General features: G+C 27.8%; 43 protein-coding genes and 1 tRNA gene (2 of these 44 cut by a window edge). 32 read left to right on the forward strand and 12 right to left on the reverse strand.

The genetic code is table 4. The features are described from left to right. The 9 genes from atpA to IM807_RS02885 all read right to left on the reverse strand — a co-directional run. On the reverse strand, positions 1–1,090 hold the 5' portion of the coding sequence (gene atpA / locus IM807_RS02845; protein WP_196363028.1) for a F0F1 ATP synthase subunit alpha. Its footprint begins 434 nt before the window's first position; 1,090 of the gene's 1,524 nt are visible here — the first part of the coding sequence; it begins with the start codon at positions 1,088–1,090; its stop codon lies off the left edge, out of view. Between the two features lie 10 nt (positions 1,091–1,100). Then, on the reverse strand, positions 1,101–1,667 hold the full coding sequence (locus IM807_RS02850; RefSeq protein WP_196363029.1) for a F0F1 ATP synthase subunit delta: 567 nt from the start codon (positions 1,665–1,667) through the stop codon (positions 1,101–1,103). A gap of 29 nt (positions 1,668–1,696) precedes the next feature. Then, positions 1,697–2,242 carry an ATP synthase F0 subunit B gene (locus tag IM807_RS02855; RefSeq protein WP_196363030.1) on the reverse strand — a complete coding sequence of 182 codons (546 nt, stop codon included), beginning with the start codon at positions 2,240–2,242 and terminating at the stop codon, positions 1,697–1,699. Between the two features lie 34 nt (positions 2,243–2,276). Then, positions 2,277–2,582 (reverse strand): F0F1 ATP synthase subunit C, encoded by a 306-nt coding sequence (locus IM807_RS02860; RefSeq protein WP_196363031.1) that lies wholly within the window; start codon positions 2,580–2,582, stop codon positions 2,277–2,279. A 45-nt stretch (positions 2,583–2,627) separates the two neighbouring features. Then, positions 2,628–3,344, reverse strand: a complete 717-nt coding sequence (locus IM807_RS02865) for a F0F1 ATP synthase subunit A (RefSeq protein ID WP_196363032.1) — start codon at positions 3,342–3,344, stop codon at positions 2,628–2,630. Positions 3,345–4,066: 722 nt separating this feature from the next. After that, positions 4,067–6,880 carry a P110/LppT family adhesin N-terminal domain gene (locus tag IM807_RS04400; protein WP_196363033.1) on the reverse strand — a complete coding sequence of 938 codons (2,814 nt, stop codon included), beginning with the start codon at positions 6,878–6,880 and terminating at the stop codon, positions 4,067–4,069. A 9-nt stretch (positions 6,881–6,889) separates the two neighbouring features. Next, positions 6,890–10,126, reverse strand: a complete 3,237-nt coding sequence (locus IM807_RS02875; RefSeq protein ID WP_196363034.1) for a P97 family adhesin — start codon at positions 10,124–10,126, stop codon at positions 6,890–6,892. A 24-nt stretch (positions 10,127–10,150) separates the two neighbouring features. Continuing rightward, entirely contained in the window at positions 10,151–11,074 is a 924-nt protein-coding gene (locus tag IM807_RS02880) for an NAD(P)/FAD-dependent oxidoreductase (RefSeq protein ID WP_196363035.1), read from the reverse strand. A gap of 60 nt (positions 11,075–11,134) precedes the next feature. Then, positions 11,135–12,160, reverse strand: a complete 1,026-nt coding sequence (locus IM807_RS02885) for a prolipoprotein diacylglyceryl transferase (protein ID WP_308699294.1) — start codon at positions 12,158–12,160, stop codon at positions 11,135–11,137. A gap of 343 nt (positions 12,161–12,503) precedes the next feature. Between IM807_RS02885 and recU the strand changes: the two genes are divergently transcribed. The 16 genes from recU (at position 12,504) to IM807_RS03950 (ending at position 31,530) form a co-directional block, all read left to right on the forward strand. Further along, the gene (gene recU, locus IM807_RS02890) at positions 12,504–12,989 is read left to right on the forward strand and encodes a Holliday junction resolvase RecU (RefSeq protein ID WP_196363036.1); all 486 of its coding nucleotides are present in this window, start codon (positions 12,504–12,506) and stop codon (positions 12,987–12,989) included. 52 nt (positions 12,990–13,041) lie between these two features. Continuing rightward, positions 13,042–13,836, forward strand: a complete 795-nt coding sequence (locus tag IM807_RS02895) for a hypothetical protein (RefSeq protein WP_196363037.1) — start codon at positions 13,042–13,044, stop codon at positions 13,834–13,836. 29 nt (positions 13,837–13,865) lie between these two features. Next, complete coding sequence (locus IM807_RS02900; RefSeq protein WP_196363038.1) at positions 13,866–14,603, forward strand: hypothetical protein; 738 nt, start codon at positions 13,866–13,868, stop codon at positions 14,601–14,603. A 14-nt stretch (positions 14,604–14,617) separates the two neighbouring features. Beyond that, positions 14,618–14,866, forward strand: coding sequence for a hypothetical protein (locus IM807_RS02905; RefSeq protein ID WP_230861174.1), 249 nt, complete (start codon positions 14,618–14,620; stop codon positions 14,864–14,866). Positions 14,867–14,868: 2 nt separating this feature from the next. Then, positions 14,869–16,302: a hypothetical protein gene (locus IM807_RS02910; protein WP_196363039.1), complete on the forward strand. Its 1,434-nt coding sequence runs from the start codon at positions 14,869–14,871 to the stop codon at positions 16,300–16,302. Between the two features lie 11 nt (positions 16,303–16,313). After that, a complete protein-coding gene (locus IM807_RS04405; protein ID WP_196363040.1) occupies positions 16,314–18,629 on the forward strand; it encodes a type IV secretory system conjugative DNA transfer family protein in 2,316 nt (771 codons plus the stop codon). An 11-nt stretch (positions 18,630–18,640) separates the two neighbouring features. Beyond that, positions 18,641–18,928, forward strand: a complete 288-nt coding sequence (locus IM807_RS02920) for a hypothetical protein (protein WP_196363041.1) — start codon at positions 18,641–18,643, stop codon at positions 18,926–18,928. Beyond that, a complete protein-coding gene (locus IM807_RS02925; RefSeq protein WP_196363042.1) occupies positions 18,882–19,283 on the forward strand; it encodes a hypothetical protein in 402 nt (133 codons plus the stop codon). The genes IM807_RS02920 and IM807_RS02925 overlap by 47 nt, the downstream gene beginning before the upstream one ends. Positions 19,284–19,607: 324 nt before the next feature. After that, positions 19,608–20,435, forward strand: coding sequence for a hypothetical protein (locus IM807_RS02930; protein ID WP_230861175.1), 828 nt, complete (start codon positions 19,608–19,610; stop codon positions 20,433–20,435). Positions 20,436–20,560: 125 nt separating this feature from the next. Further along, the gene (locus tag IM807_RS02935) at positions 20,561–20,746 is read left to right on the forward strand and encodes a hypothetical protein (protein ID WP_196363043.1); all 186 of its coding nucleotides are present in this window, start codon (positions 20,561–20,563) and stop codon (positions 20,744–20,746) included. A 387-nt stretch (positions 20,747–21,133) separates the two neighbouring features. Then, positions 21,134–22,519 carry a hypothetical protein gene (locus IM807_RS02940; protein WP_230861176.1) on the forward strand — a complete coding sequence of 462 codons (1,386 nt, stop codon included), beginning with the start codon at positions 21,134–21,136 and terminating at the stop codon, positions 22,517–22,519. 27 nt (positions 22,520–22,546) lie between these two features. Continuing rightward, positions 22,547–22,906 (forward strand): hypothetical protein, encoded by a 360-nt coding sequence (locus IM807_RS02945; protein ID WP_196363044.1) that lies wholly within the window; start codon positions 22,547–22,549, stop codon positions 22,904–22,906. Positions 22,907–22,912: 6 nt separating this feature from the next. Continuing rightward, on the forward strand, positions 22,913–24,664 hold the full coding sequence (locus IM807_RS02950; RefSeq protein WP_230861177.1) for an Mbov_0396 family ICE element transmembrane protein: 1,752 nt from the start codon (positions 22,913–22,915) through the stop codon (positions 24,662–24,664). Further along, complete coding sequence (locus tag IM807_RS04410; protein ID WP_196363045.1) at positions 24,642–27,296, forward strand: Mbov_0397 family ICE element conjugal transfer ATPase; 2,655 nt, start codon at positions 24,642–24,644, stop codon at positions 27,294–27,296. The genes IM807_RS02950 and IM807_RS04410 overlap by 23 nt, the downstream gene beginning before the upstream one ends. Next, positions 27,289–27,849, forward strand: coding sequence for an Mbov_0398 family ICE element protein (locus tag IM807_RS02960; protein ID WP_230861178.1), 561 nt, complete (start codon positions 27,289–27,291; stop codon positions 27,847–27,849). Before IM807_RS04410 ends, IM807_RS02960 begins: the two co-directional genes overlap by 8 nt. A gap of 24 nt (positions 27,850–27,873) precedes the next feature. Beyond that, positions 27,874–31,530: an Mbov_0399 family ICE element protein gene (locus IM807_RS03950; RefSeq protein WP_230861179.1), complete on the forward strand. Its 3,657-nt coding sequence runs from the start codon at positions 27,874–27,876 to the stop codon at positions 31,528–31,530. Positions 31,531–31,614: 84 nt separating this feature from the next. Here the strand turns inward: IM807_RS03950 and IM807_RS02970 are convergent, their stop codons facing one another. Beyond that, complete coding sequence (locus IM807_RS02970) at positions 31,615–32,157, reverse strand: hypothetical protein (RefSeq protein WP_196363046.1); 543 nt, start codon at positions 32,155–32,157, stop codon at positions 31,615–31,617. A gap of 58 nt (positions 32,158–32,215) precedes the next feature. Between IM807_RS02970 and IM807_RS02975 the strand changes: the two genes are divergently transcribed. The 12 genes from IM807_RS02975 to IM807_RS03030 all read left to right on the forward strand — a co-directional run bounded on the left by IM807_RS02975 (position 32,216) and on the right by IM807_RS03030 (position 53,797). Next, a complete protein-coding gene (locus IM807_RS02975) occupies positions 32,216–33,457 on the forward strand; it encodes an Mbov_0401 family ICE element transposase-like protein (protein WP_196363047.1) in 1,242 nt (413 codons plus the stop codon). A 604-nt stretch (positions 33,458–34,061) separates the two neighbouring features. Continuing rightward, on the forward strand, positions 34,062–35,051 hold the full coding sequence (gene rpsB / locus IM807_RS02980; RefSeq protein ID WP_196363048.1) for a 30S ribosomal protein S2: 990 nt from the start codon (positions 34,062–34,064) through the stop codon (positions 35,049–35,051). A gap of 28 nt (positions 35,052–35,079) precedes the next feature. Next, complete coding sequence (gene tsf, locus IM807_RS02985; RefSeq protein ID WP_196363049.1) at positions 35,080–35,982, forward strand: translation elongation factor Ts; 903 nt, start codon at positions 35,080–35,082, stop codon at positions 35,980–35,982. An 87-nt stretch (positions 35,983–36,069) separates the two neighbouring features. Next, positions 36,070–37,392 (forward strand): signal recognition particle protein, encoded by a 1,323-nt coding sequence (gene ffh / locus IM807_RS02990; RefSeq protein WP_196363050.1) that lies wholly within the window; start codon positions 36,070–36,072, stop codon positions 37,390–37,392. A 26-nt stretch (positions 37,393–37,418) separates the two neighbouring features. Next, positions 37,419–38,777 (forward strand): glycine--tRNA ligase, encoded by a 1,359-nt coding sequence (locus IM807_RS02995; RefSeq protein WP_196363051.1) that lies wholly within the window; start codon positions 37,419–37,421, stop codon positions 38,775–38,777. Continuing rightward, positions 38,777–40,600, forward strand: a complete 1,824-nt coding sequence (dnaG, locus tag IM807_RS03000; RefSeq protein ID WP_196363052.1) for a DNA primase — start codon at positions 38,777–38,779, stop codon at positions 40,598–40,600. Before IM807_RS02995 ends, dnaG begins: the two co-directional genes overlap by 1 nt. 12 nt (positions 40,601–40,612) lie before the next feature. After that, positions 40,613–42,625, forward strand: coding sequence for an RNA polymerase sigma factor (locus IM807_RS03005; RefSeq protein ID WP_196363053.1), 2,013 nt, complete (start codon positions 40,613–40,615; stop codon positions 42,623–42,625). Positions 42,626–42,633: 8 nt separating this feature from the next. Beyond that, entirely contained in the window at positions 42,634–43,407 is a 774-nt protein-coding gene (locus tag IM807_RS03010) for a Nif3-like dinuclear metal center hexameric protein (protein ID WP_196363054.1), read from the forward strand. Beyond that, on the forward strand, positions 43,401–44,231 hold the full coding sequence (locus tag IM807_RS03015) for a deoxyribonuclease IV (RefSeq protein WP_196363055.1): 831 nt from the start codon (positions 43,401–43,403) through the stop codon (positions 44,229–44,231). The genes IM807_RS03010 and IM807_RS03015 overlap by 7 nt, the downstream gene beginning before the upstream one ends. Positions 44,232–44,246: 15 nt before the next feature. After that, positions 44,247–45,497, forward strand: coding sequence for a tyrosine--tRNA ligase (tyrS, locus tag IM807_RS03020; RefSeq protein WP_196363056.1), 1,251 nt, complete (start codon positions 44,247–44,249; stop codon positions 45,495–45,497). Between the two features lie 515 nt (positions 45,498–46,012). After that, the gene (locus tag IM807_RS04415; protein WP_196363057.1) at positions 46,013–50,707 is read left to right on the forward strand and encodes a DUF4011 domain-containing protein; all 4,695 of its coding nucleotides are present in this window, start codon (positions 46,013–46,015) and stop codon (positions 50,705–50,707) included. Between the two features lie 156 nt (positions 50,708–50,863). Continuing rightward, positions 50,864–53,797, forward strand: a complete 2,934-nt coding sequence (locus tag IM807_RS03030; RefSeq protein WP_196363058.1) for an SGNH/GDSL hydrolase family protein — start codon at positions 50,864–50,866, stop codon at positions 53,795–53,797. 586 nt (positions 53,798–54,383) lie between these two features. On the opposite strand, the gene IM807_RS03035 is transcribed toward IM807_RS03030, so the two are convergent. Together IM807_RS03035 and IM807_RS03040 are read right to left on the reverse strand one after the other, a co-directional pair. Beyond that, positions 54,384–54,875: a peroxiredoxin gene (locus tag IM807_RS03035; RefSeq protein WP_196363059.1), complete on the reverse strand. Its 492-nt coding sequence runs from the start codon at positions 54,873–54,875 to the stop codon at positions 54,384–54,386. Between the two features lie 45 nt (positions 54,876–54,920). Continuing rightward, positions 54,921–54,994, reverse strand: a tRNA-Trp gene (locus IM807_RS03040). Between the two features lie 183 nt (positions 54,995–55,177). Here IM807_RS03040 and IM807_RS03045 point away from each other — a divergent pair. The 4 genes in view from IM807_RS03045 to IM807_RS03060 are tightly spaced (at most 6 nt apart) and all read left to right on the forward strand, a layout consistent with a single transcriptional unit that may run on beyond the window. Then, the gene (locus tag IM807_RS03045) at positions 55,178–55,510 is read left to right on the forward strand and encodes a glycine cleavage system protein H (protein WP_196363060.1); all 333 of its coding nucleotides are present in this window, start codon (positions 55,178–55,180) and stop codon (positions 55,508–55,510) included. Continuing rightward, on the forward strand, positions 55,497–56,366 hold the full coding sequence (locus tag IM807_RS03050; protein ID WP_374958961.1) for a deacetylase SIR2: 870 nt from the start codon (positions 55,497–55,499) through the stop codon (positions 56,364–56,366). The genes IM807_RS03045 and IM807_RS03050 overlap by 14 nt, the downstream gene beginning before the upstream one ends. Before the next feature lies 1 nt (position 56,367). Beyond that, the gene (locus IM807_RS04420) at positions 56,368–57,399 is read left to right on the forward strand and encodes a lipoate--protein ligase (RefSeq protein ID WP_196363061.1); all 1,032 of its coding nucleotides are present in this window, start codon (positions 56,368–56,370) and stop codon (positions 57,397–57,399) included. A gap of 6 nt (positions 57,400–57,405) precedes the next feature. Beyond that, positions 57,406–57,671 carry the start of an NADH-dependent flavin oxidoreductase gene (locus IM807_RS03060; RefSeq protein ID WP_196363062.1) on the forward strand. Its footprint extends 925 nt past the window's final position, so the window shows 266 of its 1,191 coding nt (coding positions 1–266); its start codon is at positions 57,406–57,408; its stop codon lies off the right edge, out of view.

Consider the following 57,671-nt stretch of genomic DNA (forward strand, 5'->3'; position numbering starts at 1 on the left):
GGGACACTGATAAACCAACGTCAATTGCTGGTTTTTGCCCTGAATTAAACAAACTATCGCGCACAAAAATTTGTCCATCTGTAATTGAAATCACGTTTGTAGGGATGTAAGCTGAAATATCACCAGCTTGAGTTTCAATTATTGGCAGTGCAGTGATTGAACCGCCTCCTTTTTTATCTGAAAGTTGTGAAGATCTTTCAAGTAGATAGGAATGTTGGTAAAAAATGTCACCTGGGAAAGCTTCCCGACCAGGTGGTCTGCGGAGAAGAAGTGACAAAGTGCGATAAGCAACAGCGTGTTTTGATAAATCATCATAAACTATCAACACATCTTTCCCTGCATTCATTCAATATTCGGCAATTGTTACTCCGACATAAGGTGATAAATATTGCAATGGGGAAAGTTCGCTAGCTCCAGCAGAAACGATTGTTGTGTATTCCAAGGCGCCTTTTTTTTCAAGAAGGGCAACAATTTGGGCAACACTGGAATTTTTTTGGCCAATTGCAACATAAACACAAAAAACATTTTTTCCTTTTTGATTCAAAATAGTGTCAATTGCAATTGTTGTTTTCCCTGTTTGTCTATCACCAATAATTAATTCACGTTGCCCTTTGCCAATTGGAATTAGCGAATCAATTGCTAAAATCCCGGTTTCCAAACCTCTTTGGACACTTTTTCGGTCCATTATTGAGGGCGCATTTGTGAAAACCTCACTTTTAATGCTATAATCAAAATCGCCTTTTCCGTCAATTGGTTTGCCTAAGGCGTTGACAACTCGTGATAAAAGTTGATCACCAACTGTGACTGAAATTACAGATTTAGTGCGTTTGACAATTGAACCTTGAAAAACTGAGTTTTCATCACCCATGATGACAACACCAATCAAATCTTGTTCAAGATTGAGAGCAATACCGAAAACATTGTTTTCGAATTCAACTAATTCACCAAGTTTGACTTTTTCAATTCCGAAAACAAGAGCGACACCATCGCCAACCAAAACGACTTTTCCGATGTCGTCGTTTTGGACTTTTGTTTCAAAATTTTCAATTTCATTTCTGATCAACGCAGTTAGATTTATGTCTTTATTCATGATAAGCGCCTTATTTTACGGTATTTTTCTTTGATTTAGTTTGTAAAAGTGTTTGTCTGAGCGACTTTAGTTGTGAATCAACTGAATTTTCAAAAATGTGATTATCAACAATTATTTTGATTCCTGAAATAAGATTTGGATTTATTTTTTGTGTTAATTTGACTTTTCTTTTCAATTTTTCGCCAACTTTTTTCTCAAGACGAGAAATAATTGTGGCAGTTAAAGGAAAAGCGGTCTCAATTTTTCCAAAATCTTGACTTAAAAAATGATTTGCCTGAGTAATAAAACTTTTTAAAATGATTTTGAGGTATGAAAAAACATTGTTTTTTACGACAACTTTGAGAAAATTTGTAAATAATTTATCAATTTTTTCAACAAAAATTTTATCAATTAAGTCAAATTTTTCCTGTTTTGAAATAAAGTGTGAGCCAAAAATTTTTAGCAATATTCTTTGTTCTTGAATGATTTCAAGAACAAAGAAAGAGTCAGTTAAAAATTTATCGACTGAGTTTTGGGCAACTGCAATTTCTAATAAGGATTCGGCGTAATTATGGAAAATTTTTGGATTAATTGTCATTTTTTAGAGAATTTTTTCCATTTTTTGAACTAATTTTCATCAGAATTTCCTAAACTAAGTTCTTTTTCTAGATCAATAAGCAATTTTTTGTGCAATTCTTCATTGTCTTTTTTTTGTTTTATAAGGTATTTTCGACTAATTTCGACAGCGATATTAATGATATTTTCTTGATTTTGGACATTAATTTGATTTTGATAATCATCAATTATTTTTTGACCATCCTTGATAATTTTTTTTGCTTCAATTGATGCATTTTTTTTAGAATCTTCAAGAAATTTATTGGCTTCAATTTCACTTTTTTCTTTCATTTCAACACAAATCTTTTTTGTAGCTAAAAGTTGATTTTGTGCCTGTTCTTCGTGATTTTTTGCCTCTTTTTGAGCATTAATTGTTGAATCAATTTGGTCTTGAAAAAACTTTTTTCGAGCAGCAATATATTTCTTGATAGGGCGGTAAACAAAAAAAGTGACAACTGCAAATAAAATCAAAAAACTAAGCAAGGACGCTGAAAAAACATAGACATTTGGTAAAATTCCACCAAATAAATCGCCCAAAGATTTGCTAAGATTTATCATAGTTTAAGTATCCCAAAAAACAAATTAAAAATAATTAACTACGCACAAAAATTAAAATAAATGCAATTAAAAGCGCATAAATTGCACTAGTTTCAGAAATTGCAGTTCCAATTATCAAAATACGAAATGCCTGTTTTTGCACTTCGGGGTTGCGACCAATCGCTTCGATTGCTTTCCCAACAGCAAAACCTTGACCTGCCCCAGTTCCAATCACGCCAACCATTGCAATTCCAGCGCCTAAAAGCGAATACATCTTTGGGTCAGAGGTTGTTATAGCTGTAGTTGTTGAATCCTGAAAATTTTGGACAACTTGTTGTGAAAAATTAATAATAGTATTCATGAAATTTGCTCCTTTGCTCTTATAAATTATAATTGAAAATTTTCTTTAATTATATTGAATTTCTTTTGCTTTTTCTTGTTCAGGTTGCTCGTTTATTTCCATTGCTCAATATGATACACTTAAAATTACAAAAATAAACGACTGAATTAACGAACCAACAATGTCAAAATAGACAATTAATGGCGGAAAAATCAGGATAACAGGTAAATTAAAATCACCAAGCGCGCTCAGCGGAGTTTGTTGATAAAGTCATTGGAGTCCTGAATAAATAACCAAAAAAAAGACTGATCCTGAAATAAGATTTCCATACATTCGAAATGAAAGCGAAATTAAAGGCGCAGGAGCGCCAATTATTTTTAGTGGATTTTTTGCAAAATCAACAAGATAATATCATTTATTATATATAGCGCCAACTACAAAACTTCCAATTCATGTTATTAAACCTAAACTTAAAGTCACAGAAATTGAAGTCGAAATTGGTTCCAAGCCAACGACTGACAATAAATTTCCCACTAGAAAAAAAGTTAAAAGTGAAAAAAAATATGGTTTAGTTTTATTTAGATAACCATCACCTGAGGTTTTAACAACATCGTCAATGAAAAGAAAATAGGATTCAACAAACATAACAATCGACGATGGAGGTTTGTCAACCTTTGATTTTTTAATGTGAAAAAAAATAACAATTGATAAAATTGTGACAAAAAGCAACAAAATTAGTAATGTGAAAACTTGTGTTTGATTTCATCTAGAAAAAAAGTCCATGCTTCCTCAATTTTACTACTATTTTTTTGAAATTAAATTAATAATTATAGCACTGAATGGAAAAATAATATAACCAAAAGTAAATGAAAAAATATTAATTGGGTAAAAAAAATTATTTAGAGTGATTTTTTGGGTAAAAATTTTGAAATTAGTGTTTATAAAAAGTATTAAAATTAGAACCATTACATGAACAAGAAGCATCAACATAAATAATATGAAAAAGTAAAAAAATGAGTTTAAGTTATATTTTTTGCTAAAATTTTTTTTTATTATTGAAAAAATAAAAAATTTTGAAAAAAACAACCATGAAACTCCAAAAAATGAAAAAAATCAGCCCAAAATTAGTGAATAATCTCAAATTGCTACTAGACTAAAAATTAACGCAAAAATAAAAAATAATTTTAAGTAAAAATAAAAAAAATGTTTCATTAATTTATAATTTTCCATTTTGTTTTGAAAAATTATAATACTAGTTTAATTTTTTTTATATTTTTTATCATAATTAGCAATTTTATAAGTTTTACAATTTGGAGTCAATGATTCCAAAACCAAAATATCATTTTAAATTTGTCTATAAATATTATTTTCAATTGTTTTGAACAAATAATATTTGCATTTTTTTTGAAAACAAAAATAAGCTTTAAAACTAAAAAATAGCCATTTTTGGTTTTTGAGAGTTTAAAAATCTCAAAAAGAACCTATTTTTAATTCTTTTCTGGCAACTAACTCGTTAAGGATTTTAATGAATTTTTAAAAGCTGTATCAGATATTGTGTTGTCTGAAAATTTGTACTCAAATTGAGTGAAAAAACGAAATAAAAGTTCAGTTTTAGATGATTCTGATGAGTTTTCTTCATCTTTATTACCCAATATCAATTTTATTTCCTGTGTATTTGTACTACTTGAAGTTGTAATTTCAATTTCTTTTGATTCATTTAGAGAAATTTGTTGATTTTTTGAGGTTGAAATTTTAAATTTGGTTTTATGATTACTTCCAGTTGAATCTGTTGGAAAATAAGCAAGCAAAAAGTCTGTAAAATTAGTTTTTGATACTGGTAAAACAGCAATAACGTTGTTAGTTTCATCAGACATTGTGTTTTTTTTGCCAAAACCAACTACTCAAAGTGGTTGATCATCAGGTAAATTTTGTTGTTTTAATTCATCTTTTTTAATTTCACTTTTTGAAGAAACTTTTTTTATTCAAACAACCTGATCTTCCTGATTTGGCGGTGTAGAATCTTGTTTACTTGAAAAACTAAGAACTACTTTGCTTTTGCCATTTTCTAAATTATTTTGTAAAGAAAAAGCATAGAAAAAGGGTTTTTCCTTGTCAAAATTAAAATCTTTAATCTCGTTTTCACCATTTTTGTACCCAAATTTAAGTGGTTGCTTGCTTAAATTTGGGTATAAAAATTCTGGAGTTTGAGAAATTTCGATATTTTTTACAGGGGGAGTTGAATTAGAGTTAATAGGGTTCAAAATGATCTGTGGATTTGTAATTGATTTTAAATTTGTAATATTTTTTGGATTAGAAACAGATTTTTCGCCCAAAAAATTAAAACCACTGCTCCCATCAAAAAAGAAAGTTGCTGAATTCTGTTTTGCAACTAAAAGTGCTGGAGTTGAAGCAGCAAAACCAACAATTTTAATAATTTTTTGGGCTAGAATTTTACTATTTTTATCATGAATTATAATTTCAATTGCTAATTCATGATGCAAACTGTTAAAAAATAAATTGTACTTGACACCATAAGAAAAAATTTGTTTGGAGTTGGTGATATTATTCATTTTTGCAAAAATTCCAGCAAGAACTTTTTCTGGAATTTTATTTGCAGTATTATTTTTTCAGCTTGGAAATTCAAGCATATTTTTAAAATATTCCTCCAACCATTTCGCAATTGCTTGGTGAGTTTGGCTGTCATAACTTGGTGCATCTTCAAAATTTATGATTTCATAACCACTGCTAGTGTCTTTATTTTCCCTAAACGTCAAAAAAGCAGCATTAATTGACCTTAAATTGTTAATTATTTCATTTCCATTTAAATAATTAAATTCTTGCTTAACAAGAAAATAATCATTTTGATCAATAGCAAAATCTAAATATCTCTTCGGAAGATTTTGGAAAGGGTTTAAAGTAAAAACAAAGCTGAAAATTTGTGAATTTTTTTCACTTTCTGTATTCTCACTTTTTTCAGCTTGAAAAAGTTTAATTTGGTTTTTTCTAAAAAAACCAAAATTTTCTGATTCATTTATATTTTTAGAAGAGGAATTTTCAACATTTTTATTGGTTGAGGTTTTAGGTGAAGTTGGTTTTTTAGGATGATCTTGTGGTTGTTGAATTTCTTCTGTTTTTTCTACATTTTTTTCACCAAAAGCAAGTTGAACAACAATGTCAACTGTGCCCAAACGGTCCATTTGGTTGTCTGCTGCAAAAAGTTTTAGATTAAAATTTGGCGCTGAATTTGTGAAAAGTGCATTTAATTTTGAAATGTCAAAATATGGATTTAGATTTTCTTTGCCAATAAAAAATTCAGACAAAGTGACATTTTTTCCGACAATTTCTGCCAATTTTTCATCTTTTAAAACAATAAAATCATCTTGATTTTTTAAGAAGTTGCTAAGAAAATTAGCAACTTGATTATAATTAATCAAATTTAAAACTTTTAGGTCAAAAGAGCGAATTTTTTGATTTTTTTTGTCAAAAAGGTTAAAAGAAACTCACAAATTACCACTGGAGTCATCAAGATTTTTAAAAATAATGTCACCGTTTTTGTCAGTTTGAAAGTCAAAGCGAGTGTTAGTTGGAAAATTAATAGTTGTATCATCAACGTCAACTATGGAAAAATTTCCAAATTTTTCCATAGTTTTTAGGGCGTTTTTTGTAATTTTATAGTCTGAATTTAAAGCTTTTTTGAATGAAAGTGCGTTTCATCTTTCAGGAATTTCCACAGATTTTAGGACTAATGCTGATTTTTGCTGATCCAAGTTAAAATCAACAAAATGAACATCACCTTTCCCAGTAAAACCCCTAATTGCGGCAACTTGTGTATAAACTTTGTTTGTAAATTGATCATGCGCGGTGAAAAGCACGTTGGTCAAATTGTTATTGACAACTTTTGTAGTTAAAGCATTGTTATTTTCAACATCTTTTTTGTTAATAGGTGTAATATTTAATTTTAAAAATGGAAATCTTGAACTAAAATTTGCAAGGTTGAATGCATAAATCAAACGAAAATTTGACTGTGGATCCTGGAGTAAATCAAAAATTTGCTGAGCTGAATATTTGCTAAAATCTTCATCAATTTCTAATTGATTAACAATTTTAGCAAATTCTTGATTTGATAATTTAATTCCTTTTTGATTGACATCAGAAGTCTTCAGGTCACGCAAAGCGACACTTTCAAAATATTTTTTTTCAAAACGATTGTAGGCCAAATAGGAAAAACCAATGATTCCAGCAATAATAAATGGCCAAGTTGCCATGATAAAAAGCGCTTTTTTATAAGAAATTTTCTTGATAGTCTTGTTTTTTTTCATTTTTTTCACCTAATTTCTTCTTAAGACAGTGTTTTTTTTGACAACTGTGAAAACTAGCGGATATTTTGACTCTGATTGCTCTGGTTTGAACTCTGGAAGTCCATTTTTTAAATTTGGGCTTTGTTGAGAAGAAACTGCTGGTGAAGTTGCTGGTGAAGCTAGGCTTGCTAAATTTGTAGGTTGTGAAACATCTGTTGCAGGTTTAGGTTCTGTTTTTGGAGGTTCAGCTTGAGTTTCTTTACAAATAATATTTGGAAAAACTACTTTTAAGGATTCTGAATAAGTCAAATGTTTTACAGCAAATCTAATTTTTAAATTACCAAAAGCATCAGTAAACACGCTATCTTTTTTGTAAACAAGAGCATTTCCGGCAAGAAAAGGGTAAATTTTTATAAATGCGTCAAAACCAAATATTTTTTTAAAACTTATCAAAGTTTTTTCATAATCCTTGTCTTCACTGGAAAATTCAGCCTTTAGAACTTCATCCGCTTTTTTATTAAAATTGTGTCCAGTTGCAAAATTGGAATCATCAATTTCCAATTTTCTAAGAAATTGTGGAAAATTAAGCACTTTCAAATCTAATTCATCGTTTTTGTTTTTGGCTTTTTCATCAGAAAAAACTTGCAAATTCAGTGATTTTATTGGTGTTCGAAAGACAATTTTGTTGTAATTTTTATTACTAAAAACATAATAGTAACCTAATTTGAATGACTCTGAATTTGAATTTTTTGACAATGTTGAAATAGAATTTTCACTTTCTTGAGATTGGTTTTTCGCTTTTTCATCAAACAAAACCACTTTGTTCTGTTTGAATTCTGACACTGAATTTGTAATTGCAACATCAGAATTTGAAATTGAAGATGGTGTGTTTTCTTGAATTTTTTCACTTTCTGATTCAATGGATTCTTCCTTATGTCCAGGATTTGATTTTTCATATGATTCGCTTTTTGAATTAGAAAAAGTGACATCATCAACTTTTTCATCATCTCTATTTGGAACAAAAACAATTTTGTAATCAAGATCGCTGGCAAAATTGTCAAATTGGCTTACAAAATAATTATTTTTATAAGTTTGTTGAAACAAACTCACAAAATCATCAATTAAAAAATCGGAATTTTCCTGAGATTTGTCAATTTTTTTAATTGCTTGAACTAGTGGGTATATAGCAGAAATTGAATGCAAATTTCGTAAATTTTCAGAAATTTGTTCAAAGACAGTGAGTTCAGGAGATTTTTCATCAGTAGATTTTTCATCAGTGGATTTTTTTTCACTTTGTGCGGATTCTGTATCTGAATTTTCTGCAAAGTTAGATTCATTAACATCTATTGTTAGGTCGTTTTTTGCAGCAAGAACTGCTACTGTTTTAGGTTCTGGTGAGGGAGTTTCAGGAGTTTCTTGGTTATTTTCTGGCAAAGCCTGTTCAATTTCAGTTGTTTTTTTAAGATGTAGTGAATCAAAAAAAACTTGAAGATATTTTTTTTGAGTTTGATTATCCAAATTTAAAAGATTTTTGCTAAAAGAAAAAAATTCAAAATTATTTTGAAAAAAAGGCTGAATTATTTGACCATTTTTGTCAATTTTTTCAACTAGTCCTCGCTTAGAAAATTCTTCCAAAGTAGGAAAATCATAGTGCGAAACTCAAGAATCTAGAATTTCCTTTTCAGGAAAAGTGACATTAAACTTGGTGCTGTCAGTCAAAATATTATAAATTTTTTCATTATTTTTTACGTTCAATAATTTTTCTAAGTCAGATTTTGCAACAGGTTCGAGTGATTCAATGATTTTTTTGTTTTTTTCAGCTGAATTTTCACTGAATTTTAAATTTACAATTGGAATTGCTTCAAAATTGGCTGGTTCAAAAACAGAAGCAGTTTGTGATCCAGAGTTCTTGAAATTTCGTAGCAAAATATGAGTCTGATTTGTTAATTTAGCGTTGTTTTTTTTATCCAAGGGATAAAAAATTTCCATTGGAACTAAAATAAATGCTGATTTTTCATCAGATCCAAGCTGAATTTTGTCAACCAAAATTTGGTATTTGAATTTGGCTTTTATTTGCTGATCTAAATCACTAAATTCACCAAAATTCAATTCCAAATTTTTGTTAAGAAAAGAATCAAGCACTTTTTTGGCCTCACTTGACGAATTAAGGCTTAATTCTTGACGATATTTTAGTAATTTATAGACTTTAAAAATTGAAAATTGAGAAATATCAGTCTTGTTTTCAGAAGAATTAGTGGAAAATTCTTTCGCTTGTGGCGAATCTAATTTTGGCATTTTGATGAAAAATTGCGGACTTGCAAAGGCTGATTTATTTGTTGATGAATCAAAAAGTTGAAGTGTAAAATTTTTTGTAGCACTAGTGTTAAAACTTTTTGGAAACAATTTTTTTGCTTCATCAGTAAAACTAATTTTTCCAGTTAATTCAAGGATATCTGAATTTAAACTTGAGGGTTTGACTCAATTATTTTCTGAATTTTTTAGTAGTTCAATTTTGTAAGGATAGATCAATTTTCCTTGATAATTAATGCTGAAATTCCTGTTTTTTAAAACAGAATTAAAATCAAAATTGAAAAAATTCATAATTTTTTCAATCACTTTTTCAGCAGTTGACTCTGAATTTACAAAATGCGCGAAATCAGTTGAAAGTCAAATGCTTGGACGACTTTTTATTTTATTTTCATGTGAAAATGGTGTAATATTTTTTAACTCAATTTCAAGTGCATGATAAAAATTTTCCAAAAAAAAGGTAGAATTAGTGTTGATTCCGACCGTGTCTTTCAAAATATCTGACTGAATTATTCTCGATCCATTCATGGATTTAAGAACAAATTCAATTTTAAATTGCTGATTTGCATCATCAGGTTCAATTTTAGTAAAATCAGCTCAAATGCCACTTGGCAACTTGTAGGGCTGTAATTTTTTGTTTTCGAGGTGAAAAAAATCAAAAAAATCAGCATTTTTTTCCTTATTTTTCACTTCTTTTCACTTTTCCTTGACAGAAGAATAAGTTGAAAAAGGGGAAATTTTTTGTGAATTAAAACTGATAGAATTAATTTTTTTACCCAAACGATTCAAAATTTCAACAGTATTTTCATAAGATTTATTTTTAAGTTGCGCCATTCCATAAGAAATTGCGACTGAAATTCCGAGAGTGGCAAGACCGGCAAAACTTAGTGAAAAAATCATTAAAATTCTCGACCTTTTTGAAATAAAGGTATTTTTTTGAAATTTTTTAATTATTTTCATAAATTATCCACCCGAAATTTGCTGTTATTTAATGCGATTTGTTAAAATCTTGCCAACAATTGCGCCGTCACTTGAAGCAGTCACAATTTGGCGAATTTCCTTGGAAACAACGTCGCCAACTGCATAAATGCCTGGAATCCTTGTCTGACCATAGTTATTAACAGGGATGAAACCAGCTTTGTCAAGCGAACCTTGATGATTTTTTTTCATGAAATTAGTTGCCGGTAGGAAACCAATATAAGGAAAAAGCGACCTAATTTCCAAGGTTTTTTCAACACCATTTTGATTAATGATAGCTCGTTCTAAACCTTCGTTTCCTTCGAGTTTTAAAACTCGAGTGTTGAAAAGAATTTCCAAATTCTTGTTCTTTTTTAAATCATCAATCAATATTTGTTCAGCATTAAATTTATCATCTCGAACCAAAAGATAGACTTTTGAAGCAATTGATGCCAAAAAACTTGATTCTTCAACAGCAGAATTTCCGCCGCCAATGACAATTGCAGGTTGATTAGCGTAAAAAGGGCCGTCGCAAACAACACAATAAGAAACGCCTTTCCCCTCAAATTCAAAGTAATTTTCGATATCATTTGGTTTTCGTTCAACCATACCTGAAGCAACAACAACTGCTTTTGCAGTGAAAATTTTACCATTCTTGCAAAAAACTTTATGGTCAAATTCAGATTTTGTTTCAATGTAATCAACGTCACAAAAGCGGTGTTTAGCGCCGAATTTCAAGGGATGTTTGTACATTCTTAGGGCTAAGGATGCGCCGTCAATTAGTTCGTCTCCAGGTCAATTTTCAATTTTTGATTGTGAAACTAATTTACCACCAGGCGCTGCTTTTTCCAAAATTACCACACTCAAATTTCCGCGAGCTGCGTAAAGCGCAGTTGTAAGCCCTGCCGGACCAGCGCCAATAATTACCACATCATAATCATAATTTTCCATATAAAAGTCCTTTAAAATTTTCCCTATTATATTATAATTCAAGTCAAAAAAAGTAAAAAATTAAATATTTTTGTCCTCAATTTTTTGTGACAAATCTTGAACAGTAACTGTCTCTTGAGACGATCCTTCTAAAGCAAATGTTGACAAATTACGGCTTCAGCGTGTTCAAGTTAGCCCAAAATTATGCTTTTTTTCCTTAGTATATCGGGAAAAATAGGCAATTTTTAAGCGTTTGTTTTCAATTTTTAAATAATAATTTGTAAAAAATTGGAATCGAATTACAAGAATAATACCGAAAATAATCATGAAAATTGCAATTAAAAAATAATATAAATATGCTTCTTGTCGTAAATATTCCATTGATGATCGCACGATTCCATAATATAAAATGTACAAGGCGCCAGTTGTGCCTGGTTTTAATCAAGAAAATAAATTTAAAATTCAAACTAAAATAATATATCCAAACAATGAAGCTAAAAATTCATAGAAAAATAGCGGAACTCTCAGTTGACCATTTGGGGCAAATTGATCACTAATAAACATATTTTTACGAATATAATCTCCAAGTCAGTTAACACTTGAACCAGTCGGATCAATGAATCCATAAACCTCATGATTGGTAAAATTACCTCAACGACCGATTGCTTGACCAATTAAAACTGCAGGCAAAATGAAGGAAAAAGCCTTTCTTCAGTCAAATTCACGACGGCGATAATAAGCATAAATTAGGTTGGCGATTGTTGGAAAAATTACACCTCATTGGATAGAAAGACCACCTGCTCGAATATTTCATCAAGTATTCTTAATAGAATTAAAATCACCAACAACAATTCTTTCAAGAATAAAGCCAAAGCGAGCTCCAATAATTGAAACTGGAATTGTAATGGCAACTAATCAAAAAAAATGATCAGATTTATAACCTTCTCTTTTCCAGAAAAAATAGATTGTGATAATTGAAGCAATCATTCCCAAAACAATAGTAAGAGCATAAATTGGCACCCAATCCTGGATAATTCAAAAAGCTTCACCCTCTTTGAAAGGACGGACTTTTTGAAGATCAGCCGGGATTGGCGCTGTTCCAGTCATGGCAATTTCCTCCTTTATAAATTAATAAATTATATCATTTTTTGAAATTTTTAGGTGGATTTTAAAAATATTTTCTTAAAATCAAACAATTTTTCATAAATTTTTCCACTTTTTGAAGAAAAAAATAAACTAAAATTCAAAAAAATGTGTTAAATTTGGTGTTTTTTATAGTTTAAATTTTTTGTGAAGCTTTTTGAATTTATACATTATTGAAAAAAATCTTGATTTTTAAAAAGTAAAAACAGAATTTTAATTATGTTTTGGGTAAAATGAAAAATCTTATGTTTTTTCATTTTTTGTACTTTTTTTATCACTTTTCATAAAATAAAAATAAACAAGGTGTATGAACAACAAAAATCGCGGAATGTTTCTTGAAAAGGTAATCAATGAAACAATTGAATTTTACAATCAAAATGACATTGCAATTTTTCATAAAAAAAATTTAGATATTAGCTTCAAATCTGTAAATAAGGATTTAAATATTACTAATGGGTATATTTTTAGAAAGTCAACAGTTGATTATTATGGAATTTACAAAGGTGTTTTTGTTGCTTTTGAAGCAAAAAGCACAAATGAAAACGCACTTAATTTAAAACAAATTCCTGAACACCAATTAAACTATTTGCGAAAAATAAGAAAGCATTATGGATGTGCGTTTTTTGTAATTTTTTTCAAACAACTTGAAAAATTTTATATTTTAAATGTCGATAAAATTAGTAATCTAAAAAAATCAATTCCTGTGGATTTTGTAAAAAAAGAAGGTTTCGAAATTCAACTAACCTACCCTGGAATCATTGATTTTATTCATTTTATTGATCAAATGCTGTAAGCTGTTAAAATTTGTGAATATTCAAAGCCTCTTTTAAAAAAGAGGTTTTTTTATGTTGAATAACTCAATTCCGGAAAAATTATTTACTTTGAGCGAAAACCAAATTAACAGAATCTTAATAAACTTTCAAAAACATATTCTAGAAGATGGTTGGGTAACAAAATCTGATTTTGTAAAGTTAATAAAGCAAAATTTAGAAGAAAAAAAAATAGATATTTCTGTTGCAAGTGGAATTATAAACGGTTCTGGATTTTTGTTTGAAAACGAATGAGTTCAAATTGATAAAAGTTTTAATTGCTTGAATTTCGCTAAAAATAAATATCAACTTTTAGAGTTTTTTCTCAAAGAAAAAATTAAAGAAGATTCAAATGTTTTAAACAATATTTCCTTGCCCGCAACTAAAGATAATCTTTTTTTATTGAATCGAAAATTTCCTTTTGATTCAAAATATATAAATTTAGAGGGCAGATTAGAAGCATTAGGTAAAGAAACAAAAAAATTTATTATTGACCAGTTAATAAAAACAGTAATCAGTGATTTAGAAATTGATAAAAATAGTAAATTATTTTTTTCATTTTTGGATGAAGCAGAAAATTTCGGAAACTGAAAATCTACCGAGTTAGCGAAAATTGAAGGTATTGAAATTGAAATAAATGAAGATATAAATTTTGTAAAAAAGGAAAATGATAATTTTTTTGATTTTGCTAAATCAAATATAGAAATTGTTAGTAAATTTTTAAAAAACAATAATTCAATTGAGTACATTTTTTCAAAATTTTATGAAAATAAAAAAGAAACTGAATTTGAAAAAAATTATATTTTTGCACTTATTGAATCGTTAAACTAAAAAAAAAAAAAAACTGGAAAAGGTGATATATGAATGCGAATTCAAAAAATCATTGAAAAATAAAAAGTGATTTATCAAGACTAAAACAAAACGAGTTATATCCTCTAATTTTAGAGCATATACCAGATTTTTCTAATTTACCAATTGAAAAAAGCGAAAAGATTCTAATTGAATACTTAGTATCGAACAACAAATTAGATTTAATCCCAAAAACCAATTCTGGATTTATTTACACACCAAGAAATAGCAAATACAGAGATAATATGTTTTCTAATGAAAAGACTCAAAAAATAGTAAAACAATTATCTATGCAAATTATTGATCTTGCCAAAAATAATCCAATCATTGCCGAAAAAATTAAAAATGATGCAATGAGATTTTCGGGTTGAATTGATAAAAATTCATATTTAGGACTGTTAAACGAGTTTAAAAAAAATTTAGATGAACAAAATATCAAGCCTGATTGGTATTTTAAAAATATTCAATATGTTAAAGTCAACAAGGAATTAGATCCAGAAAAAATGTCTAAATCTCAAGAAGGACTAATGTATAGCTTTCTAACACAAGATATTAACTCAATTGAATATCTATATTCTCAGTACGCCCAAGCAAATCAGCTTCTTCAATTTACCAAAATTTTTAATATAGCTGTTAAATCTTACGATAACAAGTCAGCATTAAAACAAGATTTAAATCAAAAGCCGCAAAACGATTTTATTTTCAATACTGAAAAAAATAATACATTAAAAATTAAACATAAAATTTAACAAAGGACAAAAAAATGATGGCAACAATTAATCAAGAAAAATTTGATGTTTTATTTAAAGAAAATCTAATTAAAAATCTAATTAAAAACCATAAAGAAAAATTAATCGAATTTGGTAAAAGTCAAAATATTGATTTTATTTCTGATTTAGAAAGTTTATCAATTGCAAATTTAAATGATCTTTATTCCGAACTTGAACTAACTAAAGAATATTTCAAAATTCAAGTAAAATCTGGCATTTCATTACAATTAGAAAACAACTAAAAATGGCTGGACTTAATAATGAAGTACTTGTGCTTTTTAAAGGGGCATTTAATTCTAAATCTAAAAATCAAAAAATAAGGGCAAAATTTGAAGCTGTGTATTTAACCAAAAATTTTCTAGATTATATTTCTCGCCTTGAAGCTTGCATTGCTGAAGAAAATAATTATTTAGTCGAAAAATTTTGACTAACTGCAGAAGATAAATCAGCAGAAGCGTATACTGCTCATTTAAAATCAATTTTAAAACAACAAGAAGCTGATATTCAAAACGGAGTTAGATTTGAACAAAATTTATTGCAGATTTTGCCTAATAATGAAAGTAAAGTAGTCCCGCTTAACGAAGCCCAAAATATTAAAGTTAGGAAAGAACAAACTGTTTGATCTTATGTTATTAGTTTTAATAATTTTGATCTTTTACACAAAAATCAAATTGCATCATTAGAACAACATGCAAAATACTTAAGCCCAGAAATTAATAAATGATTAAAACTAAATAATTTAAAAGCAAAAGATTTAAATATTTTTGCAGCAGTTAATTATAATACAAACCATCCTCATATTCATTTATGGATTTCTGAAAAACAAAAAACAGTTAAATTTGATCGAAAATTAAGATTTGATAAACGTGAAAGATTTAGATATACGACTAAATTAGCCGAAGGAATTTTAAGAAGCTTATTACCAAAAAAAAATCTTGAACACTTATACGATTTAGTTAAAGAATTGCGTGAAATAAAAACTGAAACCAAAAAGGCAATTGAAGAATTTGAATTGCAAAAAATTAATTTAGACTTTGAGTTAAAAAAAGCAATTATTGACTATTCAGACATTTTTTCTGGAAATCTAAATTTTGCTAATAAAAATTTAATTGGTAAATCTAATAATTTATCAGATTTATTTAATTCAATTAAAAAATCCTTTCAGGAAAAAAATTTTCCTAGTCTTAGTTTTGATAATCTAGAAAAAGATAAAGTTTTAGAATCTAATTCTCAAAAAAGGTCTAAATTTTTTAAATATTTAGACGAATCAAAAAAAGAAACAATCAATTTAATATTCAAAAAAATTATTAATAGTGATTTGAAAACTAAAAATTTAGTTTATCGATTTAATGAAACTATCAGCAAAATTAATGAATATCGAGTAAACCAAGATTTTGAAGTTATTTCTTATTCAAAAACTTTTGTTGAAAAAGAAGAAAAAGAATTTTTTTACCAGAACCGAAATGTTGTATTGAAAAAACTTAATAAAGAACTTGATTTTACTGAAATAAATCGAAAACATATTAAAAATAAAAAAACTAGTTTACCAAAAATTACCAATAAAATTCCAAAACAAAATCAAGGCGCTTATTTTACTTATCAAGAAGATAGAGACAATAAAAAAGATACAAATCTTCTTTATTGATATAAAAGAACAGTAAAAAAAATTGCAGGATAATACAAAATATAATGAAATTAGAACAATTTCCAAAATCATTGCAAAAAATAATTATGGCTATTCTTAGTTTTATAGCTCCGTTTTTAATTTGTTTTGCTATTTGACCTTGAATTTTTGCAAAAAAATTTAGCCCGATTAAAAATATTTTTGTAGCTTACTATAATTTATTTGTTGACTGAAAAGAAATTGTTTGAATTTTTCTAATAGCATTTGTTAGTTCATTTATTTTTTATTTTATTATCATTTTTTTTGAAAAACATAATAAAAAACTTTTCTCAAAAGAGTTAAACAAATCTTTTCTGCTTTTTGATGAAATCGAAAAAATAGGTAGTGAAGAAGAATTTAGAAATTTATTTTTAGTTCAAAAAGAAAAAAATCTAAATACAGCTAAAAAAAGTAAAAATCCAAATCCAGAAAAACCTGGATGAGTAATTAAAACAGTAGATCAAGGGAAAAGTCAAGCTCCACAATTCTTTGTTTCAACAAACTCTCACGCGTTCATTTTAGGCGATACAAGGTCCGGGAAAACACAAAAATTTATTATCCCCACAATCAAATACAACATTCATATTCAAAATCCTGATTTACGGTCGAATTTAATGGTTGTCGATCCGAAAGGCGAATTATTTACATCTTTAAGCGAGGAAATGGAACAGCAAGGATATGAAGTTGTGCTTTTAGACTTCCAAAATTTAGGTAAAAGTCGTGGAATAAATTTTTTAGCACCAATTTGGGATAAATTTCATGAACCATACCAAAATGAAGCCGAAAAATTACAAAATTATGATGTTGCTTCAAACTGACTCCAAAAAAGTATTGAATCAATTCACGAATGGGAAATTGGTGACAAAGATAATTTTTGATCTTCACAAGCAAAAAACATTCTTTATGCTATTGGCTGATACCTGCTTTTATATTCAAATTTAGATAAAGAATTTACTAGGCAAAAATATGTTTATGCTAACTTTATCTATTTTTTATCACTAGATAATTTTACCAATGGATCTTGAATAGAGGTTTGCGAAAAAACCAACGACAAGTTGCTTTATACTTTTTGCCAAGAAACAATTTTACCTTTTATAAAAATTAATCCCGAAACACTAACTTCTATTCTTGCTAATGCTACAAACGCAATGGTAAAATTTAATTCTTTGGGGCTCAAAATGTTTTCGTCTAAAGATGAGACTAGTTTTGATAATCTGGTCCAGCAATCTGATATCCATTTTAAAGATAAATTTAATGGAAAAATTAAACCTTTTGCCGTTTTTATAACTTTTCAGTTAGACTCAAATATTGGCCAAAAAATGATTCCGTCAATTATTAATAATTGCTATTCATCTTTAATTACGATTGCAAGTTCTAAACCAAATCGGAAAAATTTTCGCCCTTTCCTGTTTTTAGGAGATGAATTCGGAAACCTACCAAAAATATGACAAATGGCAACGAAAATGTCTACTGCTGCATCTTATGGAATCTATTTTGGTCTAGTTTTGCAAAATATTCAACAATTAGAAAAATACGGAAAAGAGTCTGATACTATTCTTTCCAATTCGGCACTAAAAATTTATTTTCGTTCCAACGATTTAAAAAGTTTGGAGACTTTTGTTAAATTTGCTGGAAAAAAAGAAGTGATTAAAAAATCTTATTCAACTCCTGAAAAAACCGATAAGGCCAATCAAGGGTCAAGTTCTGAATCACTAGCTGAAGAAAACATTATTAGTGTAAATAAACTGGCACAAATGCCGCCAGATGAAAGTTGAGTTTTCATTACAGGACAAAAACCAATTCACATTAAATCAGATTTTGCTTATCAACTTTGGAAAGCACCCCAAAAAAGTTTGGAAAGCTTCTATTTTGATAAAAAAAGCAATTTTGATTTTGAATTTATTGAATTTCAATTTGAGAATAGTCGCCGCCTTGTAAATGAAAATTTTGCCAGTCCTGAAAAAAAGAATTTATTTGAAAAACAAGAAATAGGAAAAAAAGTCAATGAATATCTGACTGTTTGGAAAAGGTATTTTAAAAGAATTGACTTTGAGAAAAATCGGCAAAATAACGGGTTAAAAAAAATTATTGATGAATTAAAAAATCTAGTTAATATGTCGAGGGCTAACGAAAATAAAGATGATCTAGTTAGCTCTAAAATTGAAAAATTAGAATTTAATCTTTTCTTAAAACAGATTGAAAAAATTGAAAAAGATATTAATTCACTTAATTTAGTTCTAAATTCAAATAATGAATGAGTCGATGATAGTTATAGAAATTCAATTAAAAATCAGATAATAAAAAAAGAAATGCAATTATCTGAACTAAAAAATAGAAAATAAGGAGTTTTAAAATGAATAAAAAATACGATATTGAATACATTAAAAAAGACATTGCAGAAACTAATGACCCAAATCTTGGAAGAACTTTTAACTACTACCAAAGAACTTTTAGCATACAACATAAAGAGAGTATGGGATATTTGCGTGATGAAGAAGCGTTAAACGAAGAAAAAAGAAATAAAGAAGAAATTATAAATAATTTTGCCGAGTTTTTTTATCACCACCCGCAAGCATATTTTTACTACCAACTTCTTGATCCTAATAGTCTTAACACAAAAATGAAAAATCTTAAAAAATAAATGAATCAAAATTCAAAACGGTATTCTTGATTTTGAATTTGGTGAATATGCCAAAAATGATGCCGAGTGTTTGGAAAAAATTTTGTTAAGTAATGAAAAAATTATCAAAGGTCATATTGATACTGCCTATTCGGCATTTTCACGTCTTGAACCTTTATCTAATTTTAATTTAGTCGACAACATTATCCAAAAGAACTGAAAAGATTATCCAAAAATTTATCCACAACTTATTAGGGATATTGATTCAGGGAAGATTAAAACTAAAGAAATTGAACTTTTAAGTTTTGATTTATCAAAAGATAATACTACAAAGCAAGATAAAAAAGAACAAAAAAAACTGAAAATGAAATTGTAAAAGGATTTAAAATGAAAAAATAAAAAAGAGCCAATTAAGGCTCTAAGTAAATACATAAAACCAAATAGCATCTAGAATGACAAAAAAGGATGCTAAATAGACAGAAAGGTGCCCGAAATGGACATAAATAATTATACTATTAAACCCAAAAAAATCAAAAAAAAAGTAAGAAAAATTTTTTGTTCTAACTCATCTTACCTTTTTTACGTTTTTTGGACTATTAGAGATTTTTGATTTAAAAAGAAAGGGGAAAAATGTAGATTTTTAGAAATTAAGCAAATTTTGGAAAAATTACAAACAAATTTTGTGTCTTATAAATGGAATATGAAAACTATTTATAAAGTTGTAAATTATTTAATTCACGAAAATATTATTGAAGCTCAAATAATTAGCAATAAATTAATAATCACTACTGTTCTGGACTTAAAAAAATACTATATTCCTAAAAGAATTCTAGAATTAAGTTCGCTATCGAGAACATTAGTTTCAGCAAATTATTTAAGAATTTATCAGTATTTAAAGAACTTGGCAATTAGCAATTTTAAATCTAGCAAAAATGCAAATGAAATTTTTGAAAGCGAAAATTCTTATGCTTATTTTCAAAATTTAAAATTAGATAAAGAAACAATAATTGCTGGTCTTAAGTGAATTAGAAAAAATAATTTATTAATTGAATTTGAAAATAAAACAATTTCAAAAGAATTTATTAATCATATAAATTTAGATAAAAATAAGTTTTTTAAGGGAATCAAATACCAAAAAGAGTTAATTACTATTAAACTTAAAAATATTGAAAAAGTTTTATATCGGCAAATTAATCAAAAAGTAGTTTCTTTTTATTCCAAAGTTAAATTTATTTGAGAAGTTCAAAAAACGGTTATTAAAAAAATCAAGAAATTTTTTGAGTTTTTTATTAAGAAACCTTGTTATTTGTTGAGAAAAGTAAAATCTGGCTGAATTTATTCTGCCTGTTGGTGCAAAAACAACGGTATTCACTGAGAAATAAACCGCGAGGTGCCAAAATATAAGTCTTTTTATCGGGATAAAAATTTAATTATACGGCGGCAAGGCCAAAGATCTTTTTATAAGTTATTTAATAAATTAAAACACTTTCAAAATTCTTGGTTCTTCAAATTTAAAATTATGCACTAAAAAATGAAAAATCGCCGCGACCTAAGATTTTTTTAACTTGTCTCCAAAAATCGACTTATATATACTTTAGAAAAACTATAAATAGTTTTAATATACAAAATATTGCAAAAGAAAGGGGGTGAAAAATGAAGGAAAAGAAACCAAATGAGAATATTTTATTAGGCAATTTGTTAAATTTGCAAAATTCTAGTATTGAAAATTTAAGTCAGTTAAAATTACAATTACAAAAAGATTTAGATTTACATATTCTAAATGTAAAACAACAAATTGATATTGTAAACCAACTAATTAAAAACAAGCAAAAAAAATAGTAAAAGTAAAAATAAAAAATAGGAAAATATGTACTAATTTCTTATATTTCTTTAAAAAATGAGGTATAATTTATATAAAAATGAACTCAATTGGAATGTTAATTTTAACTCCAATTTCACTTATTTTTTGATTGTCTTTTGGGTATTATTTTTTATTCAAATCTGATAAATTTAAAAAATATTTAAATGCTAGCCCAAGAAGAAGATTGATATTTTTTGGATTCTGACTAATCTTAATTGCTGTGATTATTTTTGGAGTTATTAAAATTTATGTTAATTTCTTTTCCTAGTTTGAAATCAAAAATTAAATATTTATTGATTTTTGCAATTTCAAGTCCTTTGCTTTTAATATCTTGTATAGATCCTTATACTGAGGTGCGAAAGTCTATGACTGATTCGCTTTTGCCCCGTGGAGCAAAATCTTCAATAAATTCCCAAGGTGAAAAACAAGATAAAAAACAAACAGAAAAAGTTTTGGGTTCAGAATTAGAATCAACTTATTCCGATATAATAAACGATTCTTTTTTAGGATTAAATGGGTATAAAAAAAATCCAAAAACTCCGCAAAATTTATACTCTCAAAGTAAAAATTATCTAACCGAAATTGGTGATGCTAGTTTTATTCCCAGTCCTAATAATAAATATGGTCTTTCTAATTATTGATTTTATTATAAATCGCTTGATTTTATGTTAGAAAAAGAAAATGTTAAAAAAGGTACAACAAATTTCAAAGATCAATATTTAAAAAAGGTATCTTATCTTGAAGAAAAAATTAAAAAATATCTATGAGAAAATTTGGCACCGTATAATTCATATAGAAATTTTGACGCCTGAGAAGGTATAATGCAAGATTTTAACAAAAAAACCGGACTTAAAAACCCAAAAGCAGGGTTTGACCAGACGGTATATGGGTATCCAGGATTAAGCAAGTATTGACCAATAGTAGAAAAAGAACTACCAGAAAACGAGCGGGCAAATAAGACTTCGGTGCAAAAACTAATGCTAGTTCACGATTTCATGTTTGGCAATGCTTTTGCAAAACCAGGTCATATGGACGTTTATCGAAACAGTGAAAAATTAATTTCTGAAGATAATGAAAGCAAAAAAATTTGGAATTATATCCGTTTTTTCAGAGACGATTATTATAATCAAATAAACTATAAACCTAGTGCAACTGAAAGACATTGATATTCTTTATTAGAACTAGTCCAAAGGGTGCAAAGGAATTATAAAGGACAATATGCTGCTGGCGAATTAATTCAATCTCTGACAGAATTTGAAAAAAACTTATTAAGCATTAATGATAAAACTAAACCGCTAACCGAGCAAATTGAAACCAAGATTAAACTGCAATTAACAGACATTTTTAGTAAATATATTGCATTTTTCCTTGCAAGCGCTCATACTTCGCTTCGTAAAGATTTAGTTTTTAATATTGATTTAGGTCAAAATGTTGATATGCAATCTCTTGCTGCTGACTTAATTAAGGTCTATAATCAAAAAATTGCTCCTATAATTTGAAAATATAATTCAGAAGTATCAGAGGCTGAAAAAATTAGCCCACTTGTACAAGATCTCGATAATGTCTTTTTAAACGAATATGTTTATCCCCTAATGGGCGGTATTAAGTTTGAAGAATTAGACGAGACAAAAACTGAAGATGGAAAACCTAATCCTTCATCTTTAAAAAAATGAGAAGAATGAAAAGATAATTATAAAGAATTTTATGGTTGAGAATATAAAGAATCAATTCTTTCCCATCCTGCTATTTAAACATTATTGAAAGGAAAAAAATTTAAAATGGAAAATTTCATCTCACTTTTCCAAACAGACAAAATACAAGAAAATCTTAAAAAAGTTCAGGAATCAGTTACAGGCATTTCCAGTGCGGTAATGGGATATGTCCTTATTGGCGTTTCTTCTGTTACGGGCGTGGTTGTTGTTGCTGCGATTATTTGGTTTATTGCACGACTTTTACAAGCAAAATTTGCTGGACCAGAACAAAAAAAAGTTATTTATCGAAATATTAAACAATCTGCTTGAATTTTCGGGGCAATTATTCTTTTGCTAGTTGTTGGTGTCGGAGTCATTGGAGCAATTAATAATCTAACTGGATCGTTTACAAAAGGAATTCAAGATCTCCAAGGAGTCAAACAATAACGTTAAATGTTTTTCGGAATTGTAAATTTAGTTGCTTATGGATTTTTTGCTGCTGGTTGAGGTATTTTTGCTTGACCTTTTATTACTATTTTAAACATTATAACCGAATTATTTGGTTCAATTTCCTTTAATTTACTAAAAAATATATTTTTTGGCAACTCAAAAGAATTTAGTGTTTCTCAAATTCCGGTTGCATTCTGAATCATTACCGGAATTGCAACTGCTTTAATTATTTTTTTAATATTACAAAGACTTGTTCGGAATTTTTTTCTAGCTGGTAAAAGAGATTATGATGCAAGTCTTAAAAATGTTGTTACCAAAACAATTGCCTCTATTCTTTTCCCTATTTTGTTTGTTGTTTTTTTATTTTTCGGATTAGTGATAGTTAGTGCGATTATTAATGTAATAAAAGATTCATTAGGTTATCATAATTCGTTAGTTTCTTCATTTGTCAAGGGCGCGCTGCCGCCGGAGGTGAAAAAAAAATTAAACGATAGTGATTTAAAGTCATTAGCAAGTGGAGGGTTGATTTCCTATGATATTTATTATGATATAGCTTGAGGTGATGGTGTTAAAATTATCTTTTTAATTGCACTATCAACATTAATTACTGCCTGACTCTTAGGTTCCACAGTTATTTCTTTAGTGACCAACATCGCCCAAATGTTCTATCAACTTATTTTATTACCCGTTTTTTCAATTTCGCAAATCAGTGATGAAGGTAAGTTATTTAAAAAATATATGCAAGCATTTTGGGCTAAATTTTGAGTTGTTATTATCTCACAACTTTCTTTTTCTTTTTTCTTTATTTGGGCTGAATTTTCGACAAATCAAGGATGAAATATTGAAATCAAAAGCCAATATGTAGATCAATGAATTTTTAGCTTCTTTTTTTCGTTTCTGATGATTTTAGGCGGCGGAATTGCAATTAAAACAATTTCGCAAGAATTCGCGGGTTACTTTGGCGGTGAAGGGTTTGTCAGAAGCCAACAAGAATGAGCACATAAAACAACTAAAGGAATTGGAATTGCTGCTGGAATGATTGCTGGAACGGGAGTTCTTGCTACCAAGGGATTTAAAAGACTTAAAAAACTAGGTGGATTTCACGATGCGAAAAGCGAGGAAATTAATAATGCATTTAAAAAAGGCGAAATTACCAGAACTCAAAAACGTGAAATGCTAGAAAAATTAAAAGATGAACGAGGAGAGTTAGGCCAAACTTTTCGCCACGGATGAAATAATACTAAATCAAGAAATCCATTAAAAAAAGCCATAGCAGGAGCAAAAGCATATAGAGCCGGAAATGATTTAGGTGTTATTGAAGAAGCAATGTATTTAGGCTCTAAAATGTTATTTCGCCATAATGCTAGAGGAGTTGAAAATAAGGAAACAAAATTATCTAAAAATCAGAAAAAAATGGAAAAAGTTCAAAAAGAAATTAATTTTGAAAATTATAAAAAAGAATATAACCATCCAGATTTTGACCAAAGAAAACTAGATAAAGCAGAAAAGAAAATTACTCGTTTAGTTCAAAAAGAAGGCAAAATCAATCAAAAAATTGATGCCAAAAAAGAAAAAACAAACGAGAGGGCAGAAAATTTTTTAAAGCGCTCGGATGATTTGCATAGAACAGTACAAAGAACTGAAAGACATCCAACTCCACCTGATAAAACTAAAACTCATAAATTAGCCGAGGAATATAAAAATTTTCCAAAAGAAAAAAATAAGGATGAAAATGAAAAAACAAGTCCAGAATAAGCCAATCCAAAAAATTAAGGTAATGTTTTTTAAGAATTTCTCGATTTTCGACCTTTTAGTTTTATTTTCAATACTTGTTTTTTGTCTAGTTTGTTCTTTTGCAATTAATCCACAACTACATTTTTTTTTAAAAATCTTAATTTTCTTTATTCTTTTTTCATTTTTGGCTTTGCCAATGATTTTTCATTTTCCAAAATTTAAAGCAAGGGGATGACAAATCTTATTTTATTGATTTAAGTATATTTCAACACCAAGAAAATATACTTCAGAGACAACAGGGTCAGCAAATTCAAAAAATTTAATCCCTTATCTTTCAATTAAAAAAAATTATATTGAAACAGATGGAGGCTGAATCGGCGCTCTTAAATTAAAAGGAATTGAGATTTTTGCTTATGATGACGACCAACAAAAATCAATTTTGCTCCAGTTTGCAAATATAATTAATAATATCAATCAAAAAATTTCAATTATTAAAATTGCTAAAAAAAATAATATTGAGGAAAATCAAGAATACTTAAAACATAATTTTGATATTTGCACTAGCAATCTTGGCGAAAAAATATGCGATTCATATGAAGAAGACTTAAATCATATTTTTGAAGGTCAAATGAAATTTTCTTATTATTTGGTTGTCCACAATAAAGATAAAAAAGAACTAAATTTTGAAATAAATACATTAAAACAAAAATTAGCTCATATTGAAATTGAAGCTGAAAAATTGAAAATTGGTGAACTACTAAATTTAGCAATTGCTGTTTTAAATCCTTTTGATAAATTTTCAAAAGAAGAAATAGAAAATATGATCGAAAATCCGAGTAGAGAAAATATTCAAAATGCATTTGCTCTATCAGAAATTAAATGAAAACCTACTTATTTCGAATCAATGAACAAATATTTTTCAATTCAAGGTGTTTCCGAGCTACCATTAGAACTACCCCCATATTGAGCTAATAGTTTTTTTAATAGCCAATCAAATATTGTCTGACATATTCAAAAATTATCGGATAGAGAAAAGGATAAAATTCTAAATCGAGCATACTCAATTCTTTCTTTAAATTCAGAAGAAACAAGTGCAAGTGTAATTAATCGAAGAAAAAACGAACTGGAGCAGCAAGCAATTGAAAATGTAGTTGATGTAGCAGCAACTGGTCAAAATATCTTTTTTTCAACATTCTTATTTATAAATCAAGCAAATTCAAAACAGGAACTTAAAGATATTGAACGGGAAAACGAGCAAATTGTAAAAAATTCTGGTTCAGTTATTCATACATTAATTTTTAATCAATTAAATGCTTATGTTAATTCCTTTTTTAAATATTTTGATACTCTAAAAGAGCGAATTGAAATGCCAGCAAACAACATAGCTTGGGGGTTTCCTTTTTCCACAAGAGAATTTAACGACCAGAATTATAATATTTTAGGAACTAATTTTTCTGATAACACCCCGCTATTTTTTGATCAGTTTTACCAAAAAGGTAGAAGAAAAAACTCAAATCTTTTTATTTTAGGCACAAGCGGCAGTGGGAAAACCACAATTACTAAAAAAATAATTACTTATAACTTAGCAGTTGACAACTCGGTAATTGTTTTGGACCCACAAAATGAGTATTCTAAACTTGGTAAAAAAATGAATGCTAATATAATTCACTTAAATTCTAGCGGTCTAACTATTTTTAATCCGCTACAGATTAAAAAAACTTTTAATCCTAATTCAGTCGAATGCGAAGAAAATTTTTTAAATTCAGATTTAATTGCGCTTCATATTTCCAAACTTGAAACATTTTTTAGAATAATTTTTCCTAGTCTAAAAAACGTTCATTTTATCGCAATTTTAAATTCCTTAAAAATCTTATATCAAAGTTTTGGATTTTTTGAGATTAAAGATAAAGATATAACAAAACTGGAAAATGAAGAATATCCAATAATTTCTGATTTAATTGAAACTATTAAAAAAACTGAATTTGATTATTTATCTGGTAATGACAAAAAAGTTTTAATTGCTAGTTTTGAAACTGATTTTGGCGAATATTCAATTCTCGGGCGAATGTTTAATGATGTTTCTAATACAAACGAAATTAACACTAAATTTAGTATTTTTAATGTCGCTGCTCTAATGAACCTCGAAAAAAGAGTCTATCAAGCAGCGTTTTTCCTTGCCCTTTCATTTATTCAAGGCCAGATTTCTGAATTTTATTTAGAATCTAATCGCAAAATTGTTTTAGTGGTTGATGAAGGTCATAAATTTATTGATGAGTCTAATTTATTTGCTCTTAATTTCTTGTTTGATACTGCCAAAACCATCCGAAAATACAATGGTTCTTTGATAATAACAACACAAAATCCGGGTGATTTTGCGATTAGCGGTGAAGCTGCTCGAAAATCAGAAGCAATTATCGAAAACTGTCAGTATTCAATATTTTTTAATTTAAAATCCAAAGATATTGAAAAAATTAATCTACTTTATCGAAATGTTGGTGGGCTTTCCGAAGAAGAAAAAGAATTTATTAATTTATCCCAAATTGGGGATCTGTTATTAACAATTAATACTGTTGATAGATTTAAATTAAGTTCTTATTATAACAATGTTGAAAAAGAGTTATTTTTTGATAAAGGAGATCGATTAAATGAATAAGAATAAGAAAAAGAAAAATGAACACGAATTAAAACCAAAAATTAAAACTAGTAATAGAGCGGCATTATTTTTACAATTTACAAAACCAGAAGAAGCAAGATTAATAGATGATTTAAAACTTAAAATTCTCAAAGATGGCCGAAAACCTACAATGGTTATTAAAGATTTTTTAGTAGAAATTTTACAAAAAGAAAATTTTCAAAAATCTTTTGCAGAAGTGAAAAACGATGTTTTTTATTCATTTCGAAAGGCGTCTTATATTTCCCAAATTCCTTTTTATTTAAAAGTAGAAGAATTCCGCAAAGAAAATGAGTTAATGATTGAGCTTCTTAATAAAAAAATTAATCTTTTAATTAATCTTTTATACGAGCTAACAAAAAAAGACATTGCTGAATTTTCTCCAAACGATACCGAAAATTTTTATTATTTCCAAAAACTCGAAGATGACATTAATCTTAAGATAACCCATTTAAAATCAAAAAATGCAAGTCGCAAACGTGAAATGGAAGTTTTTTATTCTAACTTTAAAAATTATGACCAACAAGATAGTTAAAAATGATTTTACAGGAGAACAATAATGAAAAAAATTTTCCAAAAAATTTTACCAATTTTAGTATTTTCAAGTTCGGTTTTTTTTAATTTATCGGCGGTGGTCGAGCCTAATTATATAAGAAAAGAACAATGAGATAGCGAATATGTGCCAATTAATAATAAAGTTCATGTTGAACAAGAATATGATGTTGATATTGATTTAAAAAATTCAAATAAAGCTTGAGAAATCGAAATATACGCAAATTCCGGTTACTATAATCCTGGATCACTTAGTAATCAGCAGAAAACAGTGATTAAACTAGATAGTGATTGATTTAGTAGATCAGAATATGCTTTAAATAACCATAATTATTCTGGTTATACCCGTTACAAACAACAAATAATAAAAATAGAAGATGGGGTTTATAATTCAAGCAAAACGAATAGAATAAATTATAATAACTTTGTCCACAAGTTTAACGATATAAATTTTAAAAAAAGTATCTATGAAGATGATTTTTTTTCGCTTTTAAGCGTATATATCCAAACTGGCGATTATTCAAAAAAATATGATATATTTTCAAGTAATAATTTTAAAAAAGGAGTTAAAGAAAAATTAATTGATTTTTTTGCAAGTCTAAAAAATTCTAGCAATTTTAGACTGAATAACTTTCAACTTAATTTTCAATATACAGTTAAAAATAGCAAAATCACTAAAATTAAAACGATTGCTTCTGCTGATTTTTCAGCACAAGAAGAAGTAATTTCTAAAAACGAAAAAATTGATAAACTAAACAAATATCTTGCAAGCATTTCAAATTCTTTCGAATCCCGTTTTAATAACAAATTTTCAATTCCAACAGATACTGGGTCTGAAAAAGGCATTAATGCCCCAGAACCAACAGAAAATCAGGACTTAAAATCAAATAAAACTTATTTTCATAATTTAGTTAATGAATGATTTGATAAAATTAAAACCGAAAATGATGATAGTTATAATGCTAGTTTTTGGTATAACTATAATTCTGCGGGCAATCCTTTTAAGGCTTACATTAAATTCAGTCATCCACTTGATAAACAAATTTGACAATATGAACTTTCAAATAATATGAAAGTTGAATGACTTCCAACTGAGCATTTACGAAAGAAGGAATTTGCTGACAGACTCAAATTTATCCCTTCACAAATTTATAAGTATTCCGATTCTTATCGCGGGCTTTACCGAGAACAAGACCAAAAAAAAGATATTACTGAGCAAGACGAAGAAGCTAAAAAATTAAAAGAAGAATCTTCAAAACAAAGTGGAAATAATAAAAATTCAACTTATGGGGGTAAATTTGAATTTTTAGGCGATGTTGGTGTTCAATTTTCCGGCAATAAAGAAGAATCAGAAATAATGTATATAAATGATAAACCGGTCGATGTTTTAAATTCGAATTTTTCAACTATTCTTGAAGATTTAAGATTAGAAGATAAAGAAAAAGGAGGCGCTAATGTTTACAAAATTGAAATTAAAAAATTTAAACGCGATAATAACTCAAAGGAAAATAAGGAAATTGAGAAAACTTATCGCGTTGATATAGTTGTAAAATCAATTGTAAGTGTTTTAGATGGTAAATGATTTGCATGAGACCCAGAAAAAAATAAAGATCAAAAACAATTAATAAGTCCAACAATGCTCGATTCTGATGGAAAGGAAGTAAAAGATAGTGATAATAACCCAATTCAGAATCCAAATTACGATCCTTTTATTGACCCAAAAACAGGAACAAAAAAACAATTAATTTGAGTTAATTCAGACAGTGATTTATTTGATAATTCAATATTTTACCCTGATAGTTCATTATCACAAAAAGGGTTTATTGCTGAAGCTAGTGTTGTTGGTAAAGGGGTAAATTTAGTTTTTGCCAAAAATTTTGAAAAAGATCAAGCATTAATCAAGAGATATGCAATTGATAAAAATCAAAGAAGTAAATTTTCTCTTGCAAACAATATCACCTATTTTTCTTCAAGTCCAGGCAGTTCACAAGGCGAAGAAATCAATATTTATAATAATCAAAATAACTATTTTTCCAAAGAAGGAATGTGACTATACCGGACTGGATTCAAGGAAAGTGATAGTAAAAATAAAGGTCAAAATGGATTTAAAATTTTTCTTGTGGGTGATAATGATAATAAAAAATTATTTACCGATTTAGTTGATAATTCAGCGTTTGTGCCATTTTGAGCGAGTCCAGCAGGACAAAATTTATCAACTTATTTGAGAATAATTAGAAAATTTAGTCAAGAAAAAATTAATAAATTACCTTATGAAGCGATTATGTCATATTGGAAATCATATATTAATTACAAATTGGATCAAGGTGAAATTATCGACCCAGTTCAGGCAGAGCTAGAAAAAAAATTAGATAAAAGTCTTGAAGAATATTTAAAAAAGAATGAGGTTGGCACTAATAAAAAAATTAATCTCGATTTAGACATTGGAAATTTGGCAAAAGTTTTATCAGATAATCAAAAAAAAGCATTAAATTTTGATACTAACTCTAATAAAATCAAGGTGGAATTTGAATTAAAATTAAATCAGAATAATAAATATATTTTTGAATTAATTAAATCTCAAGATTTAAATTTAAATAAAAGTTTTCAATTTTTAGGTCTAAAACCGGACAGCATAGTTGAAAAAGAAAAAAAGGGAAAAACCGAAATTGATTTAAAAGAAAATATTGAAAAGGGTATTGAACAATTATTAAAAGAAAATCCAAATGCTAGTCAAAAAGAATTACAAGATTTAATTTCTAACAATTTAAGCAGTTGAATAAACAACCCAAATATTTATTCAATTTTTAAACACAAAAATAATTCTAAATTTGAATTTGAATTTGGCAGTTTTGATAAAAATTTATATTTAAACAAAAATAAATTTGAATTTGATATAAATTCATTGCAAGAAAAAGCAAAGAGAAATCAAAATGTTTTTGACCAACTTCCTGAAAAAATAATAAACTTAAAAGGTATAACCGATCCAGAAAAAGGGCTTGAATATATAAAAAATCAAATCAAAGATTTGTCAAAAAATAAATTAATTTTTAATAAAGATTTTAAATTTTCGTCAACAGATAATTTATTAAAAAACAATCAAATTTTTAGACCACAAAAAGGAAATTCAAATAATTTAGATTTAGCAACTTCAATTAAATTAGGTCTTGAAGGAATAAAGCTACCCGGTTTTTCAAGACTAAAAATTGTAAATGTTGTGCCTAACATTAATTTGCCAAAAATAAAAGATTTATCTTCAATTAATTTAGGAACTATTAAAATTAACGGGAAAACAGATGAAGAAATTGCATCTCAATTATTTAATAATCTTAATTTTGAATTAGGGAAATATAATTTAAATTTACAAGATTATTTTAAAGATCTAGACTTTAATAGTTTTTTGGAAAAATTTAAAACTAATAAATTATCAGAATTTAAATTAGAGCCAAGTAATTTTCTAACTAATGGAGCTCTAAATTTTAAAGTTGATAATTCTGCTTTTGATTTTGCTTTGGGCAAAGGTTTTCAATTTGATAGTAATTCTAGCAATGTTGAGAGTTCAGATTCGAAATTATGGATTATCCCAATCGTTTTAATCACAATAATAAGTTTAGGGATTGGAGGAATTTTTATCTATCGGCGGAAAATTAAAAGATATAATAGTTAGTTATTTTGTTTTTGTTGTTAAAAAAATATCCGAATCAATTCGGATTTTTTAATTTTTTTAAATAGATTAAATGTAAAATCCTAATTAAGAACTAGTTTCTTTGATATCTTTTTGTTCTTGTTGTACTTCTTTTTCTTTTTTATTTATATCAGGATTTGGTTCAATATTAGTTTTTTGATCTGTATTTTTTTCTTTGTTTTCTAATTGAGTTTCTTTTTTAACTTGATAATTTGGATCTAATTTTGCCAAAGGGAAAAATCCCGATAAATCAAGTCTAAAATTTTTGCTTGCTTCGACAAATTCTTTGTTTTTTTTATCCCAATATTTTTGCTTTTCTTCTTGTTCTTTTGCAAAATTTTCATGAAACTTTTTTATTCCCTCCGCTTCTTTTTTAAGAAATTCATCCCAATATTTTTGCTTTTCTTCTTGTTCTTTCCTTCAATTATCCCAAAATTTTTTGTTTTCTTCTTGTTGTTTTTTTTCTTTTTCCTTTTTAGCAAGATTTTCAGCTTCTTTTTGAGCCTTTGATTTTCAAGTATTCGGGTTAATTATCCAATTAACAACCGCAATAGTAAATGCTCCACCGGCCATTACTGTCCCAATTGACAATCACAACTTACTTAACATTTTTTTGCCCGCCTCCTAATTAATATCTATTAAAATTATAAGGCAAAAAGGAGAAATAATGTCTAAATTTTTACAAAAAAATAGTTTTTATTTTGTAGAAGAAAAATCAATTTTGCTTGAAAATCTAATGAAAAGAATCGAAGAAGAGGATAGGAAATTTTTGGAAAAAATTAATCAAATTCAAGGGCAAGGTCTTCATTCGAAAATCAAGCGAAAGTTAAAAACTGAATATGGAAAAATCCAAATTGAAGTTAATAGATATTGGAAAAAGATTCTAATCGGTGATGAAAACGGCGAAGTCATTGGAACAAAAAGGAAAGTTTTCTATTGTGATTTTTGGAATAAATTAGTCCAAAAAGGTAGAACCATTACTAATTCACTGATTAAAAAAATTCTTAATCTTTGATATGAAGTTAAATATGGCACAGCAATTTCGCGGATTTTTAATAAAACAATTTCAACTACGTCAGTTAATTTAATATTAAAAAAAATTGATACAACTAGCTATTTAGAAAGCTTTCATGAACTAAGTGTTACTCAAAATTATATTAACTTAGCGGTTGATGATAGTTATAGCAAAATCGTTCAAAATCGAAAAATAATTAAGGTTAAAAATCGAATGCTAGTGTTATATTTAGGCAAAAAAAATGGAAAAGTTTTTGGTAAAACTAATATTCTTGAAGTAAGAAAAACAAATAGCCCTAGCTTTAGAATTGATCAACTTGCAGAAATTGTTAAAGATACAATTTGGCGTGTTTATAATAAAAATCTAAAAATTATTGTCTATGGCGACGGGGCAAAATGAATAAAAACACTTGCAAAACAATTAGACGGAATTTATATTTTAGATAAATTCCACCTATTAAAAAAGTTATCCGATTTAGTATCTTTAAAGAATAATAGCTCGTTAAATCGTATTTTGTTTAAAGATAAATTCCCACAACTTTATCAAAAATTATTAGGTTATTTTGAAAAAAATCAAGGTGATAAAGTTGTTTTTAAACTTCGTCAAATAATAAAATATCTTGAAATTATAGCAACTAAAAATCCTTGACTTTTTAGTAGGATCAGACAAAAAATCGAAGAAGTTGAAGACTTTTTACGCTATGTAATGTCTAATTCAGCTGCAGTTAGTCAATTATTTTTATTTCAGAATGCAAGTAGTTATACCGAAAGTTTTGTTGCAAATTTAGTCAAATATAATACAAAAATTAAATACTCAACTTTTTCTTTTCCTAGATTTTATAACCATTTAAAAATAAATCATATGCTTAAAAATACTAATTTAATTTTAATCTAAAATTGTTGTTTTATAAATTTTTTCATAAAATAAAAAACAAAGAAATAGGTAGTAATTTTTATCATAATAATTTTATTTTCTAAAAAATATAAAAAAATTCTCTTTTTTAGAGTACAAATTTTTACTATTTTTTGATTTTTCTATGATTTTGTAAGTTTTTAAAAATTTTTTACTATTTACTTTGTAAATAGTAAAAAATCCAAAAAACCCAAATCTATAAAAAATTTAAAAATATTTTTTAGATTTTTTTAGATGTTTTAAAAATTTTTATAGTATTCTTAAATATACCTTGTAAGGTATATTTATTTCCAAAAAAAACCGGGCGTCTTCCGTTAGGGAGGGTTGTCGCTTCCGGCATCTTTAAAGTTAGCCTTACTCGAAAAAATTTTTTGATTTTCTTTTTTTTTGATATAATTTAAACGAGAGGCGATTCACAAATTTTGCTAGCCTACTCAAATGCTTTAATTTTTATTTTTTTTTGTTATAATAACATACTTAAGTTAACTAAATTATTTCAAGGCAATTAAAGCAAATTTAAATTTTGCACATATTTTTGTACTAATGCTGATACAAATTTTAACAAACTAATTAAAAAAGGAAGAATATGCAAAAAATCAACGTCCTACAAAATGATATAAATCTTGATAATGATAATGACTTGATAAACATGACTGATATTTCAACTGATTCTGGAGAAGTATCAATTGTTTCAAAGCAAAAATTATTAGAAGCTGGTGTGTATTTTGGGCATAAATCTTCACAGTGACACCCAAAAATGGCGCAATTTTTACTAAAGAAAAAGCGCAATGACACACATATAATTGATGTTTTAAAAACTCAAAAAATGCTTGAAATTGCCTATAAATTGGTTGAAAAATTTGCGCAAAAAGGTGCTAAATTTATTTTTGTTGGTACAAAAAGACAAGCAAAAAAAGTAATTGAAGAACAAGCAATTAGAACAAATTCAATTTATGTGTCAGGGCGCTGACTCGGTGGAACTCTCACAAATAACAAAACAATTTTATCCCGCCTCAAAAAAATGGAAGAACTAGAAGAACAAGCAACTACTAATTTTGAAGGTTACACTAAAAAAGAAGGTCTACTAAAGCAAAAACAACTCCAAAGATTGCAAAAAAATCTTAACGGTATTAAATCACTAAAAGATGCGCCACTTTTTTCACTAATTATGTTGGTTGCTGATCCAGTTAGCGACATGATTGCAGTAAAAGAAGCTCGAAAAAAGGGTATAAAAATCATTGGTATCACTGATTCAAACGTTGATCCTTCACTTGTGGACTTTGGAATTCCGGCAAATGATGATTCAACAAAATCAATTACTTTAATTTTTACAATTCTTGCAGATGCAATTTCGCACGCAAGGGGTGGAACAAGACTTTTTGCATATCAACCTAGCGAACAAGTAATTCTTCCGGAAGATCCTGAAAGAGAAAATAAAAATTTTCGTTATCGTAAAAATTCGAATGAAAAATTCGAAAAATTTAGACAAAATTCGCGAAATTTAGCAGGCCAAAGAAGCTTTGAAAAATCTAAATCCAACCAACAAAATGAAATTATTACTGAATCTGCTCAGTAATTAATTAAAGTTAAAAAAGGAGTAAGACATGTCAAATAATGAAAAACTAGCAAAAATTAAAGAATTAAGGCAAATTTCAGACGCTCCTTTTGTTGATTGCAAAACAGCACTTGAAAAAACTGACTACAATATCGATGCTGCAGTTGCTTGATTAAGTGAAAATGGAAAAACCAAAGCACTTAAAAAATCAGGGAGAATTGCTGCTGAAGGACTTGTCCTTGCAGCGTCAAACGAAAATTTTGCCTTAATTTTTGAATTAAATTCCGAAACTGATTTTGTTGCAAAAAACAAAAATTTTATTGATTTACAGCAAAAAATCAAAAATCTTTTACTTACTAATGATTTTGAAAATTTGGATCAAGCACTTTCAATCAAAGATGAATCTGGCAAATCAATTTCAGAATTATTAGTTGATGCGACTGCGACAATGGGAGAAAAAATTTCCCTTCGCTGAATCTCAAAAACAAAGGTTTTTCCGAATCAAAATGTTGGAATTTACACTCATGCCAATGGTCAAATTGCAACAATTACAATTTTGGAAAATGGTGATTTTGAAACTGCTAAAAGTGTTGCAATGCACGCTGCCGCTTTGAATCCAGAATTTATTTTTAAAACTGACATTCCTCAAGAAAGACTTGAACAAATTACAAATCAATTTTCAAATTCACCTAATTTAAATAACAAACCTGAAAAAATTAAACAGACAATTTTGCAAGGAATGATTGAAAAGGAGTTGTCAAAATTTGTTCTTGAATTTCAACCTTTTGCCATGGATTCAGCTGTCTCTGTTAAAAAGTATATTGAATCAAGAAGTGCAAAATTGCTGAAAGTTGTTCGTTTTGAAGTTGGTGAAGGTGTCGAAAGACAAGTTGTTGATTTTTCTGCTGAAGTTCAATCACAAATTCAAGAAGCTAGTAAAACTAGTCAATAGTAAGCAAATTGAAACTTAAAATTAAGAAAGACGGATAAAAAATTTTCCCTAAAAATTTAAGGAAAATTTTTCCATTTTTTTACTAAAATGCTAGATTTTTTAACTAACCGGATTCAGTCATCTCTAAAAAAAATCCAAAAATCAACAACAATAAATGAACAAGATTTGCAAGAAATTACACGTGAAATTCGTCTGGCATTACTTGAAGCCGATGTTAATTTGCTTGTTGTCAAAAATTTTATTGCTAAAGTTAAATCTCAAGTTTTAGAGCAGGGTTTGACTTCAAAATTGAATCCGCAGCAGGAATTTTTAAAAATTTTACACAATAATTTAGTTGAGGTTCTTGGGATAAATTCAAAATCAATAAATTTTAAAAAAAATCCCGCAAAAATTATGTTGGTTGGCTTGCAGGGTTCAGGAAAAACAACAACTTGTGCAAAATTAGCAGTTTATTTTCGCCAAAAAAAACATGCCAACAAAATTCTTTTGGTTGCCTGTGACACTTATCGGCCAGCTGCTGTTGAGCAGTTAATTCAACTTGGGAAACAAGTATCAATTGACGTTTTTTATGTTAATAAAAATCCTATTGAAATTGCAAAAGATGCCCTAATTCATGTGAAAAATGAAAATTATGATCTTGTAATTTTTGATACCGCTGGTCGACTTTCAATAAATCAAGAATTGATGGATGAACTTTTTGAAATTAAGAAAAACACTCATCCAGAAGAGATAATTTTCGTCGCTGACTCGCTTTCAGGACAAGATGTCATCAATGTTGCTCAAACTTTTCATGAAAAAATTAACTTAACAGGTTCGATAATCACTAAACTGGATTCAGACGCGCGCGCGGGGGCTGCGCTTTCAATTACACATTTGCTAAAAATTCCGATTTTGTTCGTTGGAACTGGCGAAAAAATCTCTGGAATTGAAGTTTTTCATCCCAGCCGCATGGCTGACAGAATTTTGGGAATGGGTGATGTGATGTCATTTTTGGAGCAAGCAGAGGCCAATCTTGACAAACAGACTGTCAAAAAGCTGTCAAAAAGGATGTTTTCTGGTCAATTTAACCTTGATGATTTGTTAAATAGTTTGGAACAAATTCAAAAAATTGGCAAATTTTCAAAAATAATTAAAATGATTCCTGGCCTTTCTGGAAAAATTGACCAAAAGCAACTTGATGATGCTGAAGAAAAAATCAAAATTTACAAAATTTTGATTTCCTCAATGACAATTGAGGAACGAAAAAAACCAAAACTTTTGAAAAATGCAAATCGACGCCAACGAATTTTACGTGGCTCAGGTCGTTCAAGCATGGAATTTAATCGCTTGGTTAATGAATTTGAGGCAATGTCAAAAAAAATGAACGAATTTTCCACAAAAAATTTTAATTTTGATTCATTACTAAAATAAAATTTACCGACTTAAAGAGGGCTAAAATGGCAAAATTTGCGAATTATCAAAATTTCACTAATCATTTAAAGGAGCTTGGCTTCGTTTTTCCGAGTTCGCAAATTTATGGTGGACTCGCTAACTCTTATGATTATGGTCATCTTGGCGTACTTTTGGCAAAAAATATTGAAAATTTTTGGTCAGATTTCTTCATTAAATCTGACCCAAATGCCTTTTTTATTGATACAAAAATTTTGTTAAACCCAAAAGTTTGGCATGCTTCTGGCCATATTGCCAATTTTACAGATTTACTTGTTGAAAACAAAATCAATAAAAAACGTTATCGAGTTGACCATCTTTTGGAACAATTTTTCCCAAATCTTGAATTTGAAAAATTGTCTCAAAATGAAATTTTTGATTATTTAACACAAATCAAAAATTTCGACAATTCAACAACAGATTGAACTATTCCAAAAAAATTTAATTTGCTTTTTGAAACCAATCAGGGTGTAATTGAAAGTGAAAAAACACCAATTTTTCTACGCCCTGAAACTGCGCAGGGAATTTTCATAAATTTCAAAACTATTTTACGAACAACAAAAAATCAATTACCGCTTGCAGTTGCACAAATTGGAAAATCATTTCGTAATGAAATTTCGCCTGGAAATTTCATTTTTCGCACTCGCGAATTTACGCAAATGGAATTAGAAATTTTTGTAAATCCTGAAAATGCTGATGCTGTTTTTACAAAACAGATTGAAAAAATAAAGATTTTTTTACAAAAAATCGGTTTTAGCGATAACTCACTAAAGTTGGTGCACCACAAACCCGAACAACTTGCACATTACTCAAAAGCAACTGCTGATTTTGAATATAATTTCAATTTTGGTTGAGGTGAATTAATTGGAATCAGCAACCGAGGTGATTTTGATTTGCAAAATCATATGGAAAAAAGCGGCGAAAGTCTTGAATTTGTTGATTCAGCTTCAGGAAAAAAAATTATCCCTTACATAATTGAACCATCTTTTGGACTTGATCGGCTTTTATTGGCAATTTTAGAAGAAAATTTTTGATTTGATGAAGAAAAAAAGCGACATTTATTCCGCTTTCCGTTCAATTTATGCCCCTACAAAGTTGCAATTCTGCCTCTAGTAAAAAAATTTTTACCAGAGGCAGAAAAAATTTGATTAAAAATTAATTCCAAATTTTCCGCAACTCTTTCAGTTTCAGGCTCAATTGGCAAAAGATATTTTTATCATGACTCAATTGGGACTTTTTTTTGCATTACTATTGATTATGAAACTTTGGAAAATCAAACAGTGACAATTCGTTTTCGTGACTCTACAGAACAAAAAAGAATCAAAATTGATGACATTTTTAAATTTATTGAGGAAAAAATCGTTTAATGAATAAACAAGAAATAGCCGCGCAGATTATAAAAAACGCCGATATTTATATGCTAATTTCACAAGATGTTGCTTTAAAAAAGAAAGGAACAAACTACTTTGGCCTTTGTCCTTTTCATGAAGACACAAATCCATCTTTTTCAGTTTCAGTTTCCAAACAAATTTTTAAATGTTTTTCATGTGGTGAAGCGGGAAATATCATTAAATATGTGATGAAGTCACGTAATTTTAGTTTTCAAAACACAGTGGAATTTTTAAATCAAGAATTTAATTTGCAATTAAATCTTGAATCTCTAGATTCAAAACCAGCAAGAAATTACACTGAAATTGAACTTCAAGCGCTGCGAGCTCATGAAAATAGTGCTAAAATTTTTGTTACTGAGCTTTTTGGCAAAATTTTTGATGCTAAATTAATAGGGCCAAATTCGGAAAAAAGTCTTAAAATTCAAAGCTTTTTAAAGAAAAGAAACCTGAATCGCCAAATTATTGAAAAATTCAAGATTGGGTGAGATCCTGGAAATATTTTAAAAGATCGGCTTGTTAATTCAAATCTTAAATTTGACGAATTAGTTTTGCAAAATTATTCACTTTTAAATAATTTTGGTGGCGATTTTTTTCAAAATCGCCTTGTTTTCCCAATTGAAAATGATGAAGGAAAAATTGTTGGATTTTCAGGAAGATGCTTAGAAAATGAAAAATGTGAACCAAAATATTTAAACTCAGTTGGGAATAGTCTTTTTTCAAAATCAGAAATTCTTTACAATTTCGCAACCGTAATTAAGGAAACAGCGTCAAAAGAGTTGATTCTTACCGAAGGGTTTTTTGATGTAATCGCTTTTTACAAGGCCGGAATTAAAAACGCAATCGGACTTATGGGAACATCTTTGAGTAAAAAACATTGCCAAATATTGGCTGGCCACGACATTATAATTGCACTTGATGATGACAATGCCGGGAAAATTGCAAGCATAAAAACAGCAAGAATGTTAGCTGAAAACAACATAAATTCTTATGTTTTAACTAATTTAGAAGGCCTTGACCCTGACGATTTTTTTAATAAATTTGGAGCGCAGGGCTTAATTAAATTATTAAAAAATCGTCAAAATTCAATTGATTTTGCCTATGAATTTTATAAAAATGAGATAGTTAAAAAAACAAGTGAAGAAATTAAAACATTTATTAAGCAATTCAAACCTTTTTTAGAGTTTCTGGGTCGAAAAAATGACAAAACAACGCTTGGTTTTTTTCTCAAGAAAATGGAAAATGAGCTGGGAATTCCAGAAAAAAGCGTTGATATTCAACTAAAAAATTATTATAAAAATGATTATGAACTTGAATTTGATGGCCATTTTTTGGAAAATACACACAAAAAACCGCCGAATTTACCGATTTTTCCAAAAATTACCCCAACACATTGCGAGCTGAAAACAGTTGCGCTGATTTTAAAAGATTTTATTTGGGGACAAAGAAAATTATTTAAAATTTTTCAAAAAATTAATTATAAATTTCTTGACCCTAAAAATGCAAATATTATTAAAAATCTCAATACTGAAAATTCAAGTGAAAATGTAAAAAATATTCTAATTTTAGTTGAAAATGAAATTAAACAGAACCTGATTAATGCGATTTATCAAGTAGTTGAAAGTATTGATGTGATTCCAAATAACCCTATAAATGAAAAGGAATTTTTAGAATGAATTTCCCATTGTGAAAGTCTTCGTGAAAGATTTAATAAAAATAATATGCAACAACGATTTTTGAATGACTCCGAAAATGAAACAACAAACGCAGCATTTGAAAGCATTTATCCAACAAATAAATAAACAGGAAAAGTTATGGAAATCAACAAAATTAAAAAAAACAAGTTAAAAAATGAAAAATTTACAGGAAAAAGTATTAAAATTTCAAATTTTGCAACTCATTTTTCTGCAAATTTGCACAAAAAAGTGAAACTGAATACCCAAATTGAAGCAAGTGAAATTAAAACACCGTCAAAAAAACGCTCTTTGTCTAAAAAAAATAAACCCAATTCTGAGTCTATAATGAAAAAAAAAGAAGAAAAAATAAGAAAAAATAAAGTTGTTTCTAATGAAAAAAAACGAGGCACCTCTTACGAACAAATTGAAAATTTCTTAGATAGTGTCAAAAATTCAAATCACAATTCCAATTTTTTGAGGAGTCTACAAGAATTTCGTTCTAAAGCGTTGGCAGAATTTGCAAAAATTTCTAATAAAAATTCAGAAAAAAAAGATTCAACAAAAAGTCAAAAAACAAAAAAAACTGGTGAAAAACCTGTAACAAAAAAATCTTCTAAAGCTGAAAAAACGAGAAAATCTGCAACAGAAAAAACAAAAACAAAAACAAAAAAAAGTGACAAAAAAACAGCAAATTCTGCCAAAAAAGTAGCTACAAAAAAGAAAGTAGCTACAAAAAAAACTGAAAAAACAATATCTTCCAAGAAAACTAGCGAAAAAAAGAATAGCAAATTAGAAACACAATATGAATTTATTCTCAAAAAATTAGAATCTAATTTGGAAACAAAGCGAAAAAAGGAAGCAAAAAAAACCATTACAAAAAAAGCGAAAAAAACAAAAATTTCTGATGCAACATACTTATCTTATGAAGAAATTTACAAATTTTTAGAGAAATTTAATCTTTCAATTTTAGACGAAGAACTTGACAATTTTTTTCAAGTTTTAATTAAGAGAAAAATTGTTAGTCCTGAGGTTGATGCTGCGGATCTTAGCAAAGTTTCAGAAGCTGATTTTGTTAAACAGATCAAAAAAACAGCTGAAAAAAGTGACAAAAAAACAATTAAAAAATTAAAAAAACCTACTCAAAATAATGACCATAATCTCGGCCATTCAGTTGATGAATCACTGAAAATCAAAGATGTTGACGATCTTGATTACATCACCGATGAAACCTCCTTACAATTCCGCAAGCCAAAAATCTACAGCGATGAAGTCTATCTTAACAAACTCACCGACACCAACGACATGATCAAATGATACATGCGCTGAATCGGAAAATACGGAAAACTTTTGAGTTCAGAAGAAGAACAGGAACTTGCTCGAAAAATGGAAATAAAGGGGCGAGTTGGGAAAAAAGCCCGCGATATGTTGATTAAAAGAAATTTGCGACTTGTTGTTAACAGCGCAAAGCGCTACAAAAATCGCGGGCTCGGATTTATTGATCTGATTTCCGAGGGAAATTTAGGAATCATTAAAGCTGTTTCAAAATATGACAGAACAAAAGGATTTAAATTTTCCACTTATGCAACTTGGTGAATCCGTCAGGCCATAACTCGTGCCGTCGCTGACCAAGCTCGATTGATCCGAATTCCGGTGCACATGGTTGAAACTATTAATAAAATTAACAAGGCTGAACGTGAATTGCAGCAAGAAACAGGGCTGAATCCAACTGCAAAAGAGATCGCTGAAAAATTAGGTGGTGATTTTACAGCTGAAAAAGTGGGTTATATTAAAAAAATTAATGTTGATCCAATTTCGCTTGATAAAGCGATCGGGAAAGAAGAAGATAGCTCATTTTCCGATTTTATTAAGGATGAAAATTTAATTTCCCCTGTTGAATTTGCAGAACGTGAAGAAAAATCAAAAATTTTGTTGCAAATGATTGATTCTATGCTTGATTTTGATGAAAGAGACTTTATCAAACGCCGTTATGGAGTTGGTACTGATGATAATGGGGTACCTTATCACGCTCACACTTTTGAAGAACTTGCAGCGATGCGACGCGTGACCAAGGAACGTGTTCGCCAAATCGAAGCAAAAATTTTGAAAAAATTAAGAACTCCACAACGTCGCTGGTCACTTCGTGATTTTTAAAAGATCTCATGAAAACAGAATTAATTGGTAATTTTTTGCTTGAAAAATTTCCCTTATCCAATTGTCAAAAATGAGACAATTGTGGTTGAAATCTTTTTTTTGACAGCCAGTTTAAAGGTCTAATTATCTGCATAGATGTGACAAAAGAGGTTTTGGAATTTGCGATCAAAAATGATTGTAATTTAATTATAAGTCACCATCCTTTCTTTTTTTATCCAACAAAAAAGGAAGAATTTTTATACGCGCCTTACAAAAAAAATCTTAATTTTCTTCTTAAAAAACACAAAATAAGCGTTTTTTCACTTCACACAAATTTTGATGGCACTGAAAATGCAACCGCATTTTCAATTGCCAAAATTTTAGATTTAAAATTTTCTAAAGTTGAGAAAATTGACGAATTTAACTTGTTGTTTCATGTAAAATTAAAGTACACTGAAATTCTCAAAAAATTCCGTTTTAATGCTAATTTAGAGACTTTTATTTCAAATATTGAGCAGAATTTTTTGATAAAAAAACTAGCAATTTTGCCGGGAAGTGGTGGAATTTTGCCCTGTTTTGCTGCAAAAAAAATGAAAGCAGACCTTGTGATCACTTCAGATCTTAAATGATCTGATCAATTGGCAATTTTTCACCGTAAAATCAATGTTTTGCAAATTTCACACCTTATTGAACAATCTTTCATTGAGGAAGTAGTGCAAATTTTAACAACAAAATTTGCTAAAATTAAAATACTAAAATTTCATCTAACTGAAATTTTAAAAAGGGAGAAAATTTTATGCTAAAACTTGGTTCACATGTTTCTTTTAAAAAACCTGATTATCTTTTTGGCGCCATCAAACAATCTTTGAAAAATGGCGCAAACACCACAATGATTTTTTTGGGTCCTCCCCAATCAACTTTCAGAGCAAAATTTGAAGACTACAAGTATTTTGAATACAAAGCCCAACTTGCAAAAAAAATTGCTCCTGAGGACATAATTGTTCATGCGCCTTACATTATTAATCCATCTAATCCAACAAAATCGCAGTTTTCCAATGATTTTTTAATTCAAGAAATCAGACGCATGAACCATATCGGCGCAAAAATTTTGGTTTTACATCCTGGTTCATACACAACTTTTTTGCCTCTTGAGGCAAAAAAACAACTGATTTCTTCATTGAAATTTATCTTGGAAAATACAGAAAATGTTGTGATTTCTTTGGAAACTATGGCCGGAAAGGGGACTGAAATTTGTACTAATTTTGAGGAAATTGTTGAAATTGTCGAGACAGTTAACTCCCCACGTGTTAAAATTTGTCTTGATACCTGCCATGTTTGGGATGCTGGTTATAATCTCAAAAAATATGAGGAATTTTGCGAAAAACTCGTAAAAACAAGGTTAATTAACTACCTAAACGTGATTCATCTCAACGATTCAGCATCAATTTTGGGTTCAAGAAAGGACCGACATGCAAATATTGGCAAAGGATTTATTGGTCTTGAGGTTCTCAAAAAAATCGTTCACGATCCGCTTTTTGCTGACATTCCAAAGATTTTGGAAACACCGTTTGTTGACAACAAACCAATTTATGACGAAGAAATCGCACTTTTGTTAAGAAAAGATTAAAAAACTGGAGAAAAAGTGGAAAAACAGGAAAAAATTCAGTTCCTTGAAGAATTAAAGCAACGGAAAATTCTAAAAGATATCACAAATCCGGAACGATTTTTCAATTTATGTGAAGAAAAAGGGGTTTATGTTGGTTTTGATCCAACGGCTGAATCATTGCATCTTGGAAATTATATTGCAATTTCCTTATTAAAAAGATTCAAAAAAAAAGGGATTAAAGTTCTTGCAGTTATCGGGGGTGCAACCGGAATGATTGGCGATCCTTCTTTTAATTCCAAGGAAAGAGTTTTGCTTGATAAGGCGACTTTAAAAAAAAATACTGAAAAAATTAAGGCGCAAATTGCTAGCTTCGGTTTGCCAATTTTCGATAATTTTCAAATTTATAGCCAAATGAATGTTCTTGAATTTCTTCGTGATGTTGGAAAAAATATCAATATTTCCTACCTTTTGGCCAAAGATTCTGTGGCCTCGAGGATTCAAACAGGCCTTTCATTTACAGAATTTTCCTACCAACTAATTCAAGGTTGAGATTTTAAATTTTTATATGAAAAAATGAATATAATTGCGCAAGCGGGTGGTTCTGATCAATGAGGAAACATGATGACTGGGCTTGATTTCATTCGAAAATCCAATTTTGAAAGAGGAGATGAAGCATTTGTTTTCACGACAAATTTGTTGACCGATGAAAACGGACAAAAATTTGGAAAATCGCTTGGCAAACCAATTTGACTTGATAAAAACATGTTTTCACCGTACAATTTGTACCAATTTCTTTTGAATCAAAGTGATTTACAAGCGGAAAAAATTCTTTACTGGTTATCCTTTCTTGAAATTGAAAAAATTAATTCACTAATTTCTGAGCACAACAAAAATAGGGGTGCAAGAATTTTGCAAAAACAATTAGCTCAGGAAATTGTTTTGGAGATTCATGGTGAAGCAGAATTAAGAATAGCGGAAAAAATTTCTAATATTTTGTTCAAAAACTTTGATTTTTCAAAAATAGGTTTTGAAGAAAAGAAAGAATTAAAAAAAATTCTGCCATACTTTTTAGTTCTTAATTTTTCACCTGATGACTTAGTTAAAAATGGTATTTTTCTTTCAAAAAGGGAATTAAACGAATTCATTTCCAATAAATCTTTAGAAATAAATGGCAAAAAAATTCTCGATATTCAGGAAATTTCTCCCAAACTTGCCGATTTTTTCGGTCTTTTTTTAGTGAAAAAGGGCAAAAAAGAATATTTTATTCTTGAAAGCAAAAAAAATTAAAATTTACATTTTCGATTTTTTGTGTTTTACACACCACGCAAAATACTAAAAAGTTTTTATTTGCTGCTTTTTGAACTAAAAATCAAAATATTTTTCATAAATTTTTCCATTTTTTAGCCAATTAAGGTGAATTAAATCCTAAAAAGACCATATTTTCAACACTTTTAGATTCTTATTTTTTAAAGGTTTTACTCTAAAAAATGTGAAATTCATTATAAAATGGGTGCCTATGAAAAAATCTTTTTTGATTTTTGGGACAATTACACATGAAAATGTTGTCTAAGGTGTGAAAAATTGACCAAATTCTCATAAATTTTGCTTCTTTATAAAGAAGGCACAAAGTTTTTTTTTTTTTTTTAAAAAAAAAAAAAAACTTTTAAATTCAATGATTTTTTGTCATTTATATATTTTTAGAAAATTTAGTGTAAAAAAATTAGTAAAATATTAATAATAAATTGAAAAATCAATACTTTTTAGGATAAAATTTATATTATTTTGATATTTTAAGGAAATTTATGGAAATTTATAACAACAAAAATAGCCTTAAAAGTTGGCAGAACAAATTGTTAGATATTTCTAAAAGAAATCGTCTAATCAATTTTGATTTACTTGGACCAAATAAATCAAAACCACTAAATTTAGGAATTTTGCACCCTACTTTTGAAACTTTTATCAAAAAAATTCTCGAAAATAAATCAAAACTTTATTTTAACAAGCCAACAACAACAAAAAAAAATAATAAAAATAAAGAAAATGAGATTTTTAAACCCTTAAAGGCTGAAGATCTAAAAATCAAAACTGATTATTCTGATAAAAATGATATTATCTCAAATTTACCTTCAGAACAACAATATATTGTTTTCAAAAATTTAATTGACAAGGCAAAAGTCTATAAGAATGAAAAAGCGATAAATATTCTTTATCTAGCAATCGGATTTTTGAAGTGATTTGATGAAAATGATGAAAAACCTTACTATAGTCCTGTTTTTTTATTTCCTGTTCAATTGTCATCTATAAAAAAATCTGCAAATGTTGAAATTTTTGTCCTTGAATTTCCAGATGATGCTTTTTTAACTTTGAATTTAACCCTACTAAAAAAATTAGAATCACTGGGAATTACAAAAATTTTAACAAATTATCAAGTCGATAATACAAAAAAAATTTCAGAAATTTACTATGATTTTAAGAATCATTTTCATGAAAATTTTAAGGAAACTGATTGAGAAATCATTGATTCCATACAATTAAGCGCTTTTGATTATAGTAAAATTGAAATTTACACAGATTTGGTTGAAAACGAAAACAAAATTATTGCCAATGAATTCTACCAAACAATCAGTGATTTGTCAAAGAGCACAAAGTTTGATGTGGCAATTGATCAAAAAAAATATGAAAATAATCTTGATCCAGAAAATTATTTTCATATTTTGGAAGCTGATTCTACTCAAGAAACAGCAATTCAAGCTGCAATAAAAGGCGAAAATTTTATTCTGGATGGACCACCTGGAACCGGAAAATCACAAACAATCACTAATATAATTAATGAATTTTTGGCACGGAACAAAACTGTTTTGTTTGTTTCAGAAAAATTAGCAGCTCTCAACGTTGTTTATGGAAATCTTAAAAAAATAGGTTTAGAGGATTCAGCAATCGCAGTTCACAATGATAAAATTGATAAAAAGGAAATTATCAAAAATCTGCTACTTACATTGGAAAAAGGAACAAAACAGCTTGAAATTAATAAGGCTGAAAAACATCGAATTGAGAGTAACTATATTGAAATACAGCGAAAATTGAATAATTATTTTGAAAAATTGATGGCCATCCATCCTCAGCATGAAAAAAATCTTTATCAACTTATTGCAAAATATGAAAACTTTCGCGATTCACCAGATCTAGATTTTTATTTTCCTTTGGAATATGTTGATAATTTCGATTTTGCTAAATTACAAAAAATAGAATTGGATCTTGATGATTTATTTCAAAAACTCAAGGACATCCAATTTGATTTTAAAAATCATGTTTGATTTGGTTTAAACCAAACAAAAATTGATGAAACCAAGAAACAAAAATTAAAATCTTTAATCACCAAAATTAACATTTTAACAGAAACTATTACTGAAAACTTGCAAAAATTTGATTTTATTTTGGTGCATCCAGATGAGTATTTGAAAAATATTAAAAAACTTTTTGAACTTTTAAATAATCTTTTTTCCTTAAAAAACGTCAATTTTGTTGCATTGCAAAAAATTGATAATTTGAGTGAGGAAATTAAAAAATACAAAAATGCTTTACAAATTTTTTCAGAAATACAGAATTTAGAATTAATCATAAAAAAAGATTTTACGAAGAATCCACTTGATCTTCCGCTAAATGATTTTTATGAAATAATCACTAATCATCAAAAAATGAAAGTAAAGTTTTTTGACTTCAAATATAAAAAGATAAAAAAATATCTTGGACTCTACTCAAATAAAGAAGATGTTGTGGACGTTTTTCTTAATCATTTTCAAAATTTTAATTCCTTAAAAGAGAAAAAATCCTTATTTTTTGAATTAGTTTCAACGCTAAAATTTAAATTAGATTTACATACTCTTGATGAAATCAATTGCAATTTAAATCAATTATTGTTCTATCAGGAATTTAAATTACTTGAAAAAACAACAAAAAATAGAATTCATGAAGCTGAATTCATGAATTTTTTTCTTGATTCAAATTTCACAAAAAATGTTTTAAAAGAAAAATTACTTGACCCCTTAAAAGATTTTTTTGAATCTTGAAATAAATTTGAAATCAATTTTAATTTACAAGATGTAAATTTCTATCTAATGGAAAAGTCAAAATTACTTGAAAATCTTAATTTAAAATTAGATAACCTGAATCAGACTCACTCAATTGTTGAAATTAACAAGTCAATCATGAATCTGAAATCTCATGGAGTTTATGATTTTGTTAAAAAAATAATGGATGAAAATATTCAAAATAACTTTTATAAAATTTTTGCGAAAAAATTTTATAATCAGTTTATTAATAAAGTTATTAGCGACGAGTTTGAAAACCATAATTTTCAAACTTTAAATTTAAATAGATCTAAGTTTGCTGAATTACAAAAAGATTTAGATAAACTTACAAAAAAGAAAGTTGAAGCGATTCTTTTGCAAAAAATCAAACCAATCGACTCACTTCATGAAAAAAATTCAGAAATTAGAATTTTAAAACAAGAAGCAAACAAATCACGAAGATTAATGCCTTTTCGAGAACTTTTTTTAAGAATTCCAAATTTGCTGAAAGAATTGAAACCGTGTTTAATGATGTCGCCAATATTAGTAAGTTCATTTTTTAAAAATAATAAAATTGAATTTGACCTTGTGATTTTTGATGAAGCATCGCAATTACAACCTGAAAGTGCAATAGGTGCAATTTTCCGCGCAAAACAATACATAATTGCGGGCGATAAAGAACAATTACCACCAACAAGTTTCTTTGAAGGCATCGCTAGAAATGTTGATGATGAGGAAAACTTTGATGAATTTGACGCCAAGGATTATGATTCAATTCTTGATGCTAGCCAAACTTTTCTAAAATCCTACCGACTAAAATGGCATTATCGATCAAAATTTGAAGAATTAATTCAACCATCAAATTCTGAAATTTACAACCATGATTTAATCACTTTTCCTACTAGTTGTCGTCCTAAAAAATTCCAAGGAATAAATTTTATAAAAGTAAGTGACGGTGTTTATTTTGATCGCAAAAACGAAAAAGAAGCTGAAAAAGTTGTTGAAATCGTTAAAGAAATTTTGGATTTATACAAAGACAAATACACAATTGGCGTTGTGACCACGAACTTTGAACAGCAAAAATTAATTGAAAAACACATTGAAAAATTTAAAACAAAAAATTCAAAATATGCCCATTTACTTTCCGATGAAGCCTATGTTGATTTTTTTGTCAAAAATATTGAATCTGTTCAAGGCGATGAACGTGATTTCATTATTTTTTCATTAAATTTTGGGCCTAACAAATCAGGAAAAATAATTAAAAATTTCGGATCTATAAACAGAAAAGGCGGTTATCGTCGATTAAATGTTGCCTTCACAAGAGCTAAACAAGGGACAATCATTCTTTCATCAATTGAACCTGATGACATTGACTTGTCCGGCGGTGATTCTCGCGGACCTTCTTTCCTTAGAAAGTATCTTCAATTTGCCAGGTTTAAGTCAAATTTTGGACAAAAAAATGAAAACTTAGAGATCCCTAAAGAAGATTTTAGAAAAAGTGTTGAAAATGAACTGGAAAAATTGGGATACAAATTTATCAAAAACTATGGTTTTTCCAATTATAAAATTGATTTTGCAATTATAAACCCTAATGATGAGAATGAATTTTTGCTTGGAATTGAGTGTGATGGTTCTAGTTATTCTTTGAAAAATGCCCGTGATCGTGAAATTTTACGTCAAAAAGTGATGTCAGCTCGTGGATGAAAAATTTTTCGAATTTGTTCAATAGACTGGTTCTATAACCGTGAATTTCAACTTGAAAAATTAAATGAATTAATTGAAAATTTGCTTGTAAAATCAGATAAAATTGAAAATGATTTTGAAATTATATCTGAGGAAAAGGAAAAATATTTAGAAATTCCCGCTTTTGTTTTCGACAAACCAACAGTAAATTTAAAATCGTTTTTCCAATTTCGTTTTGAAATTAATGATGAAAATTTGCAAAATCTTTATAATCAATTTAATGATGAATTTCAATTTATCATTGAAATTTTTAAAAAAATGAAAATTTTGCACAAAAATGAATTTTTGAAAATTATTTCTTGGCTTTGAGGAAAAAATCGTGTGACGCAACAAATAAGGGGAAATGCCACTAAAATTAGCAATTTGCTTGTTGAAACTGGTAAAATTATTGAAGAAAAACAACATTTTTTATTAAGAAATGTTGAAAATTACGATTTTACCATCCAACCAAAAAGACCATTCAAAGAAATTCATAGCTACGAAATGAGGGATTTAATTACCAAAATAGTTGAAAAAACAAAATCCATTTCTGAACAAAGCCTGTATGAATCAATTTTGGAAATTACCGATTTTAGTCACGTTAAATCTGACACAAAAGAATATATTATGTTTTGTATTGATAAATTGATTGTTGAAAATGTTCTTTTTAAAGACAGATTTGAAAATTTAAGTATTAATAAAAAATAGTTTTTTGAGTTAAAAAAATGAAAAAAAACAATTTTTTCCATTTTTTTTATTCAGATTTTAATTATTTCCATTTCTTTCTTAAAATACATTGGCCGCAGCAAACTATTTTGAAAAATGTTGATTTGTGATATAATCTTACCCAGAGTTTTATGAAAAATGAAGGCACGTTTTAAAGTTATTTTTCAAATCATTGCCCCCATTTTCGTTAGCACTGGCATTATTGCTACAAGTGTTATTTTTCGACCTGAAAGTAATTTAAATTTACCCCAAAATTTGAGTTCACAAAACAAAAAAAATTTGTTAAAAGAACTAAATTATTTAGCTTTAGGCGATTCTTTGAGTTCCGGTTTTGATTGAGAAAATAATCTTGATGGCCGTGGTGATATGATCGATGGTTCAATCAGTGGAATTTCTTTTCCTGCATTTTTTGCAAATTTTGCGCAAAGCATCCAACCAAATTCAGTGAAATCCTTTAAAAATTTGGCTTTAAATAACTCTGGAATTAGTGATTGGTTGTATTTTCTTGATCCAAAAAATAATTTTGTTTCCAAAGAAAATTTACTTAATTTCCAAGCTCAGAGTCACAATAAATCTAGTTTTAGTCGAATAATTCAATCTATTTTTGGTGATTTTAATGGTAATTTTTCTAAACTTGCACTTGAAATTAAAAATGCAAATTTAATTAGTTTTTCTATTGGATTTAGCGATTTTTTGAACAATTTTGGCTTTGATTTCTTTGAAAAGCTTCAATCAGTTAGTTTGGGCGATAACCAAAGGCAAATTTATTTTACACAAAAAACAAATGAAGTTTTTGAAAAAATTAGTAATAATTTACAAAAATTAATTAGTCTAATTAAGAAAATTAATCCCGATGCGTACATAAATTTAATTGGTTATTTTTCAGATCAGCCCAAAATTCAAAAATTTTTTCAAGATTTAGCAAAAAATTATTTAATTGACCTTGACGAGAACCTTCTTTCTATTAAACGACTTAATTTAGAAATTGAAAAAGTTGCAAAATTAGCAGAAGTAAATTTTGTTAATCCTTTTGAAGACAAATCTTGAGAACAAAGTCGTAATCTTTTTTTTGATTTACAAACAAATTTTCGCACACAAATTAAAGGAAACAAGCAAATTGCGCAAAAATTGATTTTATCTCTTGCTTTAGAGCATAAAGACTCTAATTTGGCGGAAATTGCCATTGAAAAAGCAAGAATTATTGCGACCGAATTTTCCTCAGAAAACACATCATTGCAACAAATTTATTTGGCTCCAAACGACAAAATTTTAGAAAAATTAACCGTTAAAGGTTCATTAAAAAGTTTTGTAGAATATGACTCAAATTTTGAAAAAGAAAGTATTATGTTGATGCAATCAAAAGTATCAAAAAACGATTCAATTGAGTCAAGCTCTAGCAAAATTCTTGAAAAAATCACTGAATTCTTTGGTTCTGAAGAAAACAGTTTTGTCAAAATAATTAAAGAGTTAGTGGCAGTTTTTAATCGTAAAGATAATCCTTATTCTGATGTTTTCAACAAAATTGTTGATATCATTTTCAATAGTAGATTTTTTAAAAATGTCATTAACTCAGTGCAACAATTTTTAGTAAGTTCACAATCTGATGATTTAAACAAAATTAAAGCTGAGTCAAATTTAGAATCTAGTTCACAGGCTCCTGATTTATTCACGCATTTAAAAAATAATGCTCTGAATCAAGAATCATTTTTGGATTTATACAAGGAAGTCGCTAGCAATGATTATGTTCAAAAAAACCCTAATAAGGTCGTAAATTTATTTTTTAACTTAATTTTTGGACAACCAGCAATTAGAGATTTAATAGTTAATAGTCTTATCGACAAACCAGAGTACAAAAAAATTATTTTCCAAGTTCTGTCATTTGAATCAGTTCACAAATTTGTGACATTTATTTTAAATGAATTAATTAAGTCACAAAAAGACTATTCAACTGCAACTTCATTTGAAAAATTATTACAATTATTCCTAGAAAATTTAAGTAATTACAACAATTCTGTTTTATTTATTAAAAATTTTATAGTTGAGGCATTAAAAAAACCTGATTTTTTAGAAAGTGTTTTTGCAATTGTTTCAAAAGAATTTGGTTTCAACCTCGAACCTGAAGACCAAAAATCAATAATAACATTACTAACTGGAATAAGTGACATTTTAACAAAAACAAAAACTTTTCAAAATTTGATTGACTTAATTGGTAAAAAAATTATTTTTGAAATTAAGAACTTTGTCACAAAAAAAGAACCGGGTCTTACTTCCTTTATGGATATTTTTTCTAATTTAGGAACGGAGATCAAGTCATTTTTTGTAAAAAAGGATAATATTTACACTTTATTGAAGGATATTTTGAGTTTTAACCCTTCCATTAAGAAATTGTCAGTTGTCAAAGGTTTAGTTAAAAAATTCTTCCCATTCATTAATGAAATTCAAATTAGCTGATTTATTGAAGAAACAGATCCTAATTTCAAGGATTTTAACGTCGTATTTGATTCTTTTAAAGAATTTTTGACAAAAAACAGTTTTTCGGAACTTGAAAAATTAATTAACATTGTTTTTGAAGATTTTTTTATCAAAAATACATTAAAATATCAAAATAGCTTAGATCTAAATGGTTTGATTTTTAATTTTATTAGCAATAATTCTGATTTTTTGAAAAAATTATTCATTGATTTCCTTGAATTTAATAAAAACAATGAATCACTTTTAAATTCATTTAGTTCAATTTTTGTGAATAAATTTGATCTTGCTTCAATTGTTTCTGTTGATAAATTAACAGAATTTATAAAAAAACAAGTTATCTCAACAAAAAATACTGAACTTTCTCAATTTTTTGATACAATATTTACAAGTTTTAGAAATTATACCGAAAAATATAACGAACAAATAATAGTAATTAATAGTAAACTAAAGCATGCAAGAGAAAATAAACTGACTACAATTGAGCGTGATTTGATTAATGAGCAAACTAAAATTAAAGAATCATTAAAATTAAGTAGTATTGTAAAAACAATGGCTACTACTGATAATTTTTGAAATGAATTAAAAGCTAAGATTTCTTAAAAAACCAAGTTTTATTTATATTTTTCTTAAATTTTAAAATTCTTTAATTGCAGTTAAATTAGTAGAAAAAATTCAGACAATTAGTTTTTTCAATGATTTTAAAACTCTATTTTCATTTTTTTATAACATGTTTATTTTTAAAAAAATTTTGAAATAGTTAATTAACTCATACACAAAACTTGGAGTTTTGTGTAATAAACTACTTTGAAGTCTTAAGTTGTTATATCATTCAATAAATGACTTTATTTTTTAATAGGCAACAGTTGTTATAAAGTTTTTATTGTAAATTTCGTATTAAATTATTTCATACACATGCAAAATTACAATTTGTAACCCTTGAAATTTAGTAATTTTAATGTATTTAATTTTCTATTCAAATGTGAATTTATATTGTTTCATTTTGACACACCTTTTTTATGTGTCTAAAATTAATATACTAATTTATATTAATAAAATTTGCTAAAATTGCATTTAAAAAAAAAAAAAAAATGAGTGAAATAAATCACTCATTTTAGCTTAAAACTAAAAATAAATATAGCTACTTATTTATTTTTATTACTTGTATTATAAAAAAAATTAAAAAAAATTAGAAAATTTCAAAAAGTATTTTTTCAAGTTTAGAAAAATCAATTTGCTCATGGATGTCAGAATTAGGCTCAACCGCTAAAACCTTACCCATTGCATCAACAACTAAAAAACCTCTATTTAAAAGAAACAAATCGTCAACTAAAAAACCAGTTGCGAAACCAAAACTTCTAAGCCGATAATCTGAAAAAATTTCTAAATTATCAGCTTGATTTGCATTTTTCCATTGTGCAATTGCCGAAGGTAAGTCAAGAGAAACTGAAATAAAACGAAATTGCGGAAACTTACTAGCTAAATCACGAATTGACAAAGTTTGTAAATCACAAATTTGTGTATTAATTGATGGAAAAACAGAAATTACAGTTGTTTTTCCAAAAGATTCAAAATCAACATTATCAAAATTAGTATCTGTTACTGAAAATTTCAATTTTTCGCCTGGTTTGATTAAGGAAGGAATTAAATTGTATTTCTTATTCTTAAATTTAGTCTGCATTTCAACCCTCCTTTTATCCTTGTTATATATTAAAGTTTATAACTTTGGCGGGGGTTAAAGGATTCGAACCTCTACTAATGGGTTTGGAGTCCATGGTACTACCATTATACTAAACCCCCGGGTTACAAAATAATTATAACAGAAAAATTATTTTTTCCAAAAAAAAAAAAAAAATTTTAAAAAATTTGGAAAAACACTAAATTATAGGCTAAAAATAGCAATTTTTAAAATTGAGTTTTGTTATAAAATTTTAAAATTATGGTAACATCTTGATTATTGAAATGAAAAATAAGAGGTTTTTTATGAAAAAAATTACTAATTTTTTAATAATAGAGAAAAAAAATGAAATTTTCACAATTTCTTTAAGTGCTGAATTGCAAGATGATCTTGGAACAATTGGTTTTATTAAATTTAGTAATAAAAAATCACTAGAAAAAGATGAAATTTTTGCAAAAATTGAAGCTTCAAAAACCGTTTTTTCACTGAAAACACCATTAAAATGTGAGGTTATCGAATTTAATCAATTGGCAATTTCAGATCCAAAAATTCTAAATTCATTTGATGAAAAACAAAATTGACTTTTTAAAGCAAAGAATATTTCCAAAGAGGAATTTGACAATCTTGAAGATTTTTAAACCAAGCAAAATCACTGAGGCAGCCACAAAAATTTGCCAATTCATTAAGCAAGCTGATGCAATTTTGGTGGGAGTTGGTGCTGGAATAACTAGCGCTGACGGAAACGACTATACTGGACAAAAATTTAGTAGTAATTTTGCAGATTTTATTGAAAAATACAATTTTCTTGACATGCTACAAGCATCGCTTTTTGACTTTGGTTCATGGGAAATTTATTGAGCTTTTCATAGTCGGTTCGCAAAAATGAATTATTTGGATCTTGAAAAAACAGCTAGTTTTTTAAACTTGCAAAAAATTTTGCAAGAAAAAAAATTTTTCATAATTACAACAAATTCTGACAGCAGTTTTGAAAAAGCTGAATTTGATACAAATAAAATTTTTTACATTCAAGGAAAATATAATAAATTACAATGCTCGAAAATGTGCACAAATGAACTTTACCAAAATGACAATTTGCTTGAAAAAATGGCAAAAAATCAAGAAAATTTACGTGTTAGTCCAAAATTATTGCCAAAGTGTCCAAAATGCGATGCATTTTTAGAAATAAACAAGCGAATTTCTTTCAAAGGAATGGTTGAAGATGCTGAATTTCATAGGCAAAAACAACGTTATGAGGAATTTATTGCAAAAAATAAAGAAAAAAAATTGCTTTTGTTGGAAATTGGCGTCGGCTTTACAACGCCGCAGCTCATCAAAATACCATTTCAAAAAATGGCAAAAGAATTTCAAAATGCAACTTATGTTGTTTTAAATCAAAAAAAATATCGGCAGAATCCTGAAATTAGAGAAAAATCTCACTTTTTCCATGATGATATTAAAAAATTGCTTGAAAAAATAGCCAAGAAGGGTTTTTAAAATGTATCTAATTGAACCAAAACGTAATGAAAAATGAATTTTTGATGGTGGAATTTTGCTTGCAATTCAATATTGGTCACTACAAAATTTAAAATTTAATGAACCAATAATTTTCCCTTATATTTGTGATCCGCATGTACAAATTGGTTATTTTCAAAATCCAAGAATGGAAGTAAATTTGCCACTTTTGAACAAAGAAAGGATCCCAATTGTTAGACGAGATACCGGTGGTGGTGCAATTTATCTTGACAGAAATGGGTTAAATTTTTGTTTTTTATTTCCATATGAACAAAATAAAAATTTATTGGGGAATTATGAGCTTTTTTACCAACCAATTATCAAAATATTGACCAAATTTGGCGTTAAAAATGCCAAATTTGGCGGCAAAAATGATCTTCAATTGGAAAATAAAAAAATTTCTGGAGCCGCGATGGCTCTTGTTGATCGCTGGATTTATGCTGGATTTTCATTGCTTTATGATGTAGATTTTGATTTTATTGGTAAAATTTTAACCCCAAATAAAGAAAAAATTGCTGCTAAAGGAATAACATCTGTTTCTCAAAGAGTGACTAATTTAAAACCAAAATTAGATCCAAAATACCAAAATTTATCGCTTTTTGAACTAAAAGACTTGATTTTACAAGAATATTTACAATTTCACAACTTAAATGAATTTAAAATTTATAAATTGAGTGATCAAGACTGGCAGGAAATTGACAAAATGGTGGAAAATAAGTACAAAAACTGAGATTTTACTTGGGGCATAACACCTGATTTTTCATTCAACAGAACAGCTAGATTTGCAATTGGAACAGTCACTTTTTCACTTGAAATTAGTGATGGAAAAATTGAAAAAATTAAAATTTATGGTGATTTTTTTCCAAAAAAACCAATTTTTGAACTTGAAAATTATCTAATTGGTACAAAAATGGAAAAATTTGCGCTTCTTAATAGGTTAAAAAGTGCAAATTTGGATCAGTTTTTTAGCAAAAAAATTGACGAAACGGAAATATGTGATCTACTTTTACTTTAAAAAATTATGAAAAAAAAGCTTTTTTCTAGTCTAAAAATTGGCAATTTTCAATTAAAAAATCGTTTTGTTTTTAACCCGATCACTCTAAATGTTTCAAAAGACAACCAGGTTTGCCAAGCTGATATTGATTTTTATAAACATCGCGCGCACAGTGCAAGTTTATTTGTAACTGGTGGTGTTTTTGTTGATGAAAATGGAAGTTTATTTAAATTTGGACATAGTGCTACTGAAAACAGTAATGTTTTTGGTTTGAAAAAGCTTGCTAAAGCAAT

The organism is Mycoplasma sp. 'Moose RK', from assembly GCF_015708155.1.
Taxonomy (GTDB): domain Bacteria; phylum Bacillota_I; class Bacilli_A; order Mycoplasmatales; family Metamycoplasmataceae; genus Mesomycoplasma.